The organism is Gillisia lutea (assembly GCF_021568705.1).
Lineage (GTDB): Bacteria > Bacteroidota > Bacteroidia > Flavobacteriales > Flavobacteriaceae > Gillisia > Gillisia lutea.
In genome coordinates this window covers 288,357-346,027 of the sequence record NZ_JAKGTH010000008.1, presented here as the reverse complement: position 1 = coordinate 346,027, position 57,671 = coordinate 288,357, and the positions used below count along the sequence as shown (strand labels likewise).

Sequence of the window (57,671 nt, the reverse complement as noted above, 5' to 3'; positions counted from 1 at the left end):
AATCCATATAAGCAATTACATCAGGAATTCCCCTGTCAAAAAAGATAACCTCTTTAGTGAGATGTAGAGATTCTTTATGCTGATTTACTCTGGCTTCCAGCAATTTTTCACTGAAAAGCAATGGTTTTTCCAAGAAAAGCTGATCAATTCCCTCCTCTTGAGCTTCTAATGTAATTTGCCTTGAAATTTCGTGTAGGCAATAATGCCCCTGCGATTCAAGATTCACAATTACTGAAGATTTTCCGGTACCGGGCCCGCCGGTAATAACTATTTTTTTATTTTGCACGCTGCAAATTTCGGTATTTGTAATTGATAAAAAAAATGAATCATTACTTGTATATTTGCAAGACAAGGAAAGAGAAAAATTATGGAGCAGTCTAAGAACCCTGAAGAATTTTATAAGAAGTTAAAGTCGCAATTACAAGACACTTCCATGTGGCCAACAGAGTATCTATATAAATTTATTGTGCCTACCGATGATGGGAAAATAGCGCAGATAAATGAGATATTTGATAATATGGGAGCGGTTATTACTACTAAGCAATCGAAAAATGGGAAATATACCAGTGTTTCTGTGAATGTAAGAATGAAGAATCCCGATGCTGTAATAAGTAAATACAAGCAGGTAGGTGAAGAAGTAGAAGGAGTAATGTCCTTATAACAATAAATCAATAGCCTTTAAGTTTTAATAATAGGGCAGTTGAATAATATTTAGTATTTTGCAGCCAGTATAATTTCTACTAGTTTAATTATCACCTATAAATATCAATTTTGACATACGAATTAGAATATAACTCTGAGAGGAGTAGGCTTATTATTCCTGAATACGGCCGACACTTACAAAAAATGGTGGAACATGCTGTTGCCATTGAAGATGATGAAGAGCGCAACAAAGTGGCCAAATCGATAATTGCGGTCATGGGAAACATGAATCCGCATTTAAGAGATGTAGCCGATTTTCAGCATAAACTTTGGGATCAGTTATTCATTATAAGCGATTTTAAATTAAACGTTGATTCTCCATATCCAAAACCTTCTAAAGAGCTTTTAGAGGAGCGTCCTGAACCAATGGAATATCCTCAAAATTTCCCTAAGTACAGGTTCTACGGAAATAACATCAAACGTATGATCGATGAGGCTGTGAAAATGGAAGAAGGTGAACTTAAAGAAGCCTTGATCTTTGCTATAGCAAATCATATGAAAAAATCCTATTTGAACTGGAATAGGGAAGCAGTAGATGATGAAGTTATTTTTGAGCATGTAAAAGAATTAAGCGGCGGGAAGATAAATCTGAAGAATAAAGAAGAAGATCTAAGCGAAGCTGCCAATTTACTAAGGGGGAACAAAAAGTTCAAATCAACTCCCAAAAAGAATCCACGCAATAATCCACGCGCACGTAAACGCTACTAAACTTTTAATATCACATGGGAACTTTTCAAATTGAAGGGGGCCATGCTTTAAGTGGAAATATACAGCCACAAGGAGCTAAAAATGAAGCCCTGCAAATTCTTTGTGCAGTACTTCTTACCCCAGAAAAAGTTATAATCAACAACATACCCGATATTGTTGACGTAAATAAATTAATTACACTTCTTGGAAATTTAGGAGTAAAGATCGAAAAACTAGGTAAAGGTAGTTACAGCTTTCAAAGTGATTCTATAAACCTGGAATATTTGGAAAGTGAAGCCTTTAAAAAGGAAGGAAGTGGACTTAGAGGATCTATCATGATCGTGGGACCTTTACTGGGTAGGTTTGGTAAAGGTTATATCCCAAGACCGGGAGGAGATAAAATTGGACGAAGGAGATTAGATACTCATTTTGAAGGTTTTATAAAACTTGGAGCAAAATTCAGATATAATAAGGAAGATCGTTTCTATGGAGTTGAAGCTGCTGATGGTCTTACCGGAGATTATATGCTGTTGGAAGAAGCTTCGGTAACCGGAACTGCAAACATTGTAATGGCGGCAGTTTGGGCGAAAGGTAAAACCACCATTTATAACGCGGCTTGCGAACCATACCTGCAACAACTTTGTAAAATGTTGAATTCTATGGGAGCTAAAATTGAAGGAGTTGGCTCTAATCTTTTACATATTGAAGGAGTTGAAAGCTTTGCAGGTTGCGAGCATACCATATTACCAGATATGATCGAGATTGGATCGTGGATTGGTTTGGCTGCAATGACAAAGAGTGAAATTACCATTAAAAATGTAGGTTGGGAGCATTTAGGTTTAATTCCTACCACATTTAGAAAACTAGGAATTACCATTGAAAAAAGGGGAGATGATATTTTTATTCCGGCTCATAACGATGGATATGAGATACAAAGTTTTATTGATGGCTCTATAATGAATATTAGCGATGCTCCCTGGCCTGGATTTACTCCCGATTTACTGAGTATCATGTTGGTTGTAGCAACACAGGCACGTGGCAGCGTTCTTATCCATCAAAAGATGTTTGAAAGCAGGTTGTTTTTTGTAGATAAACTAATAGATATGGGAGCCAAGATTATTCTTTGCGATCCGCATAGAGCTACTGTTATTGGTCACGATTTTAAGTCGTCACTACGAGCAACAACTATGACTTCTCCTGATATTAGAGCAGGAGTTTCTCTTCTTATTGCGGCTATGTCGGCAAAAGGAACTTCTACCATTCATAATATCGAACAGATAGATAGAGGTTATGAAAATATTGATGAGCGACTTAGAGCTATAGGAGCGAAAATAAAAAGAGTCGATTAAAAATTTTATAAAATAAAAAAGCCCGGTTTAATAATAAACCGGGCTTTATTTTATAAATATTATAGATTAAGTTCTTTCTTCTAATTTAGGTTCGTGATACCCAAATAACTTTTGCTCCTTAATCATATTAGAAGTTCTTTCAGGAAGCATATCTTCCCATCCTGTTTTTCCTTCAGAGATCATTTGTAGAATTTCTCGAGAGAAAATATCCAAGATCGCAGGGTTGTAATCAGTAATATCAACTACTTTCCCATTATGCTTGAAGAATTTATATAATTCCTTCATACGTGGGTGAACTTTTAAGTTGTCACTGTTGATGATTTCTCCTGTTTCAGGATCTTTTAATGGGTATAAATATACTTTCAGGTCTTTAAAGAAAAGTTTACCAAAAGCTTCTAGAATTCCACCACTTAAGTGTCTGTAATATTTTTCATCAAATATATCTACAAGGTTGTTTACGCCCATGGCCAATCCCATACGTTCTTTGGTGTACCTTGAGAAATACTCCACAACTCTATAATATTCTTGGAAGTTTGAGATCATTACAGTTTGCCCTAGTGAGCACAGTAATTTTGCACGATCCATGAAATCATTTTCATCGATCTCTCCTTCAGCACGAAGGTTAGACAAAGTGATCTCAAAGATAACTTCTGTATTCTCTTCTTCTACTTTTCTTTCCTGAATAAAAAGTTCCAAAGAGCGTTTGTACATGTCCATATTCACCTTAGTAACCGGTCTAAAACTTCCGCGTAAGGTGAGAATATTCTTTTTGTATAATATTTTTGCTGGGAGAATGTTGTTTCCATCTGGTGCGAACATTACGGCATCGGTCATGCCATTCTTTACCAGTTGTAAACTCATTAATCTGTTGTCTACATGTTCAAATCTTGGCCCTGAAAAGTTGATGGTGTCAATCTCTATCTGGTCCTTATCAATATGATCATATAAATATCTAAGAAGTTTCTTAGGGTTATCATATTTGTAATAAGCTCCATAAATCAAATTCACCCCAAGAATACCTAAAGTATTTTGTTGTAGGCGAGCATCATTTTCGTGAAATCGAATGTGTAAGCTTATCTCGTTGTAATCTTCATTTGGATCTACCTGATATCTAATTCCAACCCAACCATGCCCTTTGTATTTCTTGGCAAAATCAATGGTTGCAACTGTATTGGCATAACTAAAAAATAGCTTGGTAGGATGCTTATCCCTGGTAATACGCTCTTCCATCAATTGGATCTCATAGGCCAACATTTTTTTTAATCTGGCTTCTGTGACATAGCGCTTATCATCTTCCACACCATAAATAGCATCACTAAAATCCTTATCATAGGCACTCATAGCTTTTGCTATAGTACCGGAAGCACCACCAGCTCTAAAAAAATTCCTTACGGTTTCCTGTCCTGCACCAATTTCAGAGAAGGTTCCATAGATATTTTCATTAAGATTGATACGTAATGCTTTACTTTTAATCGAGGGAACATTTTCAAATTCTCTGTCCCCCATAATGGTAATGGGCATAATTCTCGTGTTTAGATAAACATTTAAGTGGGTCAAAGGTAGTAAAACCGTGAGCTAAAGTAAAAAATATACTTACTTTTGTATCAAAAATAATACTTTTGGAAGTAACATTTTTAGGCACAGGTACTTCACAGGGAATTCCCGTTATAGGAAGCACTCATCCCGTATGTTTTAGCAAAGATTCTAAGGATAAACGACTTCGAGTTTCTGTAATGGTAAAATGGAAGGAGTACAACATTCTTATAGATTGCGGCCCCGATTTCAGGGCTCAAATGCTGGCTAATAACATTACTCATTTAGATGCGATTCTTTATACCCATGAACATAATGATCATACAGCCGGACTGGACGATATAAGACCTTTCTTTTTCAGGCAGGGGGATATCCCTATCTATGCTCATGAGCGAGTATTGAGATCTTTGAAAAAACGTTTTGAATATATTTTTCAAACAGAGAATAAATATCCCGGTGCTCCCAGTGTAGCTGAAAATATTATTATAAATGAGGATTTTCATTTTAAAGATCTAAGCATTACACCAATTAATGTTATGCATAACAGGTTACAGGTGTTTGGATTTAGATTGGAGGATTTCGCCTATCTCACCGATGTTAAAACCATAGAAAAAGAAGAAACTGCAAAATTAAAAGGAGTAAAGGTATTAGTAATAAATGCATTGCGACATGAACCACACCATTCTCACTTTAATTTGCAGGATGCCTTGGAATTTATTGAAGAAGTGCAGCCCCAGAAAGCTTATTTAACTCATATAAGCCATTTAATGGGCTTTCATGAGGAAGTGCAAGCTCAGTTACCTAATAACGTTTATTTAGCCTACGATAACTTAAAAATCAGCATATAATGCGAAGTAAAATAATTTTATACCTATTTATTTTTTCTGTATTGTTCACCATCTTCATTTATGTGAATGATAAGAAGATTCTGGATGCAAAAGAAGAACGTATTCAGAATCAGCATGAGAGAATAACCGAGTTAGAGCACCAAAATGAGCAGCTTGCCAATGCGAATTTAAGGCTGAATTATTTTTCTCTTACGGGTAATGAAGAAGCTATCTCATATTTTGAAAACCAAGGGGTAGACGTAACCCAATTAGCAGCATCTATTGAAGATCAAATTATTAGTCGAAACAAGGCCTATCAGGATAATGAACTGGTACCTTTTGAAGGCATGGAAGGTAATATGCGAATTAATAAAGTTAAGATATTGAATCACAAATGGATTATTGCCGATTTTACCGATGGTACTTATTGGGGTGAAATACTAATCTCCTATCAAATCGATGAAGACAATAATCTTCAGCTCACTACTGAAAAATCCTTTTTATACCCACAAAGTTAAAGCTGCTCTTTCAACCAGATTTTAAGCTCCATAAAATTTTGTGGGGCTACTCCGTGTCCCACGGGAAATTCGGAATACTTATTTTTCACACCCAAACCAGATAAGAAAGTCGGAGTTTTTTGTGCCCAGGAAACCGGGATTACCTGATCCTGTGATCCATGAGAAGCATAGAATGCCAGCTTAGAAAAATCATTTTTGTTGTAATTTTCCTTTAAAATATCATGATTTACATAACCGCTTAAAGCTATTACATTTTTGATCTTTTCGGGGTAACTTAAAGCTACGGCATAACTAAGGATACTTCCCTGGCTAAAACCCAGCAGGTTAATGTTCGCAGCATCTACGGGATAATTTTCAATTACTTCATCAATAAAATGAAGGATCTTATCTCTCGACTCGATCGCCTGCTTATTATCGCTGAATTTTCCTTGCACCGCATCAAAGTTGATGGCATACCAGGCATTTCCATAAGGTTGCAATGAGTAAGGCGCTTTTACCGAAATCACAAAAAGCTCCTCGGGAAGTTCGGATGCAAATGAAAAAAGATCATTTTCGTCGCTGCCGTAGCCATGAAGTAGGATTAAAGCAGGGGATTTGTCTTTTTTTATAGAAGGTTCTTTAATTATATGAAATAGGGAAAGTTGTTTTGTCATCTTTTAATTAATTGTGCTAAACCATTTCTGAAATTTATCTCCTAATAACGGAACTTCTTTTTGTTCACCCTGGATAGCAGTTACTAAACCATATACCCAAAGCACAAAAATAAAGAGCCAGAAAGCATAGGTAATCATCCAGCTATCGAAAATACTTACAAAAGCGCCTATCACGAAATAGGCGATATTAATTCCTAGAGCCTGTCTTATATGAAAACTGGTAAAAGGATTTTTAGTGTCATTGTTCATGAAGTAGGCTATAATGGTACCCAGTAAGGTCAAATATGCGATTATAGCGGCCGGTCTACCTGATTCTGCTGAAGGATTCATGTTCTTTTTTTTTATAAAATTAGTCGTTATCTATATAGCCATAGCATTCTTATTGATAATTCCATAGACTTTTCCTTTCATATTGAAATCTAGAAAAATGCTGTTTCTGGAGGTGCTGGCAATATGCTCTTTTGAAAACTTGTATTCTTCTCCAGGAGAAAATAAGCTCAAATTAGCTTCTGTACCTTCTTCTATCTGTGGTTCTTTAATTTTGAACCTTTCTCTTCCTTTTGTTAGAAACTTGATAGTTTCTTCAAGACTAAATATTTTTTGTAAGGCTCCAAAAGCCGATTCTAAGCCGATAGTGCCATATAAGGCATGTTCAAACTCAATTTTTTTATGCTCGATGTCGATAGGGGTGTGATCTGATGTCAGCATATCAATAGTTCCGTCTTTTAAACCTTTTATAAGGGCTTTTACATCATTTTTTGTGCGTAATGGAGGTAACACCTTCATATGGGTATCAAATTCAGCAAGTACATCATCTGTAAATAAAAGATTATGAATTGTCACGCTACAACTTACATCTAATCCATTTTTCTTTGCATTACGTATCAGTTTTACAGATTTTTCTGTCGAAATGGTGGGAATATGCAATTTTCCACCTGTATATTCTAAAATTGCAAGATCTCTTACTATTTGTAATTCTTCAGCAAAAGCTGGAATTCCCTTTAATCCTAGATACGTGCTGTTAATACCTTCATTTACCAATCCGTTACCTGCAATTTGATTGTCCTGAGGATATGATTGAACCATACCATCAAAATTCTGTGCATATTGTAAAGCCAGTTTCAATAGGTTTGGATGGCTTGTAGGACGTTTGTAATCGCCAAAAGCAATAGCCCCCGCTGTATGCATATCAAAGAGTTCGGCAAGATCTTTTCCTTCAGCTCTGCGAGTGAGGGCACCAATAGCAAAGAGTTGAACCGCATGATCTTTGGCCTTTGAAAGCACCGATGTTATCGCCCCGTTATCATCTATTATAGGATTAGTATTCGGGTTTAATGCAATTTGAGTGAAGCCACTTTTAGCAGCGGTATCCAAGCCATTGTTAATAGTTTCTCTTTCTTCATATCCAGGCTCCCCAAAACTTACACTGGTATCTATCCACCCTTTTGAAACATGTAAATCCTTAAGTTTAATCTCCCTGTCACATTTATTGATTTTAAGAGATTTACCAATTTTTTCAATAGTGCCGTTTTCAATGAAGATATCTAATGTCTTAAGATGATAACTCGAAGTAGGATCAATAATTTTAGCCGATTTCAGAAGTAGCTTCATTTAAAATATTTTAAGAGTAGTGTTTCAAGGATTAAAAAGATCAATGCAAAAGTAACAAACCATTTCCAAAAAGTATCCACTTCTTTATGAAAGCCTGAGGAATAATAGAATTGTGGGAGACTCTCTACAAGAGTTATGTTTTCCAATTGCTTTAAGTTGCTATAAACCATAGCGCTTTCTTTTCTATTGACATTGTAACTTATCGATGGCAAAGGCTCCTTACCTCCATATAGCTGAAAATTTCCGGCTGTTTCGGGTAATTCTTGGGTGGTAATAAGGGTTTTCGTAGTGAAAGATTGTTGCCTGGGAATAAAATCCAGATTGTTCGATAGCATTTTTAAAACCTGGTCACTATCTTGTGCTAATGGAACTTCAATAATGTTTGTCTTGCCTAATTCGTAATATAATTGAGCCGGTTTTAAAGCTGAATAAGCCATGTTGTAAAAGGCAGCAACAACTAATGGCGATTGAGAAAAATTGCTATTTCCAGCGTTAAGGGCTGCCGTAAAAAAATAATTATTATGAATTTCAAAGAGGAAAGGATTCTCATTCTGATATTTTAATATAGGAATGGTATGCGAATCTACATTGTAAGAATTATATACCTTGGGGTAATCGAAATTGTCTATGGTTTTTTCGAACACTTCTTTAAAAACAGGATGCTGAAAAGCTATTTTAGTGATTAGTCGTTCCCGTTCTATTAATTGATTGTAGCCTTTAAATTCTAATTGGGCTAGAAAATTCTTAAAATTATTATCCATTTTTAACGAAGAAGGGATGATAATAAAGACTGCATTTTCTTTCTCTTTCTTAACGAGCTGGTTGAGCAAGGGGTTTGACAGGTTGGACACTTCATTCAAAATTATGACCTGAGCATTATTCAGTTTATTGAAATCTATAGAAGTGGCAGCCATAGCAGCATAATTAAATTCCGGCTCAGTAAAAATTCGGTCTAAAAAAGAATTCTCAATATTCTGTATGCTAATTATATTTAATGCAGGCCGATTATTAATTGAAAAAAACAGACTGTTATCAAAGGTCAATCCACGATCTTCAATGCTGATCCTTCCATTTAATAGCGTATCATTTTTTAATTCAAACTCTACCGCAGTAACCGAGTTCCCTGAAAATGCAGCGCTGGATTTCCCCAGTAAAACCGATCCGTTATATATAGAGACAGGAATGCTTTCCGGTTGGGCTCCTAAGTAATCTAAATCAATTTTTAACGTGATGGTCTCTGCATTTTGGTTGGTAATATATGCAGTATCAATTCGAACATTATCCCGACTTTCTGGTAAAAGAGGTTTTAAATAGATGTCAATTTTCGCTGGGGTGGAGGGAGAAGACATGTTAAAACCTTCCTGAAAATCGGATATCAATAATAGTTTTTTCGATACGTCTTTTGAAAAAAGAGAATTTGCTTTTAAAAGTACATTGTTATAATCTAGTTGTGTTGGTGTATAAGTGATTTTCTGTAACTCCTGTCGAGAAATATTTTTATAAACAGCAGAGTTGGTGAATATATTAAGAGGCTTATCTAAAGGAAAACTTTCAAGAAGTTCTTGAATTGTACTCTCAAGAAACCTTCCATTTTTACCCTTAGCCTGCATGCTATACGAATTATCTAAATATATAAGGCTTTCCTGTGTTCCGGTTTCACCTGTTGAAAGTTTTTCAGGGAAATAGGGTTCGGCAAAAGCAAAGATGATAGAAATTAATAGGAGTAACCGTGTGGTAAGTAGCAGCCATTTTTTTATAGTTGAGCTCTTTCTGGTTTTTACCGAAAGCCGCTTCAGAAATTTAACATTGGTAAAGTATTCCGTTTTAAATTTTCGAAGCTGAAATAAATGAACAATTACAGGGATAATCAGAAGAAAAAGTGCGTATAGAACTTCGGGATGATTAAACTGCATGAAGATTGGAATATTTATCAAATATAAAAAAAGGTATAAGAATATATACTTAATAAATGGCCTAAACGCGCTTTATACTAAATGCAAAATTACTGCCTTCCCCGGGAATAGAACTTAAAGATATTTTACCATGCATATGATTTACAAGTTTTTTAACCGTGGCTAACCCAATACCACTCCCCGGATTCCCGTCCCTGTCGTTAGTGTCTAGCGTGGTAAAGAGTTCAAAAATCTTAGATGAATTATCTTTAGAGATCCCGTCACCATTATCTATTACTTGAAATTTATAGTAATCGGGCGTTTCGTTGAATTTGATATCTATTTTCCTGTAATTCTTCTTGTTATATTTTAAGGCGTTGCTAACAAGGTTCAAAAATACCTGCGTAAGGGCAGCTTTGTTCACATTGTGAAGTGTGATATCATTTGGATATTGAAATTCAACATCGTCAGATACTTCATATAAATGTGCAATACCGGCCAATAACTTAGGAAGGTCTACATTTTCATAATCCTTTTCCATGATGTGCTCACTTCTATAAAAGCTTAAAATTCCATCCACATAATTACGAAGCGCGTAAGAAGATTCTACCAGGTAATTTAAATACTGCACCGTTTCCTCATCTAATTTCCCTTCGTTCTCTTCTTTTAAAAGTTCTGTAAGCGAAATAATATTTGCTAAAGGTGATTTAAGATCGTGTGAAACTACGCTGGCAAATTTTTCCAGTTCCTGATATTTTTGTTTTAATTTCTGCTGAATTTGCTTAAATTTTTTATTCTGTTTTCTGAACGCAAATAACTTTAAGCATTGATTGCCCAATGCTTTTAATCCTTCAATTTGATAATTTTCCAAATGCCTTTCTTCAGTATCCAAAATACTTAAAACCCCAATGGCTTCATTATTCTGATTACAAAGCTTTATACCTGCGTAGAATTTATAGGAACTATCATTCTCTTTAAGTAAGGGAGCATCTTTAGAATAATTTAGAATATGAATTTCTGAATTTGACATAATGCTACTTTGTGCCATAGCATTATTAGTGTCTACATCAATAATATCTTTTCCATAGGCAGATTTTACCCAGGGTTTGTGAGCGTTCACAATACTTAAATAGGCAAGAGGTACTTTGCATATGGTGGCAGCTAGAAACGTGAGCTGATCGTAGTCGTTATTACCTGAAACGTCCGACAGGGCAGAACCTTCATTTTCTGAGGAAGAAAAATCATGATTTAAAGAAAATGCTTGGTCCATATGGTCAATTCTTAGTTAACTCTTAATGAATAACTTAACCAATAATAGGAAATTTTTCCCTTCTATTTTAATTTAAGGGCTTATAATTTTACGCTAAATCATTCCTTTTTACTGAAAATTTGAAGGTAGTGCCTTTGCCTATCTCTGAATTCACCGATATTTCTCCCCCTAAAGAGGTAATAAGTTTTCTAACGGTAGATAGGCCAATGCCATTTCCTTTATTTCCTGTTCTATCGGTTTCGGCTAAAACTTTAAAGAGTTCAAAAATCTCTGTTTGTTTATCTTCGGGAATACCTATTCCATTATCGGAAATGGTAAAATAATAAAAATTGAAGTCGGATTCACAGCTAATATCAATTACTATTTGTTCTTTATCGTTGTATTTTAAACTATTCCCTAATAGGTTTAGAAAAATTTGTTCCAGTGCAGACCGGTTAGAATTTACAATGATATTTTCAGCCGGTAGATTGATCTCACAGTCATAATTAATATTGAGGAGGTCGATAATTTGTTCCAAGAGATCATGGATATCAAAGTCTTCATTTAAAGAATCTGTTAACGTATCACTTTCATAGTGATCTAATATTCCTGTAATATAATTGCTTAATTTAAACGAAGATTGCTTTAAGTAATTTAAATAATTAATTCCTTCTTCGTCGATATTTTTACCATATTTAGCTTTTAAAATATCTGAAGTTATAATAATGTTAGCAAGCGGCATTTTCATGTCATGAGAAACAGTTCCAGCAAATTCTTTTAGTTGGGAGTTTTTTGATTTTAGTTCCAATCTCATTTTTTCCAGATGTAGGTTTTGTCGTCTTAATTCAAAAAGATTTTCTACCTGTTTAGCAAGAACTCTCAAAGCTTCTTTTTGATTTTCGTCCAGTGAATTGGGTTTGGAGTCTATTACACATAAAGAGCCTAAAGCTGTTCCGTTTGATGACAATAACGGCATCCCAGCATAAAATATAATAGGGAAGTCTGCGGTTATAAAAGGATTGTTTTTAAAACGAGGATCTATTCTCGCATCTTTTACTTCCATAAGCTCTCGCGGCTTTAAAATGGCATGTGAGCAGAAAGAAATATCTCTATCCGATTCACACATATCTGTACCGGATTTCGATTTGAACCATTGTTTTTCTTCTCCCACCAGGGTAATAAGTGAAACAGGTACCTTACATATAAAAGAAGCCAGTTGCGTGATGTTATCATAATTATCATCGGCCTCAGTATATAAAATATTTAAATCGTGGAGAGTAGCTAATCTGCTTTCTTCATTTTCCGGAAATTCTGCGTGTATCATAGTTTACTATCAATAAAATTTCTTACTTCTCGAATTAAGCCGTAGAAAGTGCAAGTTAAGAAATTTAGCACGAGTTACGTCTATTGTCCATATTTCTCAAATACACCTAATCCAAAGAGTGCAAAGTCATATTTAACGGGATCTAAAGGGTCTAATTCTCGCAAGGTTGTATCTAATTCTAAAAGAGCTTTTGCATCGTTTTGCCTGCGTTTTAATAAGCCCAATTTTCTGGCCGTATTTCCCGAATGTACGTCTAAGGGACAAGAAAGTTGAGAGGCTTTTAGGTTATTCCACAACCCGAAATCTACATTTCTATTATCATCTCTTACCATCCACCTCAAAAACATATTGATACGTTTTGCTGCCGAGTTTTTTAGTGGGTCACTAACATGTTTCTCAGTTCTGGATAAGTGAGGTAAGGAAAAGAATTCTTTTTTGAATTGATGAATGCTGTATTGCAGTGATTTTGGTTCTGCATACTCTGTGAAAATCCCTTCTAAACCACCTTTAAACGTATAAATGTTCTTTAATGCAACAACAAAATAGCGTAGATCTAAGCCATTAAAAGTTCTGTGAACAAAATCATCCAGCTTAGTAAGATCAGGTTCTGAATGATTCAACACAAAATCGTAAGGTGAATTTTCTAGAAGTTCCATTAAATGATTAGCATTTTTCAAAATGCTTTTTCTGTTTCCCCATGCAATTGTGGCTGTTAGAAAGCCTGATATCTCAACGTCTTCTTTTTTATTGAAAAGATGAGGAATTTGAATGGGATCGGTTTCAATAAATTCTGGTGTATTATACTGTTCAACTTTAAAATCTAAAAATGACTTTAATTCTGATCTGTTCATTTCAACTTTTTTAAATTATTTCACCATCCACCATTACAAGTTTTCTATCGGCCATATCCGCCAGATCCTCGTTATGAGTTACAATTACAAAAGTTTGATGAAATTCTTCCCTAAGTTGAAAAAAGAGTTTATGCAGGTTTTCCGCAGATTGTGTGTCCAGATTTCCTGAAGGTTCATCGGCAAAAATAACCGATGGATTATTGATAAGGGAGCGTGCAACAGCGATTCTTTGTTGTTCACCACCGCTCAATTCTGATGGTTTATGATGAGCCCTTCCAGAGAGTCCCAAAAATTCCAAAAGCTCAAAAGCGCGTTTCTCGGCGTCTTGTTTGGAGGTATTCTTTATAAAGGCAGGAATGCAAATATTTTCTAAAGCTGTAAATTCGGGTAGTAACTGATGGAATTGAAAAATAAACCCAATGTGGTCATTTCTAAACTTCGATAATTTTTTAGAATTTAAGGAATAAATATCAATATCATTTATTTTCAGGGAGCTATCAATGTTCTTATCCGGAGTATCTAAAGTTCCCAAAATTTGAAGTAGCGTGGTCTTTCCAGCACCAGAGGCGCCCACAATAGAAACGATTTCACTTTTTCTAATATGTAGATTCACTCCTTTAAGAACATGGAGATCTCCGTAGTACTTATGTATGTTATTGGCGTATATCATTAAAATGTGCTTAGAAAACGAAATTAATTATAATATGAAGAACTTTGCTATTCTGAATAAAGAATGTTCTTTAAATTGCCTTTCAGCAAGTAGCATACCACTATATGCGTGTATGAGGATAGGTTTTAAGGATCACGAAGTTTTCAACTACATTAGACAAGGTAATAGTTCTATAGGAATTATTAATTGATTAGGGATAACGGGAGCATCTTTTTAATCTAATTTTATTATTAAATTAAAATAAATGAATAATAGTAATTATAAAATAGCAACGCTGGCAGGCGGATGTTTTTGGTGTACCGAAGCAGTATTTGAAAGAGTAGAGGGAGTGCAAAGTGTAATTCCCGGATTTACAGGAGGAACCATTAAAAATCCTGCATATAGAGAAATTATAACGGGTAGAACAGGGCATGCTGAAGCGATAGAAATTCATTTTAATCCAGAGAAGATAAGCTACAATGAACTTTTACTTATTTTTTTTAGTACTCACGATCCAACAACTTTGAACAGACAGCAATACGATGTAGGAACGCAATATCGCAGTGCTATTTTTTATCATTCAGAAAATCAGAAGCAAATAGCTCTAGAGCTTATAGCAAAGTTGGAAAACGAAAAGGTTTTTGAAGATGCTATTGTTACAGAAGTTAAGGAAGGAGGACCCTTTTATATTGCCGAGCCTGAGCATAAAGAATATTACAGCAATAATCCAGACCAACGGTATTGCCAGATAATTATTGATCCCAAGATTAAAAAATTAAAACAGTTGTTTACAGATAAATTAAAGAAAGGCTAGAGTATGTATAAGTTTTTTGAGGAATATGATGAAAAAGTTACGGAAGAATTAACGGGTAATTTTAAGAATATTATTACACAACTGGGGGAGAATCCTACCCGAGAAGGAATTACTGATACTCCAGAAAGAGCGGCAAAAGCAATGCAGTTTTTAATGCAGGGGTACGATTGCAACCCTGAAGAGATACTAAGAAAAGCAATGTTTAAAGAAAGTTACAGTGAAATGGTTGTAGTAAAGGATATAGAATTGTATTCTTTGTGTGAACATCATATGTTACCGTTCTTCGGGAAAGCCCATATTGCATATATACCAAATGGTTATATAGTTGGTCTAAGTAAATTACCTCGAATTGTAGATGTGTTCTCAAGAAGAATGCAGGTTCAGGAACGGCTTACCGATGACATTTTAGAATGTATTAATAAAACCATTAAACCTTTGGGAGTGGCCGTGGTTATTGAAGCTCAACATATGTGCATGATGATGCGTGGCGTCCAAAAACAAAACAGTGTAACTACTACATCAGGTTTTCGAGGACAGTTTGAAAAGATAGAAACCAGAAATGAGTTTCTGAAACTCATTACTTCCGATCTAAAATAAAATGGCACTTTATTTGCTTTAATTCCATTACAAAACCTATAACCGATGAAAAATACTAAAAATAAATTACTGCTTAAAAGTATTATTTATGATGCTATTGGTATGGCTACGTACGCCATTCCGGCGGTAGGTCCTTTTCTGGATTTATTATGGGCACCATATGCAGGTAAGCTGATGTCTGAAATGTATCCCGGAAAAAAAGGGAAAATAGCATCTGTGCTTGTGTTTATTGAAGAGTTGATGCCGGGAACAGATATTATTCCAACCTTTACTTTAATGTGGCTTTATACTTTTGTATGGAAAAAGCAAGATTCCCCAAAGGAAATAATTATAGAAGCAGAAGTTATTTAAATCAATATTTTTATTAAAAGAAAAAGGTGGTCATTAGACCACCCTTTTTAGTATTATATTTTTGCAGAAATGCTCAGACTAATATTTCGACCCATATTTGGAATATTATCCGGTTTCAATCTGGATAAATGAGAAATATAGGCTTTATCTAAAATATTATTGGCACTAATTCTAACATTGAAATTTGTATTTATATAATTGAAGTTTCCTCCAATTCCAGCATTTAATAAACTATAGCCTTGAGAATTGGTCTCAAAATCACTTACCTTATTTTGGGCGAGTGTAGATTTTAAACTAATAAAAGAATACGGATTTTCCAGGAACATAGTTTTTTCAAATTCCATTCTTAACGTATTTGTAATAGATGTAGCCGGGATAAGAGGTAAATTCTTACCAGAATCCTGTTCTCCTTTTACCATTTCCAAACTGCTTTCTATATGTAACCAATCTAACGGGTGTGGATGGATGTGCATTCCTGCTTCCCCTCCATACAATTTTGCATCGTCCTGAACATATCTAAATACAGGATTTTCATCTACAAATTCGCTGGTTGGGTTAAGGTAAATATAGTTGTTCACCTTATTATAAAAGGCATTTGCAAATATTTCGAAATGTTCATTTCTATACTCTAAAGCAAGATCGATTTGAAAATTCTGTTCATTTTTTAAGTCAGCATTTCCTATTTCATACCTGTTTGTTCCCTCATGAGTACCATTAGAAGTTAATTCTGAAAGATTAGGTGCACGAAAACCAGTGGCTAAATTAAGTCTGGCTGTTAACGATTTTAGGATATTGTATTTCGCACCTAAAGCACCATTATAGCTGTTGAAATCTCTTTTAACAGGGGCAAAATAACTAGGTTCTCCCTCCATTCCATATTCATTGGTCTCTAAATTTCTGTTATCAAATCTTAAACCTGCCTGCAAATCAATGTTATCTAAATGCAAATGTGTGGTTGCCAGTATTCCAAAATCTCTAAGTTTTGCATCTGGAATAAGCAATTCCTCTCCAAAATTCTTATTGGTTTGGAACATTCCCTGAATTCCAAAAATAGTTTCAAAATTACCCCACTTTGCCGCATTGTATTTCAGGTCGTAATTTAAAGTTTCTAAATGCATTTCAAGAGCAGGAAGGTCTTCTGCTAGATCATCTTCAGGCTCTTCAAATTCTTTTCTGTCATTAAAAATATAACCAAGTTTAAAGTTGAAACTAGAATTTTTTAGAAAGACTTTATTGTCAAAACTTAATATATGATTGTTCAACTTTTGATTAGGAAGCGTTTCAGTTTTCGAGGTTGTTTGCGCCCCTATTTCCTCTGGGATACCGGCAAGGGTGTTATTATAATTATATCTCAAATCTCCTCGATATTTGTTGTTTTGGTAACCAATTCCTGCTTTGAGGTCCTTCTCGGTAAACCTAGAGTTAGTTACTCGTTTACCACCCCCGGTTTTATAATCACTATGAGTAGCATAATTACCCCTAAGAAGATATTTGAATTTGTTTCCTGAGGTCTTAAAACCAATATTGGCTTCTGTACCAAGAGTATTCGTGAAATAATTAACCGCAGCATCTAGAGATGAAACATTTGAGGCAGCATACTTTTCCGGATTTAAATATAGAACTCCCCCAAGGGCGTCACTTCCATAAAGTAAAGAGGCAGGCCCTTTTATAACCTCAACACTTTCAACACCGCTAGAGCTAACTCCCAATCCATGTTCATCTCCAAATTGTTGATTTTCCAGGCGCACTCCTTGCGTATACACAAGAACTCTGTTTGCACTAAGTCCTCTAATTACAGGCTTTCCAATTCCCGATCCGGTAGTTATACTTTCAACTCCGGGTAATTGTGTAATTCCATCGGCAAGTGTGATGGCTCCCGCTTTTTGAAGATCACCAACAGTAGCTCTTTCTACCTTTACAACATTTTCACTTTGCAGCTGATGGAAGGGTGTGGAAACAATTACTGCTTCCATTTCTATAGCGGTAGGTTGTAAAAGAATGAGCAGATCTTGATTAGAAGGAACTTTAATTTTAAAAGTTTGAGTAGCATAGCCAAGGGAAGAGATTACCAATTCATGATTACCTTCTGGAATATTTACGATGGTGAAATCACCATCTACCGAGCTCATGCTGCCTTTATCTAATTTTGAAAAATAAATACTAGCTGAAAAAATAGGTTCTTGGGTCTCAGCATCTATTACTTTTCCTTTAATAGTGTTCTGAGAAAATGCTGTAGCTGAAATAGCTATAGCAAACAGTATATAATATAGTTTGTACATATAATAATTTTCAAGAAATTTATAAATATGGAAATTGAATTCCATGAAGTGTCATTTAGGCAATAATAGAGGAGGGAGGACCTCTTAGCGAAAATGGTAATTTCTGAAAATCACTTAAGAATTCATAATGATTGCTAGAGCTTTCCTTTATTATAATATCCCGAACGATATTATAATTAAATAAGTCTATAGCGATGATAGGAACCGGGTGGAACTTACATAACTCGCAATCTATGCTTGATTTATGAAGATGTGTTGATGAATAATCTGTGCAAACCGAATGTTTTTCATGAGCAAAAATATGAATACTTACTGCAGCGGGAAATAGCAAAGCCACCGCCATCAGAATCAATCCATATTTTTGAAAAATATTCACTAGCTATTAACTTATAAAGCGTGATAACCCAAGGCGGGATAACATTTTCTTTTCAAAATCCCAGAAGAATTTAAACTGTCCAAATATCCATCCAAATAGAACTAATAGAATTTGGTAGATGGGGAAGATTAGAATGATCCTTAGAGGCCAATAAATATACCATGCAGTATTGGTGTCTCCAATTCCCAAAAAATCACATACAGGTGCCGCTAACTTAGCTGAGCTGGAACCTGTAAGGGCAAAAACTACCAAAATGATAAAAAGCTGGAAATTAGAATCTATTCCCCAACGTTGTTTTAGTTTATTCATACTGCAAATATACCACAAGCATTTTCAATCAAACAAAAAAATTATATGCGGGTGGGTACACTAAATCGCTGATTGTATTCTCTAGAAAAGAACACAAAATAGTTATAAAGCATATAGTTTACTTCGTAACCGTAATCTATGTTAGGATTGTAATTAATTTCCTGAATGTAAAGGTTTGGATTGAATCGCTGAGGTTGAGTAACCCTAGCATTATATTCTGGCACCAAGAAACGATTCTTATTTTCCAGATAGGTTTGAGAATAATAGCCCCGCGGTTTAGCTATACTGTTTATGAAAAGATTGAAGCCTGGTTCAATGATTATAATCTCATATTCCAGGCTGTCATTTGCAATTCTTACGGTATCATTAGCCATTGCAGTTTGTTCTTTCTGCTCGAAGTTTCTTTCTTTGCCAGACCCACAACTATAAATAGCTAAGGCCAGAATGCATACGTAGAATAAATTTTTCATCTCTCTTTTTTGTAAAAATGTGCAATAATTATTCCTAAGTTACTTACCGCCTAACATTCCGCCAAGAAGTCCGCCGCCGCCTTTTTTTCCTCCTCCAAGAATCATTCCCGCCACATCATCAATCACACTCCCGTCTCCATCTTTGTCTAATAAAGTTTCAATTAAAGAAGCATCATGCGTTCCCGATGATCCCATTACAGAATCGAGCAAGCTGCCTAATCCGGAGGATTGTACATTTTCCTTACGTTTCTGACTTGCCAATATACTCATTAATAAAGGTGCTGCCATTTTAATGATATTAGAAACCGATGATTCTTTCATATTAAGAGTGCTACCTATGGTTTTAGAAACCATATCTTGCTTTCCTCCTAAAAGGTGTCCTAAGATTTTTTCTCCTTCCGAAGACATATCTGAAGCATTCACCGATTTCAAATTGTTTAATAATGAATCCCCATGTTTGTTATCACTTAAGGCTTTATTTAAGCTTTCTGCCCCAGAATTACTTTTAATGTTTTTTTGCATTGCTCCCAGTAAAATCGGTAAGGCCATACCAACGGCTGCAGAAATATTATCTTTATTTTCAGCAGTACTATCACTTGCCTTTTCAATAAAATCTTCCCCCATAGAAGTGTTCAATAAATCTAAAATAGATGCCATGATTGTTGTTTAAAGTTAGATACTCAATTTACAACTTTTTTAAATTGCATTATCTATATATGTTAAATAAAATAAAAAAGCACCAGGTTTAATAGGGCCTGATGCTTTTTTTATTTAACAAATACTGTTAAAATCATTTTAAGATTTCGATAATTTGCCTGGCAAGATCCCTTCCAATTCTTTCCTGAGCTTCCAAAGTATTACCGCCAATGTGTGGTGTTAATGATATACGCTGATCCATTAATACTCTAATGGCAGGGGTTGGTTCATTTTCAAAAACATCCAGTCCTGCAAAGGAAACTTTACCGTCTGCCAAAGCATCTACCAAAGCTACTTCGTCGATAACTCCTCCTCTGGAGGTGTTTATAATTCCAACTCCGTGTTTCATTGAGTCGATTTCCTTTTTACCAATGAGTGGCTTTTTCTGTGCCGGGACATGAAGACTTATAAAGTCGGATTCCTGAATAAGGTCTGCTACGGGTTCCGTTTTAATAGGAATTGTAACTACCTGATCGTTATAAAAGTGTAAGGTGATATTTGTTTCTCCCACTTTATCATCGCTGGCAATAACTTTCATGCCAATACCCAAGGCAATTTTCGCAACTTCTTGTCCAATTTTACCAAGACCAATAATACCTAAGGTTTTTCCTCTAAGTTCGGTTCCGGCAGCATAATTCTTTTTAAGATCCTTAAATTCAGAATCCCCGCTTAAAGGCATATTTCTGTTAGAGTCATGAAGGTAACGAACTCCACCAAAAAGATGTGCGAAAACAAGTTCAGCTACTGAAGCCGCACTCGATTCTGGGGTGTTTATTACATTAATACCTTTTTGTTGTGCATGTTCTACGTCAATATTATCCATTCCAACACCTGCACGCCCAATTATTTTTAGACTAGGGCACCCGTCGATTATGTCTTTACGAACTTTGGTAGCACTTCTAACTAGTAATACAGAAATATTATGTTCGTTTATAAAGGATTTAAGTTGCTCTTGAGCCACTTTTGTAAGGATAACTTCAAAACCTACTTTTTCTAATGCTGTTACACCCACAGGGGAGAGGCCGTCGTTTGCTAATACTTTCATTATTATTTCTTTTACCAGTTCTTAATAGCTGTTCACTGGTTATTTTATTTATTATTGAATAAATTTTAAGCTTTTCTTTCTAAATCGCTCATTACGTCTACTAAAACTTCCACGCTTTCCAAAGGCAAGGCATTATACATGGATGCTCTATATCCTCCTACACTACGATGACCATTAATTCCATTAATTCCGGCTTCTTTACACATTTTATCAAATTCCTCTTTCAAAGAATCATTAGTGAGATTGAAAGTAGCATTCATAATCGATCGATCTTCTTGAGCTGTATACCCTTTGAATAAAGGGTTTATATCAATTTCCGAATAAAGTAAAGTGGCTTTTTTCTGATTTTCCTTTTCAATGACTTCAATTCCACCAAGAGCTTTTAACCATCTAAGAGTTAACATAGATACATATACTGGAAAAACTGACGGAGTATTGAACATACTGTCCTTGTCCAAATGTTGTTTATAATCAAGCATGGAAGGAATCTTTCTTGAAACCTTGCCTAACAGACCATCTTTAATAATTACAAGGGTAGTTCCTGCAGGTCCCATATTTTTTTGAGCTCCTGCATAAATTAAATCGAATTTGGAAAAATCTAATTGACGTGAAAAAATATCACTACTCATATCGCAAACCAAAGGAATACTAGAGGTAGGAAATTTTTTCATTTGAGTTCCGTAAATAGTGTTATTACTGGTGCAATGAAAATAATCGGCATCAGTAGGAACTTTATAGTTTTTCGGAATGTAATTAAATCCTTTGTCTTCAGAAGATGCAATTACATCTACCTCTCCAAAAAGTTTCGCCTCTTTTAAAGCTTTAGCCGCCCAAGTTCCGGTATTAAGATATGCTGCTTTCTTTTCTAATAGATTATAAGCTACCATTAAAAATTCCATGCTAGCACCACCTTGCAGGAATAATGCCTGATATCCTTTATCTTTTAAGCCTAAAAGTTCTAAGGACAGACTTCTGGCTTCTTCCATCACATTCACAAAATCTTTGCTACGGTGCGAAATTTCAAGAATTGATAAACCCGAATTATTAAAGTCAAGCACAGCTTGTGAAGCTTCTTGAAATACTTCCTGAGGAAGGATACATGGACCAGCGCTAAAATTATGTTTTTTCATACTATGTTTTTTGAAAGACAGCTAATATATAATGCCGAAAACCGGCAAAATTAAGAAGCAGCCAAGTTACAAAAGTCGGCATTCAAATAAAAGTTCAAAATTTAACTGCAATTATGTTTGGAATCAAATCCTTTCTAAGAATGCGAGTGTGTCAACATTATCGGCATAATCCCATAATTGTGGATGTTGTGAACTTCCAAACGAAAGTCCGTGCACATGAGAATTATTCGATATGACACATTGTAAATTTTCGGAATTTTCCTCTAGCTCCTTACTTAGAGATTCCGCATTATTATAGGTTTGGTAAAATAAAGTAGCTATAGGGGAACCAAAACTACTATCTTCTTTGAGCGTTAGAAAGCCATTGTCTAAAATCTTAAATTCACTCATTAGATATACAGCTTTATTGTAATCGTAATTATTGGCATATTTAGCGTGCAACAACAAATGTTCCCATGGTTGCATTGCCTTATAAAAAGCATCAAAATCATAGCCTTCTGGAACATACAGTTTTGAAACATTTCTGCAGCCTAAACCAAAATATCTAAAAATATCTTCACCAAGAGCTTCTAACTCCTTTGTGGTTTCCTGACCAGTAAGAATGGCCACAGAATTTCTGTTTTTTCTAATTATTGAAGGGCTTTTCGAGAAATAATATTCAAAATATCTTGCGGTATTATTGCTGCCTGTTGCTATTACCGCATCAAAATTTTCAAGCCTTCCCTCGGTAAACATAATCCTGTTTTTATATTCAGGTTCTAAAGCAATAAGATAATTGGCAAGAATGGGCAGTATTTTTTGATCGTTGGAAGATTGTTTAATAAGAACTTTATTGCCTGAAATGAGTACCGATAAAAAATCATGAAAGCCGACAAGAGGAATGTTTCCCGCCATTACAACACCAACTGTTTTTGGAGTATCTCCTCGAAAAGAGTAAGGTGTAAGCCATTTTGTTAGATTTTCTTCGGTCAGTGCATTGCTCCATTGTTCTAAGGAAAACAACACGTTCTCTGGCGTGAACCACCCATTATAATGTATAGCACGATCTATCTGTTCGGTCAAAGCATCAAAGAACCTGTCGTTAAAAGGTACATCGTCATTTCTAATAATTTCATTTCTATTAAACTGGCGAAGAAAATTACCCAGTTTAATGAAATGAGATGTTCGGTTCTGTATTGTCATATTGCTTATTTGGTTATGAATTGTTTTGGCTTTAAATTTGCCACTGCGAAATTAAAAGTTATAGATTGATTATCGCCTATAATCACTAAAAAATTAGTTCTGTTTTAACGGAGTTACAAGTGATTAAATTTTAAATTTACTAATAAAAAGAGCTATGGCAATTATAATAACAGATGAATGTATAAACTGCGGGGCCTGTGAACCGGAGTGCCCAAATACCGCTATTTATGAAGGTGCCGATGATTGGCGTTATGCTGATGGAACTGATCTTGAAGGCAATGTTGTTCTTCCTAATGGGAAAACCGAAAATGCTAATGAAGCACAGGAACCTTTAAGTGATGAGATATACTACATAGTACCCGATAAGTGTACAGAATGTAAAGGCTTTCATGAAGAGCCACAATGTGCTGCGGTTTGCCCGGTAGATTGTTGCGTGCCTGATGATGAGCATGTTGAAACAGAAGAGGAATTGCTGGCAAAACAACGTTTTATGCATGAAGATGCTTAGATTGCTTCCAGCAAAATTGATTTTAACAAAAAGAGAGAAACGAAGGTTTCTCTCTTTTTGTTTTTAGAAGTATTTATTCATTTCGTTTTAACTGACGCTGAATCTTTTCAATAGCATTCTGGATAGATTTTTCGGGTTCTATAATATTAGTGTCGCCCCAAAAATCGGTATCTCTAAATCCCGAAACATCATCTACCATGATCACAGATGGTTTTATAAAATCACCAGAAGGTTTTACCGTTGAAGAAATTGGTGCCCAATCTGTAATAACCATTTCGCTATTTATGGTAAAATGAGAATTAAATAACTTGTGTTTCCAATTTACAACGAACTCTAAGAGTGCATTTCCATAGGAGTAATACCATTTGCCATTACTCTCCCGGTAATCCACCTGATAGCTCACGTCTACAGGATATACTTTAGCTCTTTTAGGTTTGCTTTTTACAAACATTTCGCTGGCAGCCAATCTATTTTGAACATTCAGTTTATAGGTAGCTCTCACCAGCGTAGAATTTTCCGCATCTATATACAACTTTCCATAATACCAGGGGTCGTCGTGATTAATCTCACTAAAATCGATAACATAGATGTATCTGTTATTAATTTTCGTGGGTTGATCAAAACTGAATTTGTAGCGATCTAGTTCGTTGGGTTGAAAAACAAATTCGGTATATTTCATAACATCTACGTAAAGCGTGTTAAACGGCCCTCCGCGTAATTTTAGAGCCAAGGTATCTAACCTTTTATAATCGGTACTCTTTCTGGCCTTGAATAGGGCGATATCATCTTTTTTCTTGGTGCTGTAAGCTTGTTTATAAATATCTACTACTGCCTCAGATAAAGAAACATTTCTACGGCCTCTCCTAATGGTTTCTCTATAAAATGCTTTCATGTGTGTGGGTTCATTCAAATAATTGCTATCCCTGTTGTCTAACATGGTTTTAACCAGTCCTCTTGCATTCCCGCCTTTAAAAATATTGACTTCGGAAAGTTCTTCTACAGATTCCTCGAGTTCTATTCTATTATTTTCAGTAGAAAATGAGGATAAGCTTATCGTTTTGCTTTTATAACCTAAAAAGGAGATGGTTACATTCGCCTTCAGCATATCATCAGGCACTTTGAGAGAAAAATATCCATCTGAATTAGTAACTGTAGAAATATTGCTACCGTAAATGCTGATATGAGCAGATGCTATCCCATTTCCGGTTTGGCTATCTACTACTCGTCCGTTAAATTCTATAAATTCGGATATAAGGAATTCAGAAAATGAAGCGTTCTTGAGTTCATGCGCCCAAGAAGCCGAAACACAAAGAATACTCAAGATGATATATAAGGACATTTGCCTTATAGGTTGTATATATGTCGTTTTCATAACAAAATCAAATAACTGATTAAAGATCTCTTTCTTAAAGTTATTGATTTTTAATGAATTATACTTTAAAAATTATTTCAAAACTGATTTTTTATTCTTAGTAATTATGTAAAGCGAAGCTTTACTATTTAGTTTGGACTTTAACTAATGATTTTTTCAATTTTGAGTACTTTTAGTAGATAAAAGCCTTAAAGCTTATGAAGAGCGAAATACTATTTACTATAGCTGAGGAAAATGATCTTTCCGGGATTTTGAGATTGCAGCATGCTAATTCTCCTGCCAATTTATCTACAGAAGAAATGATAAAACAAGGCTTTATTACGGTAATTCACAGCCTGGAGCAACTTATGTTAATGAATGAAATCGCTCCTCATATTATTGGCAAGAGTTCCAATAAGGTAGTGGCCTATTTACTGGCAATGACTGCTGCCTCTAAAAATGACATTCCAATTTTGAAACCAATGTTCAACATTTTTGATAACCTACAGTATAATTCTCACCCCGTTTCTTCATATAATTATTTGGTGGTGGGACAGGTTTGTGTAGATAAGAACTACCGGGGCAAAGGAATCCTTGACAACTGTTATAATCTTTATCGAAAGACCTATAAAAATCGGTTCGATTTTGCAATTACTGAAATAGATGCAAGAAACTTACGATCTATTAATGCTCATAAAAGAATTGGGTTTAAAGAGCTAAGCACCTACAGGTCTGGAGATGGTACAAACTGGATAGTGATAATATGGGACTGGGAGCAGTCTTAATTAAAAAGACGGCTCAATATCTCGTAGGATCTCAATCTTTCTTCATGGTTATGTATGTGTGAAACTACCATGATTTCATCTACCTGTGTTTCTTCGGCAAACCTAGAAAGGCTTTCTCTAATAGTGTTTTCAGATCCTATAAAAGTGTAATGCATCATTTGTTGGATGGCGTGTTTTTCAGCCTCATTCCAAATATTATCCATAGAAGCAACGGGAGCGGGAATTGGCTTTCTTACACCTCTTATTATTCCTAACGCAAATTGCTTTAAAGTGGTAGCCATTCTTTCTGCTTCTTCGTCGGTATCGGCAGCAATTACATTTACACAGGCAATAGCGTAAGCTTTGTTTTGTTGATTAGAAGCCTTAAAATTCTCTTTATAAATTTGCAGCGCCTGGTGCAGGTAAGCAGGAGCGAAGTGGCTTGCAAAGGCATAATTTAAACCCAAAGTAGCGGCAAGCTGTGCGCTAAAAGTACTAGACCCCAACAAGTAAAGTGGAATGTTAAGTCCTTCTCCTGGAATTGCTCTTACAGAAGCGTTTTTATTTTCTTCAGAAAGATATTTTTGTAATTCCTGTACATTATTAGGAAAATCCTGTGGGCTCTCCTGTCTGTTTCTTCTTAATGCAGCAGCAGTTTCTTGATCGGTTCCAGGAGCTCGACCTAAGCCTAGATCTATTCTTCGGGGATACAGAGTGGCCAAGGTGCCAAACTGTTCTGCAACTACCAGAGGAGCGTGGTTAGGCAGCATTATTCCTCCCGATCCTACTCTAATTTGAGAAGTTCCCTGTGCCACATATCCAATTAAAATTGAAGTTGCCGAACTCACAATGTTCTCCATATTATGGTGTTCGGAGATCCAGAATCTTTCAAAACCTAAGCTTTCAACGTGTTTAGCAAGTTCGAGGCTATTATGAAATGAATTTAGAGCTGAATTCCCTTGGGCAACGGGAACAAGATCGAGTACTGAGAATTTTATGTTTTTGAGAATATCAAGTGATGCGTGCATATGAAAATGACTATTATTTAAAATTTAAAAACGTCTGGTAATAGTCTTTCCCTGTTGAGGTTCCTTACGAAAATCAATACTTCAAATCTATAAAGTATGGTAAATTTAAACGTGTATGCTTGGTACTGTGGAAATTAGCTACACTTAATAATAGTTAGAATAAGAAGAAGTCTAAATAAATACTTCTTCTTATTCTAACTTTAAAAATTATTTTTTCATAAAACGACGGTTAATGGTTTTGCCGTTTTCAGTTAGAAGTTTTACTATTAGCATGCCTTTTGCGAGATCAGAAACATTAATTCTTATAAGATGTGTTGGAATATCGTAATGAACTTTTTTAAGTAATTTCCCTTCCAAATTAAATACCTGTATATCTACTATATGTGCATTGGTGATTTGCATTTTTAATTCATCAGTCGATGGGTTGGGTGCTAAGGAAAGTTTGGCCATATGAGAATTTTCCTCTTCCAATTCATCCATCACATGCCAGGATTTTAAATCTTCAATTTCGCTATTGTGTTTGTGGGGTACGTTAACATTTTTATGATCAGCATGATCCTGAGCATTCATTTTAATTGCTCCTAATGCGAAGACAGCTATCATTAATATTAAGCGAGTAGGTAGTTTTGTTGTCATGGGGTTTGGGTTAATTATTGGTTTAAAATACAAGATAGTTAATAATTGTAATATAAATCCTTTGGTATTCAATTATATAGATTAATACAAAATACTCGGCAGGATGTTGATTGTTATGAGTTGGAAAATGGATATTTAATTGAATAATCAATTTAAACGGCATAAAATATGATAAGCCATTAACTTAATTAACCAATAGTTAAATATGGAAAAAGCGACTAAAAAAATAATTGGTGGTATTCTTTTATTAACATTTATGCCTTTTGCAGGCTATTCTCAAAACCCAGATGATAACCAGACTGTAACTTCTCTAGTTCTCACCGAGCTAAATAGAGAGCGATCTTTACAAAAAGAGAACCTTGATCTTCGAATAAAACAAATTGACTCGAGACTAAGTAGTTTAGATGAAAGTATTAAAAACACAAATTCTTCTACAGAGAAAATAGAAAAACTAGTAGAACGGGTTCAGATTTTAGAAGAAAAACAATCAGAACTGGACAAGAATGTGGTGAGTGTCTACAAATATAATTATAGTTCAGCGGTGTTAAATTTGGCATCGATGGAGCGGGAAATCAAACCGCTTAATTTGTTTAATAGTTCTCGCGAATTCTATTCTACCTTAGATAAGGTTAGTAACCCAATGACCTACAATGGGTATTCTGCTTGGTTCAAAGAATTTGAGAAATATATTGAAGAAAATAAAAAGGATGAAGCCCGTCTTGGAGCACTGAGTCATATTTTAGAAGTTACAGGAAATCTTGCTGAAGGAACTCCTTTTACAGGGATGTTTGCCGGAAGTTTGTTTGATGGAATAGGTATGTTTATTAATTCTTTAGGAAGAAGAGATAGAGAGCTAAGAGAGAAAAGCTTGAAAATGTTCAAATTAACCACCTCAGTATCTCAATTTACTCATGATAAAGATTTAATAGAGACAGAATGGAATGGTATTTCTAAAAGCCTTGATGAATTAAAGGAACTGCAGAATAATGCTATGAAACAAAATATATCAAAGGTTTTGGGTATAGATCTAAAGGAATTCAAAAAAAGATTTACCGATGAAACCGATGCTAAAAAACGAACTCAGTACATTCTTGATATCTCTAAAATAGCCGAAGATAGAATAGCGGAATCAAAAAACTCCAATTCAGAAAATTGGAAACAGGAATATTACAATGAAATGGTTGCTGTACAAAACTTAAAGATTCGTTTTGGAACCATTACTTTTAGGATTCTTGAGAATCTGGAGAAATATAAAACGCTTATTGAAAAATATAAACATGACGAATATTTGAAAGATAGAATCTCCCAACTTGAGTTAAAATTAAATATGGTTAGAAATAGTTTTGAAGCCACGTTCAATCCGCAGGATTATATTAAAGCTTCTAATGAGATGTATATAGTAGAGTAATTATTAAGGATGTTTAGGCAATTCCTTTACCGGCATAATTACAACATCATATATTTTCCAATGATAATTAGAAAGGGCTTTTAGGCCCTTTTCTATTTCATGAGGAATATCTGTATTGGGTTGAGCGATTACCATGACTTCCCCAAAATAAACTTCCCCATGTTCTCTAAAGCGCACCTTTACATCGCTTACCCAATTCCAAGAGATCACAAAGTTTTTTAGTTCTTCTACCAGCTCATCTTTCTCACTGCTCTCTACATGAACAGGATGACGATCCATTAGATCTTTTATGGCATTCTTTAAATTAGAATAACCATCTTTCAATACTGAAAATGAGATAAAGAGGGCAGCAGTAGCATCTGCCCACCAAAAACCCAATCCAACACCTATTATTCCGGCCATTGCTGCAAAAGCAGTTAAATAATCTGCTTTTTGAGTATCGGCATCGGTATACAGAATTTTATTGTGCAATTTTTTAGCGATGGGTAATTTCTTATATCCTAAATAAACAGGAGGGAGGGCACTATAAACTAAAGCAGCAATCATAACCCATCCCATCCATATCTGGCTCCCAAAAATGTTGTAGCTGCCAATTGTTGGATGTTCCGCTTTTATAAGAGAAAGAGAAGAATCTATGGCAAGAAAACATCCCATAGCAAATAGAGCCAAAGCACCTGCTAAAAATGCAATGCTAAATACTCGGTGATATCCATATGGAAATTCGCTATTTGGTTTTCTATTAAAAATAGTAGAAGCAATTAAAAAAGAAATAGCGGGTAAAGTGCTCAGTGCATCTTCCAACCAGGCGGTTTTCATGGCTTGTGATGAACCCATTACCAAATACATTAATACGATTACGCTAATGAGGTATACGATGGTTATTTTTTCAAGGTTTTGAGCCTTTTTTAGTAATGGTTGCAGATGTCGGGGAAGTTCGAAGGAAGCAGGATTTTTCATGCTACTTGTTTATTTTATAGATATAACTTTCAAGATGGATTAATAATTCATTTTCGCCTTTAGGTAAGAGCAGAACATGTTTATCGTCGTAGGTTTTACTGAGTCCGGCTTTGTCCTTCCAAACACTCTTTTTATCAAAACCGCCAATGACAACGCTCACTTTGTAATCTTGTAATTTTTTGATAAGGTTAGATTCATTATCCTCAATGAAATTAACCTTCAAATGATTTTCTCTGGCAAAATTGCGTATCAATTCTATTTCTGATCCTGTAAAGTTTTCATTAGTGACAGCGGTAAAGGGGGGATTTGCTACAACTCCTACAATGAGTTCGTTTTCTTTAGCTTTATTCCATGAATTTTGAGGGTCTTTTGGAATTTTACAGCTAACAAGGGATGTGAGCAGAAAGTTAAAAAGAATGAAATATACCAGCTTTCTTCTAGACATTGAATTCGATTTATGAAGTACACTACTAATTTAGCTGGTTACAGCAGCAATTCATATCACTTTATGATTATTTTAAAATTCATTTATGATAAAAGAAACTTTTTTTAATTCCTATCATAAATATAAAAAGCGAGAGCTAATGCCCTCGCTTTCTACAATAAAATGAATTTTCTAGAAATTCAAATTAAGTTTTGCATAATAGTAAGCTCCACCAAATCCCATTTGTACAGAATCCCAATATCCACCACCTTCAGACCAGTCATCTTGCTGATCGGGATATACATTGAATAAGTTATTGCTACCAACATTCAATTTAAGATTGTTGCTTAGTTTAAAGCCTAGGTTTAAATCTGTAACAAACTTTGCATCATATTTATCGGTTGCGGCTGCAATTTGATCGTCAAAACTTCCATAATCTGTAACATCTTCAAACATTTGAAAATCTAATAGTTCTATTTCACTAAATCTCGTAACTCCCAGAGCCGCATCAAACCACTTAATATCGTATTTAAAGTTCAAGGCTAATTTACTTTCGGGAGCCGATGCTAATAAAAAGGCTTTGTCTCTTTCTCCAAAGAAGGTTTGTTCATCTAAAGCTCCGTTCTTAACTGCAGTAATGGTCATATCATTAAAATTTCCAATGAAACTAGTAGATAAGCTTCCATCACCCAACTGAAGTTTATGAGACAACACAATGTCTAAACCCAGAGTTTCGGTATCGGCCCCATTCGCAAAGAATTGTGCAGCTTCTACATTTTCAATTTGTGGCGCATCAAAATTTCCGGTAAGAACGATTCGATCTGTAACATCGATAAAATAGCCATCAACAGTAGCTGTAAACTGTCCGAAGTTGGCTGTAAAACCTAAAGAAGAGTTGAAAGCAGTTTCTTCTTTTAGAGCTCCAATACCAAATGACGCGGTTACAGGGCTGTTGTTAGGTGACAATTGAGTGTCTAAAGCTACACCATTTACAAAGTTTGTAAATCTTAAATTGTAATAGATCTGAGCTAAAGAAGGTGCTCTAAAACCAGTACTTATCGAGCCTCGAATATTAATGTTATTGGTAGCTTTAAATCTGGCAGCAAGTTTTCCATTAATGGTGCTTCCAAAATCGCTGTAATCCTCAAAACGAGCAGCAGCTGCCAACAAGAATTTATCTGATAAATCCAGTTCGGTGTCGGCGTATAAAGAAACATTAGATCTATTCCTGTCTACTTCATTTGCAGGGCCATAACCAGGAAAACCTTGAGATCCCCCGGGTCTTAATTCTTCTGTGACAGGATCGGTGGGTTGTACCTGTGTATTTGGATTGGTAATAATTCTCCCATCCTCATCAAAAGTACCATAAGAACCTTCTTCTCCGGCAAATATGATGAAGTTCTCCGTTTTATATTCAGCACCAAAAGCAAGGTTGAAACCACTCAGTACATCTTCATAATATTTTGAGAAATCTAAGTTGATGGTATTTTGACTAAGGCTATGCCCACCAGCATCAAAATCGGTAGGGGAAAGTTCTTCCAAAGAGGCGTTTAAAGTTCCTTTTATGAAATAATGAAAATTGTTTATACCATAAGTGTTACTAACATCTATATTCCAACCGCTTTCTGTTTTTGTTCTAAACCCGGCAGCTACAGAGTTGTCTACAATAATAGACGTTATGCGGGGTGTAAATCCATTAGGGTAGATGCTTACCACATTTCTTTCGGTAGGATTATTTCTTGTGAATGCATATGCATCGGTATCTCTGTAATTTCTTCCACTAAAAGCATAAAATTCAGAGTTATCCGAAACAGGTATAGCAAGATTTCCGAAGAAATTGAAACCATCTATTGCGGCTTCCCCGAAACCTCGTCTAAAATCAAATCCCGGGCGTAATGTTTTATTTTTACTGATATATTCTGTAGTGAAATTGGCATAACCTTCTTCGCCTATAGCCACTCCATAATTAGCTGTAATCTTCACAGACCCACCATCAAAGGATTTATCATCAGCCAATTGATTTCCATCTTTTTCGGTATCCAATCTGTTACCATCAGTGTTTGGAGTTCCCTCAAGGAAGTCTCCATCGGCATTCGTACTATAGAAACCATAATTTATATTTCCAGTGAATTTTTCCACTTCATCGTTTAAAACAAGGTTGATTACACCTGCAATAGCATCAGACCCATACTGGGCTGAAGCACCATCTCTTAAAATTTCGATCCTTTTAATAGCTGAAGCAGGAATAGCATTTAAGTCGGTTCCGGTATTACCTCTTCCTCGGGTTCCAAAAAGATTGATCAAAGATGACTGGTGTCTCCGTTTCCCGTTTATCAGTACCAAAGTTTGGTCGGGACCTAAACCTCTAAGTGATGCTGGATCTATATGATCTGCGCCATCAGAACCTGATTGTTTATTAGCGTTGAAAGAAGGAGCGGCATATTGTAATAATTCGTTCACTTCAATTCTCCCGGTTTGGGTGGAGATCTCTCCAACATCAATAACATCTATGGCTACTGGGGTGTCAACAGAAGTTCGTTTTGGACTTCTGGATCCCACAATTTGAACTTCGCTTAGAGCTACCCCATCAGCAAGACTTACATTCAAGATGTTTTTTCCGTTAACGGCTTGTTCTAGAGTTTCAAAGCCAATATAACTGAATATCAAAATAGCATCTTCACCTACATTAATACTGTAGTTACCATCAAAATCGGTTGTTGTTCCGTTATTAGTGCCTTTTTCAATAACATTCACTCCCGGTAGCGGCATTCCCAAATTGTCGGTAACTGTTCCGCTAACTTCTTGAGCATTTATGGAAAAAGAGCCAATTAATAAAAAAAATAGAAATAAGAATTTGTTCATAAATAATAAGGTTTAGGTGAGGAATTCGTTAATTATTTTTAAGGTACTTAATAATACATATTTTTTTTTGAAATTTCCATAACATATAGATATGAATATTTGAATAAACGCTAATAATTATTAATGATTAATAAGAATACCGCTATAGATTGAACCTACACCAGGAGTTTTTATGAAGAAATAGTTGATATGTAATCTCTTAATACGGCTTCCAACTTACAAGATTAAAACCTATCTTTGCAGCCGCAAAAACACAGCATCAAAATATATTATATGAAAGCCGGAATTGTAGGATTGCCAAACGTAGGAAAATCGACTCTTTTTAATTGTTTGTCTAATGCAAAAGCGCAAAGTGCAAACTTTCCTTTTTGTACCATAGAACCTAATATTGGAGTAGTGAATGTTCCAGATCCCCGAGTAGAGAAATTGGAAGCTTTGGTAAAGCCAGAAAGAGTTCAGCCTGCAACCGTTGAAATAGTTGATATTGCAGGTCTTGTAAAAGGTGCAAGTAAGGGTGAAGGCCTAGGAAACCAGTTTTTAGGAAACATACGTGAGACCGATGCGATATTGCATGTGTTGCGTTGTTTTGAAAATGATAATATTGTTCATGTTGATGGCTCGGTAGACCCAGTTAGAGACAAGGAGACCATAGATATGGAACTTCAATTGAAGGATCTTGAAACCGTAGATAAGAAGCTTGAAAAAGTGAAACGCGCATCAAGAACCGGAAATAAGGAAGCTCAAAAAGAAGAGGCAGCTTTATTAAAAGTGAAACAGGGCTTGGAAGCTGGAAAATCTGTTCGTGCTATAGAACTAACTGAAAGTGAACGTGAGGAATTTATAACCAACCTTCAGTTAATTACAGATAAGCCGGTTATGTATGTTTGTAATGTTGATGAAGGAGCAGCAGCTACAGGAAATGCCTTTGTAGACAAAGTTCGAGAGGCTGTAAAAGATGATAATGCTGAGGTATTGGTACTAGCTGTTGGGACAGAAGCTGATATTACTGAGTTAGATGATTATGAAGAACGCCAGATGTTTTTAAAAGATATAGGTTTAGATGAGCCTGGATCTGCAAAATTGATTCGTTCAGCATATAAATTATTGAATTTGCAAACCTATTTTACTGCCGGAGTTAAAGAGGTAAGAGCATGGACCATTCCTGTAGGTGCTAGTGCTCCTCAAGCTGCAGGGGTTATTCATACTGATTTCGAAAAAGGTTTTATTCGTGCCGAGGTTATAGCTTATGAAGATTTTTCCACTTTAGGTAGTGAAGCGAAAGTGAAGGAGGCCGGAAAAATGCGAGTTGAGGGGAAAGAATATATTGTAAAAGATGGAGATGTAATGCATTTTAGATTTAATGTATAAAGCATTACATAACTGGCTTTTTTAAAGTTAGTTGTTTCTTACTAAGCATAAAAAGGAACATTCATTATTTAATAGTGAATGTTCTTTAGTTTAATAATATTTGTAAAATATTGAAAAAATGAAATAATTATAAATCATTTTTCTATATTTCAATTTAAAATTTTATAATAATAACATTTAAAGCTTTGTTAATTACTTTATAAGGTTCCTATTTTAACTTTTTATGGGAACTCTTATATTAGCGACTCAACCGCACCTGCTATTTTATGAGTGAAGAAACCAAGTATACCGAAGATAATATTCGTTCTCTCGATTGGAAAGAGCATATCCGTATGCGTCCTGGAATGTATATTGGGAAATTGGGAGATGGATCTACAGCAGATGATGGGATCTATATTCTTTTAAAAGAAGTTCTTGATAATAGTATTGATGAATTTGTAATGGGTGCCGGGAAGACCATCGAGATATCGGTCCAAAACCAGCGTGTTATCGTTCGTGATTACGGACGTGGAATTCCATTGGGAAAGGTGGTTGATGTGGTTTCTAAGATGAATACCGGTGGAAAGTATGATTCTAAAGCCTTTAAAAAGTCTGTTGGACTGAATGGAGTAGGAACCAAAGCGGTAAATGCACTTTCCTCTTACTTTAGAGTGGAATCTACTAGAGATAGCAAATCAAAGTCGGCCGATTTTGAAAAGGGTAACCTTGTGAATGAAGAGGAGCTGGATGAAACTTCCAGACGTCGCGGAACAAAAGTGACCTTTATTCCGGATGAAACCATCTTTAAGAATTTTAAATATCGCAATGAGTATATAGAAAAAATGCTCAAAAATTATGTGTACCTGAATCCAGGGCTAACCATAATTTTTAATGGTGAAAAATTTTATTCTGAAAATGGATTAAAAGATTTGCTTGGAGATAGTATTACTGAAGATGACCAGTTATATCCAATAATTCATTTAAGAGGAGATGATATTGAAGTGGCACTTACACACAGTAAATCTCAATACTCAGAAGAATATCACTCTTTTGTTAACGGGCAAAATACGTCTCAGGGGGGAACTCATTTAGCCGCTTTCAGAGAGGCATTGGTAAGAACAATTCGCGAATTTTACGGAAAAAATTATGAAGCGGCAGATATTAGAAAGTCTGTAGTTGCTGCGATAAGTATAAAAGTAATGGAGCCGGTCTTTGAGAGCCAGACCAAAACCAAATTAGGATCAACCGATATGGGAGGGGAGCTTCCTACCGTGCGAACCTATATAAACGATTTTTTAAAAACACAACTAGATAATTTCCTTCATAAGAATCAGGAAATTTCTGAAAAACTTCAACGTAAGATCTTACAAGCCGAACGTGAGCGCAAGGAGCTTTCGGGGATTAGAAAATTGGCTAAGGATAGGGCTAAAAAAGCAAGTCTTCATAATAAGAAATTAAGAGATTGTCGTATTCATTTAGGCGATAGCAAAAAAGAACGATATTTAGAATCTACGTTATTTATTACAGAGGGAGATTCGGCCAGTGGATCTATTACAAAGTCTAGGGATGTAAATACGCAAGCCGTATTTAGTTTAAAAGGGAAGCCTTTAAACAGTTACGGTTTGAGCAAAAAGATCGTATACGAAAATGAAGAATTTAATCTACTTCAGGCTGCACTTAATATTGAAGAGTCTATAGAGGATCTTCGATATAACAATATTGTAATTGCTACCGATGCCGATGTGGATGGAATGCATATCAGGTTACTTTTAATAACATTCTTTCTTCAATTTTTTCCGGAACTAATAAAAGAAAATCATTTATATATATTACAAACTCCACTTTTTAGGGTTCGAAATAAAAAAGAAACAATTTATTGTTACAGCGAATTGGAACGGCAGCAAGCAATTGCCAAGCTCACCGGAAAAGCTGAAATTACCCGATTTAAAGGATTAGGGGAAATATCTCCCGATGAATTCAAGCATTTTATTGGAGATAACATCCGTTTGGATCCGGTTATGCTGGATAAGGAAATGTCTATAGAGGAGTTACTTAGCTTTTATATGGGAAAGAATACACCGCACAGGCAAGAGTTTATTATTGATAACCTTAAAGTTGAACTCGATTTGATTGAAGATTAGCCTATGAGGTTTAAAAATACTTCCGAAATTAAAATTGTTCCCTCCATCTACATAATAATTGTGGCTGCGTTTATCACAAATCTTTTTGTGAATTTTGAGCTTATGAGCTCCGATACGGAAGAATCAGTAAAATTCAGTCATTTTTTGCCTAATATTCTTTTAATGCTTTTCGGAGTATACTTTCACAGAATTGGACAATTATTTGAATTTGATAGTGATGGGGAAACTTTAAATTTTAAGAATAACGGAGTCTTTTTCTCGAAATTTATGGAATACCGAGTGAAAAGGGCTGAATTTCCAAAGGGGAAACTAGTGAAATTCGAGCTTGATGATTATTTTATATTTACGCGTTTAAAAATATTTATTAGAAGCAGGCGCAAGCGAGGATGGAGGAAATATAGTTTCAATATCACTTTTCTAGGGAAAAAGAAGAAAAAAGGTTTGGTAGAAGCTCTAAATAAGGTGGTACAAAAAAATAATGCAATTTCTTAAATGAATATAGAAAATCAAGATCTTCCTCAGGAAGAAGGGCAGGAATCGCAAGAACAATTAATCCGGGTTACCGGCATGTATAAAGATTGGTTTCTAGATTATGCATCTTATGTAATCTTGGAACGTGCGGTGCCGGCAGTAGAAGATGGTTTTAAGCCTGTTCAACGCCGAATTATGCATTCTATGAAGGATCTGGATGACGGCCGGTACAATAAAGTTGCAAATATTGTAGGGCATACCATGCAATATCATCCTCACGGAGATGCAAGTATTGGTGATGCTATGGTGCAGGTTGGGCAAAAGGATTTGTTAATTGATACTCAGGGTAACTGGGGGAATGTGTTAACGGGCGACAGGGCTGCAGCGCCACGATATATTGAAGCTAGACTATCTAAATTTGCAATAGAAGTACTTTATAATCCTAAAATTACAGACTGGCAGTTATCATATGATGGAAGAAAAAAAGAACCTGTAAATCTCCCCGTTCGATTTCCCTTGTTATTGGCGCAAGGAGCAGAAGGAATTGCAGTTGGATTAAGTACACGAATTCTTCCTCATAATTTCTTAGAACTTATAGATGCCTCTATTAAGCATCTTAAAGGCAAGAATTTCAAAATATATCCCGATTTCCCAACAGCGGGAGAAGCAGATATTACCGATTATAACGACGGTATGCGTGGCGGGAAGGTTCGAATTAGAGCTAAGATCTCGCAGTATGACAAATCTACTTTAGTAATTACCGAGATTCCTTTTGGAACTACTACTACAACTTTAATTGAGTCAATCTTAAAGGCCAACGATAAAGGAAAAATAAAGATCAAGAGAATAGAGGATAATACAGCTGAGAATGTTGAGATCCTTATTTATTTGCCTTCCAATATCTCGCCCGATAAGACCATAGATGCGCTTTTTGCATTTACAAATTGTGAAAATTCTATTTCTCCTTTAGGTTGCGTTATTATAGATAACAAACCAATTTTTCTGGGAGTTACCGAAATGCTTAAGCGTTCTACCGATCATACTCTTAGCTTGCTAAAGCAGGATTTGGAGATAAAATTAGAAGAGTTTGAAGAACAATGGCACTTCGCATCCTTGGAGCGAATCTTCATTGAAAATAGAATTTATCGAAATATTGAAGAAGAGGAAACCTGGGAAGGTGTTATTCGGGCAATCGATGAAGGGTTGAAACCGCATATCGCTCATTTAAAAAGAGCAATTACTGAAGAGGATATTGTTAGACTTACCGAAATTAGAATTAAAAGGATTTCCAAATTTGATATAGATAAGGCACAGCAAAAAATAGATGCTTTAGAAGATGAAATAGCCCAAGTAAAACATCATTTAGATCATTTAGTAGATTTTGCCGTTAGTTATTTTGAGCGATTGAAAAAAGAGTATGGTGCAGGAAAAGAACGCAAGACCAATTTGCGTTTATTTGATGATATTGAAGCTACCAAAGTAGCTATGAGGAACACCAAGCTCTACGTAAATAGAAAAGAAGGATTTATTGGAACTTCTCTTAAGAAGGACGAGTTTGTAACCGATTGTTCAGATATTGACGACATAATTTGTTTTACCGGAGATGGTAAGATGATGGTAACCAGAGTAGATGCTAAAACCTTTATTGGAAAAGATATTATTCATGTTGCCGTTTTTAAGAAAAAAGACAAGCGAACTATTTACAATCTTATCTATAGAGATGGGAAGAATGGCTCATCTTATATAAAACGTTTTGCTGTAACCTCTATTACTCGAGATAAGGAATATGATCTTACCCAAGGGAAAAAGGATTCTAAACTCCATTATTTTTCCGCAAACCCTAATGGGGAAGCAGAAGTAGTAACGGTATATTTACGACAAGTGGGAAGTATCAAGAAATTGAAATTTGAAGTAGATTTTGCTGATATGCTTATTAAAGGTAGAAATGTAAAAGGAAACCTTGTAACCAAATATGCAATTAAAAAAATCGAGCTGAAGGAAGAAGGGGTTTCTACTTTAAAGCCTAGAAGAATCTGGTTTGATGATAGTGTGAAAAGACTGAATGTGGATGAGCGAGGAGATTTATTAGGGGAATTTAAAGGTGAAGACAGGCTTTTGATTATATCGCAGAACGGAACGGTGAAAACCATAAAACCTGAACTTACTACTCGTTTTGATGATGAAATGATTGTTCTAGAGAAATGGGCATCTAAAAAACCAATTTCTGCAATTTATTGGGAGGCAGAGAAAGAACGCTTTTATGTAAAGCGTTTCTTAATAGATAACCCAGATAAGGAAGAGCAGTTTATAGGCGATCACGAAAAGTCGTATTTGGAGTTGGTTTCTACCGATTATTATCCGCAGGCTGAAATTATTTATTCGAAAATTCGAGGAAAAGATCAACGTCCTAGCGAGGTAATTAACATTGAAGAATTTATTTCGGTAAAAGGTATTAAGGCTCTTGGAAATCAGTTAACTACAGAAAAAGTAAAACAATTAAATTTATTAGATCCTTTACCGTACGAAGTTGAAGAAATTCCAACAGAAGAAATGGAAGTAAAAGATGAAGAAGTGCTAGATGAAGATGGACTTAAAAGAACATCTTTAGAAGAAGATTCAGAACATTCAACAGGCAAATCAGAAGAAAGTCAAACCAAATTATTCGACGAATAATGGGGATTTTAAAAGAATTCAAAGAATTTGCCATTAAAGGCAATATGATCGATATGGCGGTAGGTATTGTTATAGGTACCGCCTTCAATAAAGTTGTAGATGTATTAGTGAAGCAGGTTGTACTTCCTCCTTTATCAATACTAACCGATGGTATACATTTTTCAGAAAGGAAAATAGTATTAAGAGAGGGGATTGCAGCAGTAAATGCTGGCGCGACAGAAGTAGCTGAAATTGCCATTGGGTATGGGGCGTTAATTGAAGCAATTCTAGATTTTCTGATAATCGGGTTTACTATTTTCTTAGTAGTGAAGTTCATGAATAGCTTTAGAAGAAAGGCACAAGATCCTAAAAATAAGACCGTTGAAACGCCTAAAGATATTCAATTATTATCAGATCTAACAGATCTTATACAAGAGCAGAACGAATTGCTTAAATCCAATAATAGTAAAAAGTAGCTATTCTATTTTTGTTACGGTTCCACGTTGCTTCTCCGGGTCGCCCACTAATCCATATTCAAAAGTATAGGAATCCTTATCGGTAGTAAGAATTTTAATATGCAAAGGCTGCTTTTCTGCACGATTCTTCGGGTGTAAATTCTGAATGATATATTCGCAGTCGTTTATCCATCTTACCGATGAAGTATCTACCTGCCCCTGAAATTTATCAATTTCTAAACCTTCACTTCTTGTAAAGGTGGATGTTACCAGCTCTCCGTTTAAATAAGATTCAAATTGAAATGTACCGGTGTGAAATCTTTTGCAATCTCTTTCTGGGGAAAAGCAGGAGGTTAAAAGGAGTGTAATGCTACTAAGTATAAGAAGTCGTTTCATGGAATTTATTTTGCGGTAAGATTTAACAATACAGCGGTATACTTCGCAAAATAAAGGTATTTACCGGTATAAATCAATTTTCAAAGGCCTCAAAGCTACCATCGGTATAAAATATAACGATCTTCTTAATATCCTTTACGCTATCTGTACTGATTGGATAGTTATTTTGGGCGGGAGGCAGGGGGGCACTTTCTTTTATTTGTGTTCTAATGGGGGTAGTTGAAGTAAGGGGAGAAGGGCTGGCAGTTTCTTTCTTGTTAGGATTTCCCGGAAAGCTGCCTTTACCATTTAGAAGCCAGTATAATTCTACTTCGGGGTAGGTTTCAACAATTTTCAATACAAAGTCTAAGCTAGGTTTGTTTCTACCGGATATTATATGAGAGATAGAAGATCTTCCTACTTCTATCGCATCTGCAAATGCAGCCGCAGATATGTCATAATAATTCAGGATTTCCTGAAGCCTTTTGGAGAATTTTTCACTGTTTACCATTGTAACTTCGTAATTGTATTTACGTGTTTACAAATGTAATAATTGTTCTTGAATAATAAAAATTACAATTGTAAACTCTATGAATGTATTAAAATTAAAACTTGAAATAATATAATATAACTTACTTAAATACAGTATTTTAATCAGCTAATTATCTGATATTGGATAAATTCCATAATAACTATTTAAGTTTCACTAATAGGTGTTTACATAAGTAAACAAAGAAGTTTAAAACAACTGTTTACATTTGTAAATTATTGATTATTTACTTTTGTAAACATGAAAAAACAAACTAAACTGTACTCAAATTTAATAGACCTCTATTCTAGTTTTAAGGAAAAGGAGTTAGAAGGTCGTTATATAACAACAGCTCATATCGAGCCTATTTTAAATAGGCTTAAAAGTGACTTCAGTATTAATACAATAGGAAGTTCAGAGCTGGGTGCTCCTATTTATTCAATAGGTTTTGGAAAGGGCTCAATCAAAATTCTGGCATGGTCTCAAATGCACGGTAACGAATCGACTACCACCAAAGCTATTTTTGATATTCTAAATGCTTTTTCTCAATTTAGAGAACACGAACTTGTAGATGCTATATTAGAGCAATGTACTGTCACTATTATCCCTATATTAAATCCAGATGGCGCACAGGCATACACTAGAGTTAATGCTAATAATATTGATTTGAACAGGGATGCAAAGGACTTGACGCAGAAGGAAAGTAAAGTTTTAAGGTCTTTATTTAATGAGCTTCAACCTGACTACTGTTTAAATTTGCATGATCAACGCACTATTTTTAGTGCAGGAGATCGCCCATTTCCTGCCACCATATCATTTTTAACACCTGCTATGGATGAAGAGCGTTCCATTACAGAAAGCAGGATAAAATCAATGAAGGTGATTTCTCGAATAGCCGATGATCTAAAATCTAAGTTGCCTCATCAAATTGGAAGGTATGACGATTCTTATAATGCTAATTGTACTGGCGATACCTATCAAAGCTTGAATGTGCCCACCTTACTATTCGAAGCAGGGCATTATAAAAATGATTACCAGCGTGAGAAAACTCGTGAATTTGTTGCGATAGCATTACTATCGGCCATTAATACTATCGCAAATGGGAGTGCTGGGAAGGTGAATCATGAAGAATATTTTACTATTCCTGAGAACGAAAAACTGTTTTATGACCTGATAATTCGGAATTATAAACTTGAGGGCAGAATTATGGATATCGCAATTCAATACAAGGAAACATTAATAAATGATAAAGTGTCTTTTATTCCCATCATTGAAAAAATCGCTGATAAATTATCATTTTATGGGCATGAGGAATTAGATAATAATAAAAAAACGATAGTTTTTCCAGATAATAATGAATTGCGCGAAAACGTTATAGTTAACAAAATCATGGTAAATGATGAAGTTTTCACTATAAATTATGAAAAAAAGTAAAAATCATTAGTAATTGCTGAGTGAATTTGTATTATTTTTGTGTTTCATTAAAAGTTGCATATAATTATGGCTAAATATAAGTTAGACGACACAGATCACCAGATTCTCGACATGTTAATAGAGAATACTAGAACTCCTTTTACCGATATCGCAAAAAAATTGAATATCTCGGCAGGTACAGTTCATGTTCGTGTGAAAAAAATGGAGGAGGCTGAAATTATTTTGGGTTCAACTCTTACTTTGAATTATGAGAAATTAGGTTATGCTTTTATTGCATACGTTGGAATTTTTCTTAAAAACACTTCTCAAACTAAATTCGTTTTAGAGCGTATTAATGATATTCCCTTTGTTACCGTTGCACACGTAACAACTGGCAAATTTAATGTGTTTTGTAAAATTAGAGCTAGAAATACTCAGCATGCAAAAGAGATTATCTTTCAGTTAGATGATATTGAAGGAGTTTATAGAACAGAAACAATGATTTCTTTAGAAGAAAGCATGAATGATAAAAAGAGATTGATGCATTCTATTTTTAAAGATCTATAGAACTGCTAAATTTTTACTAAAAGCCCTTTCAGTATGATTGCTGAAAGGGCTTTTTTTATACCTTGAACTGTTATAAATAACTTCTATCTACCTAATAAATATGAAAATCTCTGATTTGAATAGTGGAGAGTATCTCGCGTATTACCAAACCTATTTAAACTATTTGCCTGAGCAGGATTTGATTGAGCTGTTATCAGATCTAAAAACATCTTTTTTAGATTTCCTGAGCGGTTTGAAAGAAGCTGATTTACAACATCAATATGCTCCTCAAAAGTGGACAGTTGCTGAAGTTTTACAACATATGCTGGATACCGAAAGAATTTTTCAATATAGATCTTTATGTATTGCTCGAAAAGACCTGAAGTCTCTTCCTGGTTTTGATCAGGATGCCTATGTGCCCAATTCTTTAGCTAATAGGAGAGATCTAAATAGTTTTATTCTAGAATTTACAGCTGTGCGAGATTCTGGAATAGCATTGTATAAAACTTTAAATGATGAAATGCTTACAGAGTTAGGGGAGGCGAGTGGAGCTAAATTGAGTCCCAGAGCTGCTGGTTTTATAACCGCCGGGCATCAAGTTCATCATCAAAACTTATTTAAAACCTTGTACAACTTATGAGAGGTTTGAAAACATTTTATGATCTCTTAAAACAATCTTACTTTAGTTGGAGCAAGAACGATCCTTTTGCACAAAGCGCTATTATAGCCTATTATACATTATTCTCTTTGCCTTCGCTGCTCATTATTGTAGTTTCTATTGCCGGTTACTTTTTTGGTGTAGAAGCCGTACAAGGTAGGATTACCAATCAAATTCAAGAGTTTATTGGAAGAGAAGCTGCTATGGCTATTGAAGATATGATAGGTAATGCAGCACTGCACAGCAATTCGACTTTAACAGTGGTTTTTGGAGGAGCTATGTTGCTTTTCGGAGCTACAGGAGTTTTTTTTCAACTTAAAAAAGCGATGAATAATATTTGGAATGTTACGGTAAAGAAAGAAACTTTTCTACGTATGGTTATAGATAGAGTTATCTCTTTTGGGATGATATTGGTAATAGGATTGTTATTGCTGGTAGCACTTATTATTTCTGCCGTAATGAGGTTCTTTACAGATTTTATTGAAAGCTCTGCTCCGGTACTTACATCTTTAGGTATTGATCTGGTAAATTATGTATTGTCCTTTGTATTTATAACTCTTTTATTTGCTTCAATTTTTAAACTCTTACCAGATATTAGGATTAGATGGAAAGTAACGCTTTTAGGAGCGGCTCTTACCACAGTATTGTTTTTGGTGGGTGAGTTTTTAATAAGCTTTTATTTTGGTAAGAGTGACCCTGCCTCAGTATATGGAGGAGCTTCATCGGTAGTATTAATTTTACTTTGGGTGAATTACACTTGTTTAATTATGTTTTATGGGGCCGAATTTACTGTGCAATATGCATTACATAAAAATGAGCATATCACTCCAAATAGGTTTGGGGAACCTGCCATCTATCAGGAAATGGAAAAATTACAGGAGAAAAAAGTTAAACTCGAAAAAGATAAAAAGATTTTAGATCACCTGTCCGATAAGGATAGGTCAAATAAGGCTTCTTCAGATTAATAAATGTTTAACGAAGAGTGCGTAAATTTTATAAAGCTCTTAATATACAATGCTTAAGGTGTACAGTATCTTTGATTTCAAGATTTAATTAAAATAATTGTTGAACTTAAATAGCATATTATGAAAAAGAGAATTGCAATATTAGCAACTAATGGATTTGAAGAGAGTGAATTAAAATCTCCAAAGGAAGCTATGGAAAAAGAAGGTTTTCAAGTTGATATAGTTAGTTTGGAAGCTGGAACAATTAAAGCCTGGGATGGTGATGACTGGTCTAATGATTATAAAGTAGATTATACTTTAAATGATGTTACAGCAAAGGATTATAATGCTTTAATTTTACCAGGAGGAGTTATAAATCCTGATAAACTAAGACGAAGTGAAGACGCGCTTGTTTTCGTGAGAGACTTTTTTAAACAACATAAACCAGTAGCAGCGATATGCCATGCGGCATGGACGCTAATTAGTGCAGAAGTAGTAGAAGGCAGAACGATGACCTCATTCTCCTCTATTAAAAAAGACTTGGAAAATGCAGGTGCACTATGGGTGGATAAAGAGGTAGTTGTAGATGAAGCTTTAGTGACTAGCCGAAATCCTGATGATCTTCCTGCTTTTAATGCTAAAGTGATTGAAGAGATTAAAGAAGGAAAGCATGATTTGCAACATGCATAACTAGGTAGAATAGCATAAAAAAAGAGGCTGAAATTACATTCAGCCTCTTTTTTTTACTTGTCTTCTTCCTCGTCTTCTTCTAAATTCTTTTCAGGGATTTCTACAATTGGTTCATTGAAATCTGCATCATCATAATCATCTTCATCGTAATTGGCCATTGTATTTTCCAATTTCATACTTACTTTCACCAAGTAAATAGAATCTTCGGTTCTTACTTCTACTGCTTCTATAGTCTCATTTTTAGCATTCTTAAATGAGATAATTTGGTCATCATCATATCCATCAGGATATTTTTCAACCAAAAGGCTTAAAATTTCTGGAGTTAACTTTTTGTAATCGACAATGACTCTTTTCATAACTAAGATTTGATGGTGCAATTATAGCAAAATTTGTATTATTTGCAATCGGCTAAATTATTTTTTAAATAATTATTTTCAACTTAAAACTCTCGTCTTTTAAAGTGATATATAATAGTTTAATGCATCTTTCAATACGTTGTCGGGAACTTTACAATCAATTACAGGTGTGCCTATATCTTTTAATAGAACAAAGTAAATATTCCCGTGTGTATTCTTCTTGTCAAATTTCAAAAGTTCTATAATTTCCTTAAAATCAGAATCTTCAATAGGAACTTTAGGATATAAATCTAATATTTTTTCTGAGATAATAGCAAAATCTTCATTAGATAATCCGGTTAATTTATTAGAGATATATGCAGCCATGATCATCCCTGCTGCTACCGCTTCCCCATGAAGGATTCTGGATTTGCTTTCATGGAAAAGAAGATAAGATTCTATGGCATGACCTAAAGTGTGTCCGAAATTAAGTGTTTTTCTTAGACCTTTTTCTTTGGGATCTTCCTCAACGATAGCGGTTTTAATTTTAACCGATTCCAGTATGAGATCATGTAAATCTTCTAAGGTGAGCTCTTGTAAATTTGTTGCTTTTTCCCAATACGTTCTATTTGCAATTAGTCCATGCTTTAATATCTCCGCTAAACCGCTGCGCATTTCCTGAGATGCCAGAGTTTCTAAATATTTAGTATCAATTAATACCATTTCCGGCTGACTAATTACTCCAATTTGGTTTTTTAAACTCCCAAGATCCACTCCTGTTTTACCTCCTACAGACGCATCAACCATAGACAGAAGAGTAGTGGGTACATTAATATAAGTAATCCCTCTTTTATAGGTACAGGCTACAAATCCACCTAGATCTGTTACTACACCACCGCCAAGATTAATCAAGAGGCTTTTTCTATCGGCATCCAGCTCTTGTAATACATTCCAAATACCTGTACAGGTTTCAATATGCTTATTCTCTTCGTCTGCTTCCATTTCAATTACTTCAATACTTTTATCAGTAGAAAGCTGCTGCATAAAATAGGAAAGACAGTTTTCATGGGTATTGCTATCTACTAATATGAAGATATTTGAATGATTTGTAGTGTTTATATATTCATTCAGTCGAGTATATGAATCGTCTGAATAATAAACAGGGGCTTGTTTTGCTAAAGAGGGCATATTCTATAGGTTTTGAGCTAATTTTTAGTAGTCCGAAAATAAGCAGAATTTTATAAAAATTTCACACTTCAATAATTATATTTGCCGGATTAATAAAATAGCATGATTACACAAAAGATATTTAACGATACCGAAACAGCTTTTAAATTAAAGACTGATGATGAACTAAACAGAGCTTTATTTTTGTTTGGAATGATCAATAGACCAAGCTTGGTTAAAATTGGGACATACCTTACCAACGTTTCTCTAAAGTTACATTTACCGGTAGAAGGGTTAATTAAAGCTACTATTTTTAATCAGTTCAGTGGTGGAGAATCTATGGAAGATTGTATGCCGGTGATAGAAAAAATGTATACCAAGAAACTGCATAGTATCTTAGATTATTCTGTAGAAGGAAAAGAGGAAGAGGCACAGTTTGATGCCGCAACCAAGAAAAAGATAAGCATTATAGAATTTGCAGCAAAAAATGAAGAGCTTCCTTTTGCAGTTTTTAAACCAACCGGAATTGGCAGATTTGCGATCTGGGAAAAAGTATCATCCAAGGTAAGTCTTACTGCCGAAGAGGAAAAAGAATGGGAGCGTGTAAAGGATCGTGTAAACAGAATATGTGAAGCTGCTTATAAAAATAATATAAGTGTTTTAGCTGATGGAGAAGAAACCTGGATGCAGGATGCAGCCGATGACCTGATGGTGGAGATGATGCGAAAATATAACCAAGAAAAAGCTATTGTATTCAATACCTTGCAATGTTATAGATGGGATAGACTTCAATATTTACAGTCTTTGCATGAAACCGCTAAAGCTGAAGGATTTAAAGTAGGAGCGAAGATAGTGCGTGGTGCTTATATGGAAAAGGAGAATGAAAGAGCTAAAAAGATGGGCTATCCTTCTCCAATTTGTGAGAATAAAGAAGCTACCGATGTAAGTTTTAATGGGGTACTTTCGTATTGTTTGGCTCATTTAGATGATATTTCACTTTTTATAGGAACTCATAATGAAGTAAGTAATTATCTTGCGTTACAGGTGTTAGAAGATAAAGGAATAGCAATTGATGATCCTAGAGTATATTTCAGTCAGTTGTACGGAATGAGTGATCATATTAGTTTCAACCTTGCAAAGAAAGGGTATAATACGGCTAAACTAGTTCCATTTGGGCCGGTTAGAGATGTTGTACCTTACTTAATTAGAAGAGCACAGGAAAATACTTCGGTTAAAGGCCAGACAGGAAGAGAACTTGCTCTGCTAATGGAAGAAAAGAAACGAAGAAAAGGAGAAACTACTAAGGCCAATAGAGAGAATTAATAAGATATGAGGTGGTTAGCAAAATTGATATATTTTAAAATTATCGGTTGGAAGGTACAGGGTACTTTTAATGCGGAAATTAAGAAATGTGTCTTTATTGTTGCTCCACATACTAGTTGGCACGACTTTTTTATGGGATTGTTAATTAGAAGGATCTTAGATCTGGAAATTAATTATATAGCCAAAAAAGAATTATTTAAGCCTTCTTTTGGATGGTATTTTAAATGGATGGGGGGCGCGCCTTTAGATAGAACTCCTAATCAAAATAAGGTAGAAGCCATTGCGCAACTTTTTGATGAAAGGGAAGTTTTTAGACTAGCCCTTTCTCCCGAAGGAACGCGTAAAAAAGTAGAAAGATTTAAAACAGGTTTTTACTATATATCGCTGGAAGCAAAAGTGCCAATTATTTTGGTGGCTTTTGATTATGGCAAAAAAACAATAAGATTCTCTGAACCTTTCTATCCTTCGGGAGACATCGAGAAAGATATGCCTTTTATTATGAATTTCTATAAAGGAGTAAAAGGAAAAGTACCCGAAAATTTCTAATAAAAAAGAAACCGAAGATTAATCTTCGGTTTCTTCCATTGTATGATATACGTTTTGAACGTCGTCATCTTCTTCTAAACGCTCTAAAAGCTTTTCAACATCAGCTGCTTCTTCAGGAGTCAACTTTTTAGTTACCTGAGGAATTCTCTCAAATCCGGAAGATAATATCTCTATATTTCTGCTTTCCAATTCTTTTTGTAAAGTACCAAAGCTTTCAAAAGGAGCATATATTAAAATCCCATCCTCATCTTCAAATACTTCTTCTGCCCCAAAATCGATTAATTCTAATTCCAGTTCTTCAGCATCTAAACCTTCTGCAGCAATTCTAAAATTACAGGTATGATCGAACATGAATTCAACAGAACCTGATGTTCCCAAGTTTCCATCACATTTGCTGAAATGTGCACGAACATTGGCTACTGTTCTATTATTATTATCGGTTGCTGTTTCAACCAAAACAGCAATACCATGTGGAGCATACCCTTCAAAAAGTACTATTTTATAATCACCTTGATTTTTATCGCTCGCACGTTTTATAGCGCGTTCAATATTATCTTTAGGCATATTAACACTCTTGGCATTTTGAATAACCGCTCTTAACTTAGAGTTACTATCCGGATCTGGGCCACCTTCTTTCACAGCCATTACAATATCCTTACCTATACGAGTAAAAGCTTTAGCCATTGCCGACCACCGCTTCATTTTTCTTGCTTTTCTAAATTCGAATGCTCTTCCCATAAATTAATTTAATTCTGATGTAAAAATAAAAAAAAACGTTCCATTTTCAACTAAAAAATGAAACGTCCTTTAATACAGTGTGTTTTATTATTCAGCGTTTACAATCCCTTCAATTGTCTTTGCTAATTTGAAATCCTTTTCCGTTACTCCGTCTGAATCATGGGTAGACAACGAAATTTCCAACTCATTATAAACATTAGACCAATCTGGATGATGGTTTTGTGCTTCGGCTTCAAATGCGATACGAGTCATTAGCGTAAAAGCTTCTTTGAAATTCTCAAATTGAAATGAAGTATGTATAGCATTTTCAGAATATGTCCATCCTTCCAGCGACTCCAATTTTTCAGTGATCTCTTTTTCAGATAATTTTTTCATACAGACAGTTTTAGTTATTATGGCTTTATAAAGTTTATAATTTCAGTAATGAAAATTGATTAAAGTATAAAGGTAGTATTTATAATTATCAGTTATTTTGATTCCTTAAAAATCTTATTTCTAAAAATTCTCTTTTTAAATGACGACCGAGGCACGAATAACATCTTGTACGGAGACTTGTAAGTTTTTGGGAAGTGGATTGTCTTTTGGCATCACGGCCAGAAATCTGTCGAAATTTGAATCGTACACCTGCTTAAGTAATGGGTGTTTAAAGCCTAATTCCTTAGCAATATCAGTCACCAAATCATGTTGATGTGTTAGATCGTTACTCCCTAAATGGAAAACTCCATGTTTTTTACGATTAATGATGAAATGTATTTGCTGTGTTAACTTACTTATTTCAGTAGCATTAACTACAACGTTTGGAAATACTTCCAAAGTTTCACCAAATTCGATCTTGTTTTTAATTTCCAAGGTTCTTGGGGAATTAGCTCCAAACACCATAGGCAATCTTAAAATATTATATTTATGATTTGGAAGTCGGAGCAAGGCATTTTCGATTTTTATCTTGAATTTTCCGTAGATACTTTGCGAGAGCGTTTTATCGTATTCGTAAGAGGGATAATTAGTAAATGCATCAAATACATTAGCCGAGGAAAGGAAAAGCAACTTAGAATTATTTCGCATTATGTAATTAATAATGGAAAAATGGGTGGCTACCTGCACGTTAAAATCACCTCGAAGTGCAGATACTATTACGGTAGGTTTTAAATTTTCAAGAAGAATTTCTATATTCTCCGTTTGCATATCAAACTCATAGAACTTCTGGTTAACCTCAAAATTCTCGTTTGTGAAATAGGTGCCATAAGTATCAAAATAGGAGCAGAGCTCTTTATACAGTGCATTACCAATAAAGCCGCTTGCTCCTAAAATAAGTATCTTTTCCAATAGTTTTTATCCTTTATAAAAGGGCAATTTCACCAAGCTTGCTGGGACTGCCTTTTTACGTATCTGAATGAAGATCTTTTCTTTAGATTTTGCTATTTCAGTTGGAATGTATCCCATTCCAATTCCTTTGTCCAGCGATGGTGACATAGTCCCTGATGTAACTACGCCAATTATCTTGCCATTTTCATCAACAATATCATAACCTTGTCTAGGAATTCCTCTTTCGTCTAATTCAAAAGCGATCAACTTTCTCTTAGCACCCTCTTCTTTTTCTTTTTTAAGTGCTTCAGCATTCACAAAATCTTTGCTGAATTTAGTGATCCATCCCAGTCCAGCTTCAATAGGAGAGGTGGTATCATCTATATCATTTCCATAAAGACAATATCCCATTTCTAATCGAAGTGTGTCTCTTGCTGCCAGACCAATTGGTTTAATTCCAAAATCGGCTCCGGCTTCCATTACTTTTGTCCAGATGGTTTCGGCCTCTTCATTTTTAAAATAGATCTCAAAACCTCCGCTACCGGTATAGCCTGTTACCGAGATAATTACATTTTTAACTCCCGCAAATTCTGCAACTTCAAACGTATAGAATTTCATTTCACTGAGATTAATATCAGTAAGAGATTGCATGGCTTCAGCAGCCTTAGGTCCCTGAATGGCGAGCAAAGAATAGTCATCAGACAAATCCTTCATCGTGGCTTCCATGGTATTATGCTGCGCTATCCAGTTCCAGTCCTTTTCAATATTGGAGGCATTTACTACTAAAAGGTATTTTTCAGCATTTATTCGATACACTATCAAATCGTCCACAATTCCTCCATCTTCATTTGGCATACAGGAATATTGCGCTTTTCCATCTACTAATTTCGATGCATCGTTGGAACATACTTTTTGAATTAGATCTAAAGCATTTTCTCCGGAAATTAGAAATTCACCCATATGAGATACATCAAAAACACCAACGGCTTTGCGTACATTTTCATGTTCAATATTTACACCTTCGTAAGAGACAGGCATATTGAAACCGGCAAAAGGTACCATTTTAGCATTTAGAGAAGTGTGGATATCGTGAAGTGCGATTTTTTTCATGTGTTTAAAATTTGGGCAAATTTATTTAATTCAGAAGGAATAAAGGGTGATAATCCAAGAATTTATTAAGAATATTCTCACTGAAAGTTAAAGCATACTTAGAAATTTTATATTTGTAAACCAACCAGTTTAACTAAGCACCTATGAAGATTTTTAGCGTCGAACAACTCGCAGAAGCAGATAAGATTACTATTGAAAAGCAAGGCATTACATCGGAAATGCTAATGGAGCGAGCGGCTACTATGGTTTTTGATGAAATCCATAAAAGATTACAGAGGGCGCCGGTTTCAATAAAAATTTTTTGCGGTATAGGGAATAATGGAGGAGACGGACTTGTAATTGGAAGGTTACTGCAACAGCACGGGTATAATGTGCGTGTGTTTGTGGTTAATTACAGCAATAATCGCTCAAAAGATTTTTTATCGAATTATGAAAAGATAAAGGAAAATACCAATGAATGGCCAATACTCATTAAAGGGGTAGATGACTTTCCGGAAATTTCATCAGGAGATTTTGTGATAGATGCTATTTTTGGAATTGGTTTGAATCGCCCTATAGAAGGCTGGGTGGCCCTGTTAATCGAAGCTATAAATAAAAGCAACGCGTTTGTCCTGGCAGTAGACATGCCCTCAGGTTTATTTACCAATAAAATTCCAAGCGAGACGGATGCAGTAATAAGAGCGAGTTTCACTATCTCTTTTCAAGCACCTAAACTGGTATTCTATCTGCCACAAGCAGAGCGCTATGTGGGAGATTTACAGGTGGTAGATATACAATTAGATAGAGAGTATTTAGCTAAGGCAACTTCAAATGTTCAGCTAATTGGGAAGCAGGAGGCCATTTCATTATATAAACCCAGAACTAATTTCTCTCATAAGGGAGACTACGGACACAGTTTAATAATTGGAGGGAGTTATGGGAAGATAGGCAGTATTTCCCTTACAGCAACAGCGGCGTTAAGGACCGGAGCGGGGTTAGTTTCTATATATGCGCCTAAATGTGGTTATATAATTTTACAAAGCGTTTTGCCTGAAGCAATGGTTCTTACTGATGAAAGTGAAGAAGAATTAAATAATATTCAATTTGATTTAGAACCGAGTGTAATATGTTTTGGGATGGGCGCAGGAACTTCAGAAGGAACTGTTAAAACATTTGAAGCCTTGTTGAGAAAGACAGAAAAACCTATGGTGATTGATGCTGATGGGTTAAATATGCTTTCTAAGAATAAGATCTTATTGAAAGAGATTCCTAAAAACTCGGTATTAACACCACACCCAAAAGAGTTAGAGCGCTTAATCGGAAAATGGGATGATGATTTTCAGAAACTTGAAATGGCGAAGAAGTTCTCAAAAGAGCATGAAATTATTCTTGTTATTAAAGGGGCACATAGTATTACCGTTTCTGGAGAGAATTTATATATCAATAATACTGGTAATCCCGGAATGGCGACAGCGGGAGCCGGGGATGTGCTTTCGGGAGTTATTACAGGATTGATGTCTCAGGGATATGACCCTTTAATATCTGCAGTATTTGGCATTTATCTTCATGGTAAAGCCGGGGATATAGTTGCTGAAAAAATGAGTTATCAAGGAATGATAGCCGGAGATATCGCAAAACATATAGGTGATGCTTTTTTAGATTTGTTTAAAAACGAGCAAAATTCTATTCAGAATTGATAAATATTAAATTATTTTAGCATTTGTTTAAGCATTCTATCAATTTTAAAAACATAAAAGTATTAGGAGACTCAGGTACGAGTTTTAAAATACTATAAAGTAACTAATTAGCATTCTTTATGAGTTCATATCATTATATAAGTTCCGCAGTTTTAGATTTACAAACTATCCGAAATATCACCAGAAATAAATTAAAACTTGACTTGAGTGACGAAGCTAGAGTAAATATTGAAAAAGCCAGGAGATATCTTGATGAGAAAATAAGGAAAAGTGATGCTCCGGTGTACGGTATTAATACTGGTTTTGGATCATTATGTAATGTGAAAATCTCTACCGATCATTTAACTAAGTTGCAAGAGAACCTTGTGATGTCTCATGCTTGTGGAACTGGGAATCTAGTTGAAAATCCCATCATCCGTTTAATGTTATTATTGAAAATTCAATCTCTTAGTTATGGTAATTCGGGAGTGTCTTTAGAAACGGTGGAAAGGCTTATAGCTTTCTATAACGAAGACATACTTCCCGTAATATACGAACAAGGATCGTTGGGGGCTTCGGGAGACCTAGCTCCGCTTGCACATATGGCACTACCTTTAATAGGAAAAGGCCAGGTATATTTTGAAGGGAAAAGGCAGGACACTAGTGAAATAATGAAGCGGTTCAATTGGCAACCTATTAAACTTCAATCTAAGGAAGGATTGGCTTTGCTTAATGGAACACAGTTTATGAGTGCCCATGGAATTTATGCCTTGTTGGAGTCTTATAGGTTGTGTTACATGGCTGATCTTATTGGAGCGGTCTCTATTGATGCTTTCGACTGTAATTTGTCACCCTTTGATGAATTAGTTCACCTGGTAAGGCCGCATCGTGGTCAGGTTAAAACAGCCGAGCGTATAAGAGAATTTTTGAAAGATAGTGAAATTGCTATTAGCGAAAAGGAAAATGTACAAGATCCATATTCCTTTAGATGTATTCCTCAAGTTCATGGTGCAACAAAGGATGTTCTTTCTTTTGTAAGAAGAACATTTAAAACAGAAATAAATTCGGTAACAGATAATCCTAATATTTTTATGGAAGCCGATAAGATTATTTCCGGAGGGAATTTTCATGGGCAACCCTTAGCGTTAGGCTTAGATTATTTGGCAATTGCCATGTCTGAAATAGGAAATATTTCAGAAAGAAGGATTTATCAATTAGTATCTGGTCTTAGAGGTTTGCCAAACTTTTTGGTAGAGAACCCCGGTTTGAACAGCGGATTTATGATTCCCCAATATACAGCAGCCAGCATCGTAAGTCAGAATAAACAGTATGCAACCCCTGCCAGCATAGATTCTATAGTATCTTCAAATGGGCAGGAAGATCATGTAAGTATGGGGGCAAATGCAGCTACGAAAGTTCTAAAAATTATCGAAAACATTAATACCATTCTTGCAATTGAACTGTTTAATGCTTCTCAAGCCCTACATTTTAGAGCACCTGCCTTAACTTCTACTTTTATTCAGAAATTCTTGGAAGCATTTCGGAAAGAGGTGCCTATCATAAAGGAAGACGAAATCATGTCTACACATATTGCTCATTCAAAGGAATTTCTCAAGAGTTTCCAAATTGACGAGGCGCTGCTGTTTGATTAGTAGGAATTATAAATTTTATCCAATTAATGGCTTCTTCGAGAGTGGAAAACACTTCAAACGAATTTGAATCTTTATAAAATTGCTTTTCTATAATGGTGTTTTGTATTACTACCGGATCGGAAGTGACCACAGCAATTGCTTTTAAAGTTTCAGTACTGGCAGATTCAAGGTACACCAAAGGATTGACGGCATAAGAATTTGACCTATTGGAGATATATCCGTAAGGTTGCTCTTTAAAATGATTACCGGCTAAATCAAGAAGTTCTCTATTTCTTTCTACATCTAAGAGAATTCCCTCATGAAGTTCGGCTATCATGATATTCTCTAATAAATAAACTTTACCAAAATCGAGTTCAAGTAGGGGTGGGGTCATATAATTGTAGGGAATTACGTGCATTTCAAATATATGAATATTGTATTGAAAATGTTAAATTAATTGAAATTTCGTAGATAAAAATGTAATCGATTGATTTTAAGAATAGTGCATTCAATCGCTTGGTTATAGGAAACAAAAAAAAGACCGCTTTAGAAAAATTAACTCTAAAGCAGTCTTTATATTGTATCTAATTACTCTAATTCTAAGATTCTGTCTCTTCTTCTCTCTTTTTTTCTATCTCAATAGTAAGCTCATTTTTAGCTTCATCAAGATCCATAAAAATTTTATCGCCTTCTGTTAAATGAGAGGTGATAATCTCTTCAGCTAATACATCTTCGATATATTTTTGAATAGCTCGGTTTAAAGGTCTTGCTCCATAATCTTTATCATATCCTTTATCTGCAATGTAATCTTTGGCCTTTTCACTTAAAGTTAAGCTATAACCTATTAAACCAAGTCTTACATATAATTTATCAAGCTCGATATCGATAATTTTATGAATATCTTCTCTATCAAGAGAGTTGAAAATAATTACATCATCAATTCTGTTCAAAAATTCAGGCGCAAACGCTTTTTTAAGAGCATTTTCAATAACGCTTCTGGCATTTTCATCAATCTGAGATTTGATTGCCGCTGTACCAAAACCAACTCCCTGACCAAAATCTTTAAGCTTTCTAGATCCGATATTTGAAGTCATAATAATTATGGTATTTCTAAAATCGATCTTTCTACCTAAACTGTCAGTTAAATATCCATCATCCAATACCTGTAGTAGCATATTAAAAACGTCGGGATGAGCTTTTTCAACCTCGTCCAGTAGGATTACAGCGTAAGGTTTACGTCGAACTTTCTCGGTGAGTTGGCCACCTTCTTCATATCCAACATATCCTGGAGGTGCACCAATTAATCGGGAAACTGCAAATTTCTCCATATACTCACTCATGTCTATTCTAATAAGGGTATCCTCATTATCAAATAATTCTTTTGCGAGTATCTTAGCTAATTGTGTTTTACCAACTCCGGTTTGGCCCAAGAAGATAAATGAACCAATAGGTTTATTTGGATCTTTTAATCCTGCACGGTTACGCTGGATTGCTTTAACCACCTTATTAACTGCATCATCCTGACCAATAACTTTCCCTTTAATTCTTTTAGGAAGTTCAGCTAATTTATTAATTTCTGTTTGCGCAATACGATTAACCGGAACGCCTGTCATCATAGAAACTACATCAGCCACATGATCTTCGGTAACGGTTTCTCTATGTTTCTTAGATTCTTCTTCCCATTTTTCCTGAGCTATGCCTAATTGTTTCTCAAGATTTTTTTCATCATCACGCAGTTTTGCAGCTTCTTCATATTTTTGTTTCTTCACTACCGCATTCTTATTTTCGCGTACTTCTTCAAGTTTCTTTTCCAGATCCAGAATCTGTTTTGGAACTTCTATGTTTGTAATATGCACACGGGCTCCTGCCTCATCTAAAGCATCAATGGCTTTGTCCGGAAGGAATCTCTCGGTCATATATCTGTTTGTAAGCTTTACACAAGCCTCAATAGCTTCTGGTGTATAGGCTACATTATGATGTTCCTCGTATTTCGCTTTAATGTTATTTAAAATTTCTAAAGTCTCGTCTACCGTAGTAGGTTCTACAATCACTTTTTGAAATCTACGCTCTAATGCGCCGTCTTTTTCTATGTATTGTCTATACTCATCTAAAGTGGTAGCACCAATACATTGTATTTCACCTCTAGCTAATGCAGGTTTGAACATATTGCTCGCATCCAGACTTCCTGTAGCACCTCCGGCACCTACAATTGTATGAATTTCATCGATGAAGAGAATGATATCGTCATTCTTTTCAAGTTCATTCATAACCGCTTTCATGCGTTCTTCAAACTGACCTCTATATTTTGTACCTGCAACTAAACTTGCAAGATCTAAGGTCACCACTCGCTTATCAAAAAGTATTCGTGACACTTTTCTTTTTACAATTCTCAATGCGAGACCTTCAGCAATTGCCGATTTTCCTACACCCGGTTCACCAATAAGTAAAGGATTATTCTTTTTACGTCGGCTCAAAATCTGGCTTACACGCTCAATTTCTTTTTCTCTTCCAACAACAGGATCTAATTTATCTATTTCTGCCATGGCAGTTAGGTCTCTTCCGAAATTATCTAAAACCGGGGTCTTAGATTTTTTGCTGGTTTTATTCCCTG

General features: G+C 35.1%; 59 protein-coding genes (2 of these 59 cut by a window edge). 25 read left to right on the top strand and 34 right to left on the bottom strand.

Annotated elements, in window-relative coordinates:
- Nucleotides 1-286, bottom strand: partial view of an AAA family ATPase gene (locus tag L1I30_RS08765; RefSeq protein ID WP_236133904.1) — the 5' portion only. 254 nt of this gene lie to the left of the window's left edge; the window shows 286 of its 540 coding nt (coding positions 1-286); it begins with the start codon at nt 284-286; the stop codon falls past the left edge of the window.
- 81 nt (nt 287-367) lie between these two features.
- Between L1I30_RS08765 and L1I30_RS08760 the strand changes: the two genes are divergently transcribed.
- The 3 genes from L1I30_RS08760 (at nt 368) to murA (ending at nt 2,738) form a co-directional block, all read left to right on the top strand.
- Nucleotides 368-661, top strand: a complete 294-nt coding sequence (locus tag L1I30_RS08760) for a DUF493 family protein (protein ID WP_236133903.1) — start codon at nt 368-370, stop codon at nt 659-661.
- 110 nt (nt 662-771) lie between these two features.
- Nucleotides 772-1,410, top strand: a complete 639-nt coding sequence (locus tag L1I30_RS08755; protein WP_236133902.1) for a DUF4290 domain-containing protein — start codon at nt 772-774, stop codon at nt 1,408-1,410.
- Between the two features lie 14 nt (nt 1,411-1,424).
- The gene (gene murA / locus L1I30_RS08750) at nt 1,425-2,738 is read left to right on the top strand and encodes a UDP-N-acetylglucosamine 1-carboxyvinyltransferase (protein WP_236133901.1); all 1,314 of its coding nucleotides are present in this window, start codon (nt 1,425-1,427) and stop codon (nt 2,736-2,738) included.
- A 66-nt stretch (nt 2,739-2,804) separates the two neighbouring features.
- On the opposite strand, the gene L1I30_RS08745 is transcribed toward murA, so the two are convergent.
- Entirely contained in the window at nt 2,805-4,259 is a 1,455-nt protein-coding gene (locus L1I30_RS08745; protein ID WP_236133900.1) for a TonB-dependent receptor, read from the bottom strand.
- A gap of 98 nt (nt 4,260-4,357) precedes the next feature.
- Here L1I30_RS08745 and L1I30_RS08740 point away from each other — a divergent pair, with 98 nt between their 5' ends.
- Complete coding sequence (locus L1I30_RS08740) at nt 4,358-5,119, top strand: MBL fold metallo-hydrolase (protein ID WP_236133899.1); 762 nt, start codon at nt 4,358-4,360, stop codon at nt 5,117-5,119.
- The gene (locus tag L1I30_RS08735; RefSeq protein WP_236133898.1) at nt 5,119-5,616 is read left to right on the top strand and encodes a hypothetical protein; all 498 of its coding nucleotides are present in this window, start codon (nt 5,119-5,121) and stop codon (nt 5,614-5,616) included. Before L1I30_RS08740 ends, L1I30_RS08735 begins: the two co-directional genes overlap by 1 nt.
- On the opposite strand, the gene L1I30_RS08730 is transcribed toward L1I30_RS08735, so the two are convergent.
- The 8 genes from L1I30_RS08730 to L1I30_RS08695 all read right to left on the bottom strand — a co-directional run bounded on the left by L1I30_RS08730 (nt 5,613) and on the right by L1I30_RS08695 (nt 13,866).
- Nucleotides 5,613-6,269 (bottom strand): alpha/beta hydrolase, encoded by a 657-nt coding sequence (locus L1I30_RS08730; RefSeq protein ID WP_236133897.1) that lies wholly within the window; start codon nt 6,267-6,269, stop codon nt 5,613-5,615. The two genes, L1I30_RS08735 and L1I30_RS08730, sit on opposite strands and share 4 nt — an antisense overlap.
- Nucleotides 6,270-6,272: 3 nt before the next feature.
- On the bottom strand, nt 6,273-6,599 hold the full coding sequence (locus tag L1I30_RS08725; RefSeq protein WP_236133896.1) for a DUF4870 domain-containing protein: 327 nt from the start codon (nt 6,597-6,599) through the stop codon (nt 6,273-6,275).
- A 30-nt stretch (nt 6,600-6,629) separates the two neighbouring features.
- Nucleotides 6,630-7,880, bottom strand: a complete 1,251-nt coding sequence (locus L1I30_RS08720; protein ID WP_236133895.1) for a dihydroorotase — start codon at nt 7,878-7,880, stop codon at nt 6,630-6,632.
- Complete coding sequence (locus tag L1I30_RS08715) at nt 7,877-9,793, bottom strand: BatA domain-containing protein (RefSeq protein WP_236133894.1); 1,917 nt, start codon at nt 9,791-9,793, stop codon at nt 7,877-7,879. Before L1I30_RS08715 ends, L1I30_RS08720 begins: the two co-directional genes overlap by 4 nt.
- Before the next feature lie 61 nt (nt 9,794-9,854).
- Complete coding sequence (locus L1I30_RS08710; RefSeq protein ID WP_236133893.1) at nt 9,855-11,042, bottom strand: sensor histidine kinase; 1,188 nt, start codon at nt 11,040-11,042, stop codon at nt 9,855-9,857.
- 88 nt (nt 11,043-11,130) lie between these two features.
- Nucleotides 11,131-12,345: a GAF domain-containing sensor histidine kinase gene (locus L1I30_RS08705; protein WP_236133892.1), complete on the bottom strand. Its 1,215-nt coding sequence runs from the start codon at nt 12,343-12,345 to the stop codon at nt 11,131-11,133.
- Between the two features lie 80 nt (nt 12,346-12,425).
- On the bottom strand, nt 12,426-13,196 hold the full coding sequence (locus tag L1I30_RS08700; RefSeq protein ID WP_236133891.1) for a TIGR02757 family protein: 771 nt from the start codon (nt 13,194-13,196) through the stop codon (nt 12,426-12,428).
- Nucleotides 13,197-13,206: 10 nt separating this feature from the next.
- Complete coding sequence (locus L1I30_RS08695; protein WP_236133890.1) at nt 13,207-13,866, bottom strand: ABC transporter ATP-binding protein; 660 nt, start codon at nt 13,864-13,866, stop codon at nt 13,207-13,209.
- A 244-nt stretch (nt 13,867-14,110) separates the two neighbouring features.
- Here L1I30_RS08695 and msrA point away from each other — a divergent pair, with 244 nt between their 5' ends.
- Genes msrA through L1I30_RS08680 form a run of 3 tightly spaced genes read left to right on the top strand, consistent with a single transcriptional unit; the run spans nt 14,111 to nt 15,607 of the window.
- Entirely contained in the window at nt 14,111-14,659 is a 549-nt protein-coding gene (gene msrA, locus L1I30_RS08690; protein ID WP_236133889.1) for a peptide-methionine (S)-S-oxide reductase MsrA, read from the top strand.
- A 3-nt stretch (nt 14,660-14,662) separates the two neighbouring features.
- Nucleotides 14,663-15,256 (top strand): GTP cyclohydrolase I FolE, encoded by a 594-nt coding sequence (gene folE / locus L1I30_RS08685; RefSeq protein WP_236133888.1) that lies wholly within the window; start codon nt 14,663-14,665, stop codon nt 15,254-15,256.
- 45 nt (nt 15,257-15,301) lie between these two features.
- Nucleotides 15,302-15,607 carry a hypothetical protein gene (locus L1I30_RS08680; protein ID WP_236133887.1) on the top strand — a complete coding sequence of 102 codons (306 nt, stop codon included), beginning with the start codon at nt 15,302-15,304 and terminating at the stop codon, nt 15,605-15,607.
- 53 nt (nt 15,608-15,660) lie between these two features.
- On the opposite strand, the gene L1I30_RS08675 is transcribed toward L1I30_RS08680, so the two are convergent.
- The 8 genes from L1I30_RS08675 to L1I30_RS08640 form a co-directional block, all read right to left on the bottom strand.
- Entirely contained in the window at nt 15,661-17,886 is a 2,226-nt protein-coding gene (locus tag L1I30_RS08675) for a TonB-dependent receptor (RefSeq protein ID WP_236133886.1), read from the bottom strand.
- Between the two features lie 55 nt (nt 17,887-17,941).
- Nucleotides 17,942-18,262: a hypothetical protein gene (locus tag L1I30_RS08670; protein ID WP_236133885.1), complete on the bottom strand. Its 321-nt coding sequence runs from the start codon at nt 18,260-18,262 to the stop codon at nt 17,942-17,944.
- A gap of 6 nt (nt 18,263-18,268) precedes the next feature.
- Complete coding sequence (locus L1I30_RS08665; protein WP_236133884.1) at nt 18,269-18,571, bottom strand: DUF6787 family protein; 303 nt, start codon at nt 18,569-18,571, stop codon at nt 18,269-18,271.
- Between the two features lie 41 nt (nt 18,572-18,612).
- Nucleotides 18,613-19,041, bottom strand: a complete 429-nt coding sequence (locus L1I30_RS08660) for a DUF6146 family protein (protein WP_236133883.1) — start codon at nt 19,039-19,041, stop codon at nt 18,613-18,615.
- Nucleotides 19,042-19,080: 39 nt separating this feature from the next.
- Complete coding sequence (locus tag L1I30_RS08655) at nt 19,081-19,698, bottom strand: DUF937 domain-containing protein (protein ID WP_236133882.1); 618 nt, start codon at nt 19,696-19,698, stop codon at nt 19,081-19,083.
- A 133-nt stretch (nt 19,699-19,831) separates the two neighbouring features.
- Nucleotides 19,832-20,782, bottom strand: coding sequence for a D-2-hydroxyacid dehydrogenase (locus tag L1I30_RS08650; protein ID WP_236133881.1), 951 nt, complete (start codon nt 20,780-20,782; stop codon nt 19,832-19,834).
- 65 nt (nt 20,783-20,847) lie between these two features.
- On the bottom strand, nt 20,848-21,912 hold the full coding sequence (serC, locus tag L1I30_RS08645) for a 3-phosphoserine/phosphohydroxythreonine transaminase (RefSeq protein WP_236133880.1): 1,065 nt from the start codon (nt 21,910-21,912) through the stop codon (nt 20,848-20,850).
- Nucleotides 21,913-22,035: 123 nt separating this feature from the next.
- Nucleotides 22,036-23,094, bottom strand: a complete 1,059-nt coding sequence (locus L1I30_RS08640; RefSeq protein WP_236133879.1) for an acyl-CoA reductase — start codon at nt 23,092-23,094, stop codon at nt 22,036-22,038.
- 154 nt (nt 23,095-23,248) lie between these two features.
- Here L1I30_RS08640 and L1I30_RS08635 point away from each other — a divergent pair, with 154 nt between their 5' ends.
- A complete protein-coding gene (locus L1I30_RS08635) occupies nt 23,249-23,602 on the top strand; it encodes a 4Fe-4S dicluster domain-containing protein (protein ID WP_236133878.1) in 354 nt (117 codons plus the stop codon).
- 73 nt (nt 23,603-23,675) lie between these two features.
- Here L1I30_RS08635 and L1I30_RS08630 read toward each other — a convergent pair whose 3' ends face one another.
- Nucleotides 23,676-24,974 (bottom strand): carboxypeptidase-like regulatory domain-containing protein, encoded by a 1,299-nt coding sequence (locus L1I30_RS08630; protein ID WP_236133877.1) that lies wholly within the window; start codon nt 24,972-24,974, stop codon nt 23,676-23,678.
- Between the two features lie 197 nt (nt 24,975-25,171).
- On the opposite strand from L1I30_RS08630, the gene L1I30_RS08625 reads away from it, so the two are divergent.
- Nucleotides 25,172-25,738, top strand: a complete 567-nt coding sequence (locus L1I30_RS08625; RefSeq protein WP_236133876.1) for a GNAT family N-acetyltransferase — start codon at nt 25,172-25,174, stop codon at nt 25,736-25,738.
- Here the strand turns inward: L1I30_RS08625 and L1I30_RS08620 are convergent.
- Both L1I30_RS08620 and L1I30_RS08615 read right to left on the bottom strand, forming a co-directional pair.
- Nucleotides 25,735-26,745: an LLM class flavin-dependent oxidoreductase gene (locus tag L1I30_RS08620; protein WP_236133875.1), complete on the bottom strand. Its 1,011-nt coding sequence runs from the start codon at nt 26,743-26,745 to the stop codon at nt 25,735-25,737. The genes L1I30_RS08625 and L1I30_RS08620 overlap by 4 nt on opposite strands.
- A 207-nt stretch (nt 26,746-26,952) precedes the next feature.
- Nucleotides 26,953-27,381 carry a T9SS type A sorting domain-containing protein gene (locus L1I30_RS08615; protein ID WP_236133874.1) on the bottom strand — a complete coding sequence of 143 codons (429 nt, stop codon included), beginning with the start codon at nt 27,379-27,381 and terminating at the stop codon, nt 26,953-26,955.
- Between the two features lie 205 nt (nt 27,382-27,586).
- On the opposite strand from L1I30_RS08615, the gene L1I30_RS08610 reads away from it, so the two are divergent.
- Nucleotides 27,587-28,789: a hypothetical protein gene (locus L1I30_RS08610; protein WP_236133873.1), complete on the top strand. Its 1,203-nt coding sequence runs from the start codon at nt 27,587-27,589 to the stop codon at nt 28,787-28,789.
- Nucleotides 28,790-28,792: 3 nt separating this feature from the next.
- Here the strand turns inward: L1I30_RS08610 and L1I30_RS08605 are convergent, their stop codons facing one another.
- The 3 genes from L1I30_RS08605 to L1I30_RS08595 form a co-directional block, all read right to left on the bottom strand.
- Nucleotides 28,793-29,746, bottom strand: a complete 954-nt coding sequence (locus tag L1I30_RS08605; RefSeq protein WP_236133872.1) for a cation diffusion facilitator family transporter — start codon at nt 29,744-29,746, stop codon at nt 28,793-28,795.
- Between the two features lies 1 nt (nt 29,747).
- Nucleotides 29,748-30,191 carry a transporter substrate-binding domain-containing protein gene (locus L1I30_RS08600; RefSeq protein WP_236133871.1) on the bottom strand — a complete coding sequence of 148 codons (444 nt, stop codon included), beginning with the start codon at nt 30,189-30,191 and terminating at the stop codon, nt 29,748-29,750.
- Nucleotides 30,192-30,362: 171 nt separating this feature from the next.
- Nucleotides 30,363-33,032, bottom strand: a complete 2,670-nt coding sequence (locus L1I30_RS08595; protein WP_236133870.1) for a TonB-dependent receptor — start codon at nt 33,030-33,032, stop codon at nt 30,363-30,365.
- Nucleotides 33,033-33,305: 273 nt separating this feature from the next.
- Between L1I30_RS08595 and ychF the strand changes: the two genes are divergently transcribed.
- The 5 genes from ychF to mscL all read left to right on the top strand — a co-directional run bounded on the left by ychF (nt 33,306) and on the right by mscL (nt 40,119).
- Nucleotides 33,306-34,400, top strand: a complete 1,095-nt coding sequence (gene ychF / locus L1I30_RS08590) for a redox-regulated ATPase YchF (protein ID WP_236133869.1) — start codon at nt 33,306-33,308, stop codon at nt 34,398-34,400.
- A gap of 266 nt (nt 34,401-34,666) precedes the next feature.
- Complete coding sequence (locus L1I30_RS08585) at nt 34,667-36,520, top strand: DNA topoisomerase IV subunit B (RefSeq protein ID WP_236133868.1); 1,854 nt, start codon at nt 34,667-34,669, stop codon at nt 36,518-36,520.
- Nucleotides 36,521-36,523: 3 nt separating this feature from the next.
- Entirely contained in the window at nt 36,524-37,012 is a 489-nt protein-coding gene (locus L1I30_RS08580; protein ID WP_236133867.1) for a hypothetical protein, read from the top strand.
- Nucleotides 37,013-39,664 carry a DNA gyrase/topoisomerase IV subunit A gene (locus L1I30_RS08575; protein WP_236133866.1) on the top strand — a complete coding sequence of 884 codons (2,652 nt, stop codon included), beginning with the start codon at nt 37,013-37,015 and terminating at the stop codon, nt 39,662-39,664.
- A complete protein-coding gene (gene mscL / locus L1I30_RS08570) occupies nt 39,664-40,119 on the top strand; it encodes a large conductance mechanosensitive channel protein MscL (RefSeq protein WP_236133865.1) in 456 nt (151 codons plus the stop codon). Before L1I30_RS08575 ends, mscL begins: the two co-directional genes overlap by 1 nt.
- On the opposite strand, the gene L1I30_RS08565 is transcribed toward mscL, so the two are convergent.
- Nucleotides 40,120-40,494: a DNA topoisomerase IV gene (locus L1I30_RS08565; RefSeq protein ID WP_236133864.1), complete on the bottom strand. Its 375-nt coding sequence runs from the start codon at nt 40,492-40,494 to the stop codon at nt 40,120-40,122.
- A gap of 73 nt (nt 40,495-40,567) precedes the next feature.
- Nucleotides 40,568-40,984, bottom strand: a complete 417-nt coding sequence (locus L1I30_RS08560) for a helix-turn-helix transcriptional regulator (protein WP_236133863.1) — start codon at nt 40,982-40,984, stop codon at nt 40,568-40,570.
- 279 nt (nt 40,985-41,263) lie between these two features.
- Here L1I30_RS08560 and L1I30_RS08555 point away from each other — a divergent pair, with 279 nt between their 5' ends.
- From L1I30_RS08555 to L1I30_RS08535, 5 genes are all read left to right on the top strand, one after another.
- Nucleotides 41,264-42,436: a M14 family metallopeptidase gene (locus tag L1I30_RS08555; protein ID WP_236133862.1), complete on the top strand. Its 1,173-nt coding sequence runs from the start codon at nt 41,264-41,266 to the stop codon at nt 42,434-42,436.
- A 66-nt stretch (nt 42,437-42,502) separates the two neighbouring features.
- Entirely contained in the window at nt 42,503-42,982 is a 480-nt protein-coding gene (locus L1I30_RS08550) for an Lrp/AsnC family transcriptional regulator (RefSeq protein WP_236133861.1), read from the top strand.
- A 100-nt stretch (nt 42,983-43,082) separates the two neighbouring features.
- Entirely contained in the window at nt 43,083-43,601 is a 519-nt protein-coding gene (locus tag L1I30_RS08545; protein ID WP_236133860.1) for a DinB family protein, read from the top strand.
- Nucleotides 43,598-44,584 carry a YihY/virulence factor BrkB family protein gene (locus L1I30_RS08540; RefSeq protein WP_236133859.1) on the top strand — a complete coding sequence of 329 codons (987 nt, stop codon included), beginning with the start codon at nt 43,598-43,600 and terminating at the stop codon, nt 44,582-44,584. The genes L1I30_RS08545 and L1I30_RS08540 overlap by 4 nt, the downstream gene beginning before the upstream one ends.
- Nucleotides 44,585-44,704: 120 nt before the next feature.
- Nucleotides 44,705-45,253 (top strand): type 1 glutamine amidotransferase domain-containing protein, encoded by a 549-nt coding sequence (locus L1I30_RS08535; protein ID WP_236133858.1) that lies wholly within the window; start codon nt 44,705-44,707, stop codon nt 45,251-45,253.
- 53 nt (nt 45,254-45,306) lie between these two features.
- Here L1I30_RS08535 and L1I30_RS08530 read toward each other — a convergent pair whose 3' ends face one another.
- A complete protein-coding gene (locus L1I30_RS08530) occupies nt 45,307-45,609 on the bottom strand; it encodes a hypothetical protein (RefSeq protein ID WP_236133857.1) in 303 nt (100 codons plus the stop codon).
- A 99-nt stretch (nt 45,610-45,708) separates the two neighbouring features.
- Entirely contained in the window at nt 45,709-46,776 is a 1,068-nt protein-coding gene (aroB, locus tag L1I30_RS08525; RefSeq protein WP_236133856.1) for a 3-dehydroquinate synthase, read from the bottom strand.
- Nucleotides 46,777-46,878: 102 nt separating this feature from the next.
- On the opposite strand from aroB, the gene L1I30_RS08520 reads away from it, so the two are divergent.
- The gene (locus tag L1I30_RS08520) at nt 46,879-48,078 is read left to right on the top strand and encodes a proline dehydrogenase family protein (RefSeq protein ID WP_236133855.1); all 1,200 of its coding nucleotides are present in this window, start codon (nt 46,879-46,881) and stop codon (nt 48,076-48,078) included.
- Nucleotides 48,079-48,084: 6 nt separating this feature from the next.
- Nucleotides 48,085-48,624: a 1-acyl-sn-glycerol-3-phosphate acyltransferase gene (locus tag L1I30_RS08515; RefSeq protein WP_236133854.1), complete on the top strand. Its 540-nt coding sequence runs from the start codon at nt 48,085-48,087 to the stop codon at nt 48,622-48,624.
- An 18-nt stretch (nt 48,625-48,642) separates the two neighbouring features.
- On the opposite strand, the gene L1I30_RS08510 is transcribed toward L1I30_RS08515, so the two are convergent.
- The 4 genes from L1I30_RS08510 to gcvT all read right to left on the bottom strand — a co-directional run bounded on the left by L1I30_RS08510 (nt 48,643) and on the right by gcvT (nt 51,774).
- Entirely contained in the window at nt 48,643-49,362 is a 720-nt protein-coding gene (locus L1I30_RS08510) for a YebC/PmpR family DNA-binding transcriptional regulator (RefSeq protein ID WP_236133853.1), read from the bottom strand.
- An 87-nt stretch (nt 49,363-49,449) separates the two neighbouring features.
- Nucleotides 49,450-49,737 (bottom strand): 4a-hydroxytetrahydrobiopterin dehydratase, encoded by a 288-nt coding sequence (locus tag L1I30_RS08505; RefSeq protein WP_236133852.1) that lies wholly within the window; start codon nt 49,735-49,737, stop codon nt 49,450-49,452.
- A gap of 135 nt (nt 49,738-49,872) precedes the next feature.
- Nucleotides 49,873-50,685 carry a sugar nucleotide-binding protein gene (locus tag L1I30_RS08500; protein WP_236133851.1) on the bottom strand — a complete coding sequence of 271 codons (813 nt, stop codon included), beginning with the start codon at nt 50,683-50,685 and terminating at the stop codon, nt 49,873-49,875.
- 6 nt (nt 50,686-50,691) lie between these two features.
- On the bottom strand, nt 50,692-51,774 hold the full coding sequence (gene gcvT, locus L1I30_RS08495; protein WP_236133850.1) for a glycine cleavage system aminomethyltransferase GcvT: 1,083 nt from the start codon (nt 51,772-51,774) through the stop codon (nt 50,692-50,694).
- Nucleotides 51,775-51,917: 143 nt separating this feature from the next.
- On the opposite strand from gcvT, the gene L1I30_RS08490 reads away from it, so the two are divergent.
- Entirely contained in the window at nt 51,918-53,450 is a 1,533-nt protein-coding gene (locus tag L1I30_RS08490; RefSeq protein ID WP_236133849.1) for an NAD(P)H-hydrate dehydratase, read from the top strand.
- Nucleotides 53,451-53,569: 119 nt separating this feature from the next.
- On the top strand, nt 53,570-55,081 hold the full coding sequence (gene hutH, locus L1I30_RS08485) for a histidine ammonia-lyase (protein ID WP_236133848.1): 1,512 nt from the start codon (nt 53,570-53,572) through the stop codon (nt 55,079-55,081).
- On the opposite strand, the gene L1I30_RS08480 is transcribed toward hutH, so the two are convergent.
- Together L1I30_RS08480 and L1I30_RS08475 are read right to left on the bottom strand one after the other, a co-directional pair.
- The gene (locus L1I30_RS08480; protein WP_236133847.1) at nt 55,041-55,454 is read right to left on the bottom strand and encodes a hypothetical protein; all 414 of its coding nucleotides are present in this window, start codon (nt 55,452-55,454) and stop codon (nt 55,041-55,043) included. The genes hutH and L1I30_RS08480 overlap by 41 nt on opposite strands.
- 205 nt (nt 55,455-55,659) lie before the next feature.
- A protein-coding gene (locus L1I30_RS08475) for an ATP-dependent Clp protease ATP-binding subunit (RefSeq protein ID WP_236133846.1) crosses the window boundary here: on the bottom strand, nt 55,660-57,671 show its 3' portion. Its footprint extends 541 nt past the window's final position; 2,012 of the gene's 2,553 nt are visible here — the last part of the coding sequence; the start codon falls outside the window, past its right edge; its stop codon occupies nt 55,660-55,662.

Excerpts from the sequence above, each read along its gene's own strand:
- L1I30_RS08760 (WP_236133903.1), top strand. The coding sequence starts at position 368 with ATGGAGCAGTCTAAGAACCCTGAAGAATTTTATAAGAAGTTAAAGTCG.
- murA (WP_236133901.1), top strand. The coding sequence starts at position 1,425 with ATGGGAACTTTTCAAATTGAAGGGGGCCATGCTTTAAGTGGAAATATA.
- L1I30_RS08745 (WP_236133900.1), bottom strand. The coding sequence starts at position 4,259 with ATGCCCATTACCATTATGGGGGACAGAGAATTTGAAAATGTTCCCTCG.
- L1I30_RS08735 (WP_236133898.1), top strand. The coding sequence starts at position 5,119 with ATGCGAAGTAAAATAATTTTATACCTATTTATTTTTTCTGTATTGTTC.
- L1I30_RS08730 (WP_236133897.1), bottom strand. The coding sequence starts at position 6,269 with ATGACAAAACAACTTTCCCTATTTCATATAATTAAAGAACCTTCTATA.
- L1I30_RS08725 (WP_236133896.1), bottom strand. The coding sequence starts at position 6,599 with ATGAATCCTTCAGCAGAATCAGGTAGACCGGCCGCTATAATCGCATAT.
- L1I30_RS08720 (WP_236133895.1), bottom strand. The coding sequence starts at position 7,880 with ATGAAGCTACTTCTGAAATCGGCTAAAATTATTGATCCTACTTCGAGT.
- L1I30_RS08715 (WP_236133894.1), bottom strand. The coding sequence starts at position 9,793 with ATGCAGTTTAATCATCCCGAAGTTCTATACGCACTTTTTCTTCTGATT.
- L1I30_RS08710 (WP_236133893.1), bottom strand. The coding sequence starts at position 11,042 with ATGGACCAAGCATTTTCTTTAAATCATGATTTTTCTTCCTCAGAAAAT.
- L1I30_RS08705 (WP_236133892.1), bottom strand. The coding sequence starts at position 12,345 with ATGATACACGCAGAATTTCCGGAAAATGAAGAAAGCAGATTAGCTACT.
- L1I30_RS08700 (WP_236133891.1), bottom strand. The coding sequence starts at position 13,196 with ATGAACAGATCAGAATTAAAGTCATTTTTAGATTTTAAAGTTGAACAG.
- L1I30_RS08695 (WP_236133890.1), bottom strand. The coding sequence starts at position 13,866 with ATGATATACGCCAATAACATACATAAGTACTACGGAGATCTCCATGTT.
- msrA (WP_236133889.1), top strand. The coding sequence starts at position 14,111 with ATGAATAATAGTAATTATAAAATAGCAACGCTGGCAGGCGGATGTTTT.
- folE (WP_236133888.1), top strand. The coding sequence starts at position 14,663 with ATGTATAAGTTTTTTGAGGAATATGATGAAAAAGTTACGGAAGAATTA.
- L1I30_RS08680 (WP_236133887.1), top strand. The coding sequence starts at position 15,302 with ATGAAAAATACTAAAAATAAATTACTGCTTAAAAGTATTATTTATGAT.
- L1I30_RS08675 (WP_236133886.1), bottom strand. The coding sequence starts at position 17,886 with ATGTACAAACTATATTATATACTGTTTGCTATAGCTATTTCAGCTACA.
- L1I30_RS08665 (WP_236133884.1), bottom strand. The coding sequence starts at position 18,571 with ATGAATAAACTAAAACAACGTTGGGGAATAGATTCTAATTTCCAGCTT.
- L1I30_RS08660 (WP_236133883.1), bottom strand. The coding sequence starts at position 19,041 with ATGAAAAATTTATTCTACGTATGCATTCTGGCCTTAGCTATTTATAGT.
- L1I30_RS08655 (WP_236133882.1), bottom strand. The coding sequence starts at position 19,698 with ATGGCATCTATTTTAGATTTATTGAACACTTCTATGGGGGAAGATTTT.
- L1I30_RS08650 (WP_236133881.1), bottom strand. The coding sequence starts at position 20,782 with ATGAAAGTATTAGCAAACGACGGCCTCTCCCCTGTGGGTGTAACAGCA.
- serC (WP_236133880.1), bottom strand. The coding sequence starts at position 21,912 with ATGAAAAAACATAATTTTAGCGCTGGTCCATGTATCCTTCCTCAGGAA.
- L1I30_RS08640 (WP_236133879.1), bottom strand. The coding sequence starts at position 23,094 with ATGACAATACAGAACCGAACATCTCATTTCATTAAACTGGGTAATTTT.
- L1I30_RS08635 (WP_236133878.1), top strand. The coding sequence starts at position 23,249 with ATGGCAATTATAATAACAGATGAATGTATAAACTGCGGGGCCTGTGAA.
- L1I30_RS08630 (WP_236133877.1), bottom strand. The coding sequence starts at position 24,974 with ATGAAAACGACATATATACAACCTATAAGGCAAATGTCCTTATATATC.
- L1I30_RS08625 (WP_236133876.1), top strand. The coding sequence starts at position 25,172 with ATGAAGAGCGAAATACTATTTACTATAGCTGAGGAAAATGATCTTTCC.
- L1I30_RS08620 (WP_236133875.1), bottom strand. The coding sequence starts at position 26,745 with ATGCACGCATCACTTGATATTCTCAAAAACATAAAATTCTCAGTACTC.
- L1I30_RS08615 (WP_236133874.1), bottom strand. The coding sequence starts at position 27,381 with ATGACAACAAAACTACCTACTCGCTTAATATTAATGATAGCTGTCTTC.
- L1I30_RS08610 (WP_236133873.1), top strand. The coding sequence starts at position 27,587 with ATGGAAAAAGCGACTAAAAAAATAATTGGTGGTATTCTTTTATTAACA.
- L1I30_RS08605 (WP_236133872.1), bottom strand. The coding sequence starts at position 29,746 with ATGAAAAATCCTGCTTCCTTCGAACTTCCCCGACATCTGCAACCATTA.
- L1I30_RS08600 (WP_236133871.1), bottom strand. The coding sequence starts at position 30,191 with ATGTCTAGAAGAAAGCTGGTATATTTCATTCTTTTTAACTTTCTGCTC.
- L1I30_RS08595 (WP_236133870.1), bottom strand. The coding sequence starts at position 33,032 with ATGAACAAATTCTTATTTCTATTTTTTTTATTAATTGGCTCTTTTTCC.
- ychF (WP_236133869.1), top strand. The coding sequence starts at position 33,306 with ATGAAAGCCGGAATTGTAGGATTGCCAAACGTAGGAAAATCGACTCTT.
- L1I30_RS08585 (WP_236133868.1), top strand. The coding sequence starts at position 34,667 with ATGAGTGAAGAAACCAAGTATACCGAAGATAATATTCGTTCTCTCGAT.
- L1I30_RS08580 (WP_236133867.1), top strand. The coding sequence starts at position 36,524 with ATGAGGTTTAAAAATACTTCCGAAATTAAAATTGTTCCCTCCATCTAC.
- L1I30_RS08575 (WP_236133866.1), top strand. The coding sequence starts at position 37,013 with ATGAATATAGAAAATCAAGATCTTCCTCAGGAAGAAGGGCAGGAATCG.
- mscL (WP_236133865.1), top strand. The coding sequence starts at position 39,664 with ATGGGGATTTTAAAAGAATTCAAAGAATTTGCCATTAAAGGCAATATG.
- L1I30_RS08565 (WP_236133864.1), bottom strand. The coding sequence starts at position 40,494 with ATGAAACGACTTCTTATACTTAGTAGCATTACACTCCTTTTAACCTCC.
- L1I30_RS08560 (WP_236133863.1), bottom strand. The coding sequence starts at position 40,984 with ATGGTAAACAGTGAAAAATTCTCCAAAAGGCTTCAGGAAATCCTGAAT.
- L1I30_RS08555 (WP_236133862.1), top strand. The coding sequence starts at position 41,264 with ATGAAAAAACAAACTAAACTGTACTCAAATTTAATAGACCTCTATTCT.
- L1I30_RS08550 (WP_236133861.1), top strand. The coding sequence starts at position 42,503 with ATGGCTAAATATAAGTTAGACGACACAGATCACCAGATTCTCGACATG.
- L1I30_RS08545 (WP_236133860.1), top strand. The coding sequence starts at position 43,083 with ATGAAAATCTCTGATTTGAATAGTGGAGAGTATCTCGCGTATTACCAA.
- L1I30_RS08540 (WP_236133859.1), top strand. The coding sequence starts at position 43,598 with ATGAGAGGTTTGAAAACATTTTATGATCTCTTAAAACAATCTTACTTT.
- L1I30_RS08535 (WP_236133858.1), top strand. The coding sequence starts at position 44,705 with ATGAAAAAGAGAATTGCAATATTAGCAACTAATGGATTTGAAGAGAGT.
- L1I30_RS08530 (WP_236133857.1), bottom strand. The coding sequence starts at position 45,609 with ATGAAAAGAGTCATTGTCGATTACAAAAAGTTAACTCCAGAAATTTTA.
- aroB (WP_236133856.1), bottom strand. The coding sequence starts at position 46,776 with ATGCCCTCTTTAGCAAAACAAGCCCCTGTTTATTATTCAGACGATTCA.
- L1I30_RS08520 (WP_236133855.1), top strand. The coding sequence starts at position 46,879 with ATGATTACACAAAAGATATTTAACGATACCGAAACAGCTTTTAAATTA.
- L1I30_RS08515 (WP_236133854.1), top strand. The coding sequence starts at position 48,085 with ATGAGGTGGTTAGCAAAATTGATATATTTTAAAATTATCGGTTGGAAG.
- L1I30_RS08510 (WP_236133853.1), bottom strand. The coding sequence starts at position 49,362 with ATGGGAAGAGCATTCGAATTTAGAAAAGCAAGAAAAATGAAGCGGTGG.
- L1I30_RS08505 (WP_236133852.1), bottom strand. The coding sequence starts at position 49,737 with ATGAAAAAATTATCTGAAAAAGAGATCACTGAAAAATTGGAGTCGCTG.
- gcvT (WP_236133850.1), bottom strand. The coding sequence starts at position 51,774 with ATGAAAAAAATCGCACTTCACGATATCCACACTTCTCTAAATGCTAAA.
- L1I30_RS08490 (WP_236133849.1), top strand. The coding sequence starts at position 51,918 with ATGAAGATTTTTAGCGTCGAACAACTCGCAGAAGCAGATAAGATTACT.
- hutH (WP_236133848.1), top strand. The coding sequence starts at position 53,570 with ATGAGTTCATATCATTATATAAGTTCCGCAGTTTTAGATTTACAAACT.
- L1I30_RS08480 (WP_236133847.1), bottom strand. The coding sequence starts at position 55,454 with ATGACCCCACCCCTACTTGAACTCGATTTTGGTAAAGTTTATTTATTA.